A 57,671-nucleotide genomic window follows, 5' to 3' on the forward strand; every position below is an offset into this window, starting at 1 on the left:
GATACCGATAAAAACCGCTTTTCTGATAAACATATTACTTCCCCTTCACTTCAAATGAAATCCAAATATAACTAAATCTATTTTATCATTATAAAGCTAACAGCTTATATGACGGAAAAGGTAGACATGTGAAAAAGCGTCTTAAGGTGCACAGTTGCGCCGGGTTTGGTGGTTTGATGCAAATCAAAAAAATACCTCCCCCGCCTTTACAGCAGAGAAGGTATTTTAGTAATATTACCAATTCCCTTAGCTCAATGTGTCAACACAAACTCATCCAGCAGCTTTCCATCCACGTCATAGGCCTGATAGGTTAATGTATCCCCGATAACGTTAATGCCGGCAAACATTTGCTTATTGTTCTGAAAATGCACCGCATGATAGAACTGATCTTCTTTTTTCTCGTTAAATTTCCCTCCAGAAGCGTTAGTCACAACATAGACTGTCCCTCGTTTAGCACCTTTGGAAATCTCACCTTCTAGAACTATTTTTCCGCCACGTAACGGGTAGGATCTGGAATATTCATGATTATGACCCTGCAGCACTAAGTCAACCTGATACGTATCAAAAATATCCGTCCAATCTTCAACTTTCTTATAGGAGTTCCCCCCGTAAGCCGGACGGTGCATCGCAACGATTTTCCATTTCTTGTCTGTGTTCTTCAGATCTTCCTTCAGCCATTCCGTTTGCTTTTTTAGATTGCTCTCTGTATTCAGTACCGTTACATGCACAGGTCCATAATCGAAGGAATACGAGGTACCTGCAATTGAACCTTTTGCCCCATTATCCGGCAGGTTGAAGTGTGAAGTATAATACGTTGCATCCTCATCCACCTCATCATGATTGCCTGTTACCGGCATTAACGGAATCCCTGAAATCCAGCCCTGCACATTGCCAAAAAAATCATCCCAGCCTGCCGAATCCTCCGGACCCTCCGTCAAATCCCCGTTATGCACAATAAATTTGGCTTCAGGAAATGTCTGAAAAGCCTTGTTCAGTGTATTCCCCCACAGCTTAAAATCCTCTGCCGTTTCCCCTTGAGAATCCGTTACGTTGATAAAAGACACACTGTCCAGTCCATCTTCTTCCGTTGTAAATTCCGCTGCCGGACTCCATTCCCCTTCAACGCCACTACCCACTCTATAAGTATATAACGTCCCGGGTTCAAGACCCGTAGCTTCCACTTTATGAACACCTTTGGTGCCATTGTCTGTTTTGATGGAACTACTTTTCGCTTCTACCCTTTGTACATCCGTATTTGCAAAAGAGGACACCTGTCCCTTTACAATCTCCAGAATGCCTGCTGCACTAGAGTCACTTGTATACCAAGTAAACGCGCGGCTTGTGCTCGCGGCTCCCTTAAAGGTAGTCACGAGATCATACGGTGCTGGTGAATTTGCATCACTTCCGCTTTTCGATCGTTCCAACCCATAAGCCACTAAAATAACCACAATCACAAGCACTCCTAGGATTATGGCAAATTTATAGTCTCTCATCACGGTACCTCCTTATGAAAATTTCTCTCTAGCCTTCTAAATAAGATAGCCCCCTACAAAGTCAGAAGTCAAATCTGCACACGATTCTTTATACAGACTTTTGTTAACGCAGTGTAAAACATTCAGCAAACATTCAGTCTATTTTAAGTTAAGCATAAGGTCTGTCTCCTAGAATTAGTCAAGCAGGAAGGTTAGCCAGAGATAGAGAGAGAAACGAGGTGTGAAAATGAATAAGAAGCTTCAATTCCGGCATGAACTTAAATTTTTCATTAACTATCATCAATACCTTATATTACGCCAGCGATTGCAAAGCTTGATTGATAAAGATCAACACGCTAATGAGAGTGGAGAATACCACATTCGGAGTTTGTATTTTGACGATATCAACAACACGGCACTTGCAGACAAGCTCGGCGGTCTCAGAGAGCGGGCCAAATACCGGATTCGCATTTACAACATCCAAGACAACATCATTCACTTTGAGAAAAAAATTAAAATGGACGATTATATCGCCAAAATCAAAGAACCGCTAACACGGCAAATGTACGACGAGATTATGGCGGGCAACTACGAAGTGCTGAACGTCCCGGACAGTCCGTTGTTCATGGAGTTATACGATCAGATGCGCCATAACCTGCTGCGACCCAAGGTCATCGTGGATTATGTTCGCGAGCCTTATGTTTGCCACAACGGCAATGTGCGAATAACGTTCGATAAAGAATTACGTACGGGCCTGCATTCTACGGATATTTTCGATAAGGATTTGCATCCGATTCGGGCGATTGATGAGAACTTCATAATTTTTGAAGTGAAATTTGATGAGTACATTCCGGAGTACATTAAAATCGCGTTGCAGCTTGAGGGACTGAATAGGCAGTCCGCTTCGAAATACGTGATCTGCCGCAAATTCTTAAAAACTAACACTTGGGAGGATTATTGATTATGAATGCATCACTAGCACCGCTAGCAGCTACAACAACGACTACAGATACTACAAATAATTTTTCGGACATTATTAAAAACTCGGTGATCGACAATTTTGTATCTGATATTAGTATCTCCAAGATGCTGATTACCTTGGGCGTAGCTTTTCTGATCGGATACTTCATTTACCTGCTCTACAAACGTGTCTTTAGCGGTGTTTTATATTCCAAAAGCTTTAACGTCTCACTTATGGGCATGACCATGATTACAGCTACTGTCATTATTGCGATTAACTCTAACCTTGTGCTGTCCCTCGGTATGGTCGGCGCATTGTCCATCGTTCGTTTCAGAACACCAATCAAAGATCCAACTGATCTGATCTTCTTGTTCTGGGCAGCTGTAGCAGGGATTGTAACTGGAGCAGGATTTTTCACCTTGGCTATTATCGGTTCGATCATTATCGGCCTCATTTTGTTCCTGTTCATCAAACACTCTTCTATCGAAACGCCATACTTACTGGTCATTAACTGCGACAGTGATGAAAGTGAACGTGAAGTACACAGCCATATCACCAAATCCGTAAAACGTTACAATGTGAAGCAAAAAACAGTCTCCGCAAACAATATTGAATTGACGCTGGAGCTTCGTCTGGATGATAAAGTAGGCGGCTTTGTCAACACAGTCTCTGACCTAAAAGGTGTCAAAAATGCACTCTTGATCAGCTATAGCGGTGACTATGTATCTTAATTACAACGAGATGAAAGGCGGTGCCCCAGATGAAAACCAGAGGTAAGTCAATCCTGCTGAGTTTTTGCTGCCTGCTGCTGGTCATCGCCGTAGCCGGGTGTCAGAACGCAAGTCCGTCTGCAACAAATAATCCAACGTCTGATGCTCAAGACAAGGTCATTTCGAGCGATGAGAAAAAGCTAGACGAGCAGGTCTTTCCAAAAGATAAGGTCGTGGATGTCAAAATCACCTTGGACCCGGACGATTTTCAGGACATGCTGGATAATGCCAGTGCTGAAGAATATAAAATGGCTTCCGTCGAGTACAACGGTATGAAATACGATAATGTAGCTGTACGGACCAAAGGAAATCTCAGTCTCAGAAGCGTAGTACAGATGACAGACTCTGACCGCTACAGCTTCAAAATTTCTTTTGATGAGTATGTTAACCAGAATTTATTCGGCATTACTAAAATCAATCTTAATAATAATTACAGCGATGCTTCTTATATGCGTGAATTTCTAACCTATGAGCTCGCTGAAAGTGTCGGCCTCCCGACGCCGAAATATTCCTTCGTCAATGTGTATGTAAACGATGAACTGAAGGGTTTCTATCTTGCAGTAGAACAGATCGGTGATGCTTATCTGGAACGCAATTTCGGCAACACTTATGGTGCACTTTATAAAGGTGTAATGACCGGTCAGGGCAGTGATTTGACTTGGCTGGGCGATGATCCAGCCCTCTATACTGGACTAGAAATGAAATCCGATAAGTCCAACGATGATATTCTTGTCGACATGCTGAATGAGCTAAATAACGGCACCGATTATGAAAAATACATCGACGTAGAGGAATCGCTGAAGTATATCGCTCTAAATGCGGTCACGGGTAATATGGACAGTTATTTAGGTGGGAATAAGCAGAATTATTACTTATATGAAGACGATGGAGTCTTCTCGATTCTGCCGTGGGATTATAATATGGCTTTTGGCGGCATGGGAAGCGCAGATGTGTTAATTGACGAGCCTACCCAAGGTGCGTTGGCAGAACGCCCGCTGATTGCGAAACTGCTCGCTAATGAGGAATACAAAACGAAATATCACGAAATTGTTAGTGAGATGATTACTGGCTATCTAGCGGACGATACGTTCCAGGCTCGGATTGATGAGCTGAACACGATGATTTCCAGCTATGTCAAAGCGGATCCATCCGCCTTCTACACTTTCGAACAGTATGAAAATGGGATAAAGGCTGTTGAGACCTTCATGTCGAACATGGCCAAAAGTATCCAGCAGCAGCTCGACGGCACCATTTCTTCATCCGGTGACGGATCAGGAAGTGGTGGCGGCATGGGTGGTGGCATGGGCGGCGGTGGCTTTGGTGGCGGCGCTAAAAATGGTGCAGCTCAAGGCGCTGCGGGTGCTGGGCAGGCCACAGGTGCGGATGGCGCTACTGGTAATACTGGCGCAAACGCAGCTGCACCAAATACCGGAGGGCAGGCGGCTACGGGTGGACAGACTGCTCAGGGTGGTGCAGGTGGTGAGCCTGGTGCCATGGGCGGACCGGCTATCCCTAATGCCGGCGATGGTCCTGGCAGTAACTCACAAGCAGCTGCGGGTGGGCAGACTACACAAACAGGGCAAACTGCTCAAGACGGACAAACCAACACCAACGGGCAAGCTGCTCAAGGTGGACAAACCAACACTAATGGGCAAGCTGCTCAAGGTGGATTTGACGGCGGCGCGGGTGGTGAGCCTGGTGCTATGGGCGGACCCGCTTTCCCTGAAGGCGGCGGAAATGGCCCTGGCGGTGGCGGCATGGGCGGCGGTGGATTTGGTGGCGGTATGCCTGGTGGTATGGGCGGTGGCGACTTTGGTGGTGCTGGTACTATGCAGCAAAAAGGCAGCACGAGTGAAGCCATCACAACTGGCGTCGCCATCCTTCTCCTAATACTAACCGCTGCTTTCGTAACCTACTACAAACGCAAACGGCTGTAGAGCAGTAAAAAGTATCCTCATCAACAAATAATTCATGCAAGAAGCCTCCGTCGTTTATTGACGGAGGCTTCTTGCATGAACACTATATTCTTGTATCACAACTAGTTCCCGCTTACTCTTTCCGCCCGCGCAATATACTTATGGTTGCTATTAAAAAGGCTAGTAAAGAGATCCCTAATGCGATATAGACCATTGGGTTGACACTGGTTGAGTTGTTCTCGCTTTCCATGATGGCATTATGTTCTTCCATACTCATGCCATTGTCACTGGAACCGTGAGAATGTTCATTCCCACCGGAGGCTTGCACAATCGAAGTAATAGAATGCGGACTTTCTGTTCCTGCCTCACCAGACCACTGCACCAAGCTGCCATCGGCATAATGCTGATAAGCATCCCAAGCAATGTCACCTGCAGTATCAGGGTTCTTCGCTGTGAAATAGAAACGTTGGAATTGTCCTGCTTTAATTCCTTCTCCATTAGCTATCCAGCTAACTTTGTTCCCCTCAATGGTAACATCCCAGCCCGGTGTAGCCTCATATTGCTTGAACTCGGCACCTGCCGGGATACGTAGATCAACTTGTACAGTCGCTACATCTTTTTCTGAAGGGACTTTAAGTGTGTAAGTCTCCCATGCTCCGGTACTGGATTGTGCTGGTGCCACGGTTACGTGTGCGCTTGCCACGGCTGCGAACAACAGAAGTGTTGCAGCGGCTGGTGCGAATAGTGTCATTATTTTGCGAGATAATCTGTTCATAGTTAGAGTGCCTCTTTCCTTAAGTAATTTTATCATTTTTTCTTTCATCTCTATCCTCATATTTACCGCGGAAAATCACGTTTACGTGAAGCAAGCCCCTGCTCCAGAGCATAACGCGTCAGCTGCGTACGATTTTGGAGTTGAAGCTTTTGAAGGATGTTTTTCAGATGGTTTTTTACGGTATGCTCCGAAATCGACAGGCTTATGGCAATCTCTTTATTCGTCGATCCGGAAGACACACAGCTTAAAATCTCCTTCTCCCTTGCCGTCAATGACTCTCCTTCGTCTGTTACTGAAGGAACGGTAAATTCTTTCAGGATTTGAAAAGCCAGCTCCCGGCTTAGCGGTGCTTCTTCATTCACAATGGCTTGCAAATATTCAATCCAGGTGGAAGGTGCCAGATTCTTCAATAAGTACCCTTGTGCGCCTTGCTTCAGCGCTTCGAGGAGGTGGGAAATTTCGTCCGATACCGTAACGATAACGATTTTGACATAGGGATATTCCTGCTTGATCCGGCGAGTAGTCTCCAGCCCGTCCATCTCCGGCATCTGAATGTCGATAAGAATGAGATCAGGCATCCACTGGGCCGTGAACGCGATCGCCTCAGGACCACTCTCCACTACACCAATGACCTCAAAACTATCATCCATGGACAAAATCTCACACATCGCCTCACGCGCATGCGCATGATCATCCACAACCAAAACCCGGTACCGGCTCATAAACTTCCCCCTCCTTTCGTAATTTCCACATTTGTCCCCGTATTGCCGGAGATCACCTGAAGCTTCCAACCCATTCCTTCGACACGTTCCTTCATGATCTGAAGGCCGTAACTTCCGTTTACCTCAAAAGGGTCATGCTGAAATCCTTCGCCATTGTCGACAATCGCCACGCTCCAGTTTTTCTCAGTGCCTGCACCCGTGATAGAAACCTTCGCCGCTCTTGTATGCTTACGCACATTAATAATAGCCTCTCGGATACAAGATAGCAGCTCTGCTTTTTCCGAAGGAGAGAGGGCTTCATCCTGTAGACTCCAATCCAAGGAAACTTCAATCATAATCTCGTTAGCCATTTGAGCAAGCTGATCTTTAACCGACTGTTCCAATGAAAAAGAGTGCTGCTCAGACACTGGTACCTTCAGATTGGCGATCGCCTGCCGAACATAACGGTTCACCTCGTGGACGGTCTTTTTGATCTGATCCACATTTTCTTCGCTGACTTCCCCATTCCTGCGGCTTGCTTCCAGACGATCTATTTTGACAGATAAAAGAAATAAAGATTGCGCCATCCCATCATGCAGTTCCTTAGCTAGCCCTTCCCGGGCTTTCATTGCCTCTTTGAGCGCACGTTCCTGCTCCAGCTCCCGCTGATTCCGCTCCATAAGCGAAAACATAGGGACGAGCAATACAAGAGTGAACAAAAATACGAGGACAGGTGTCAAATAATTCCCCAGATCCATCGAAATATAAGGCATTAGAAACTGATGGCGCACGACCTCCCAGATCCCTACCATTAGCGTTGGCAGTAACAGGATCATGTACTTGATTCGGTTATACGTTGCTGTCCCCTCCCGTACATCTTATGATTAACAATATCACCGTCACAATTCTGCTACATGACTCGATCGGGCTATTTAAAGTTCTTATTGTTACAAATTTAAGTATTTTAAAAAATTAATGCTATCCTTCATAATATTATAAGCAATATATAGTGAAAATTTATACTTTCTTATATTGTAGCAAAAAAAAGATACATCCTTCGATGTATCTGCATCCCAGTTATAGTGGTGATGTGTAGCGTCCGTATTGAATGTCCATTTCTTTAAAAACATCTCCCTCTTTTTTCAGGAAAAATGTATTTACGCCTTCCGCTCCCCACCACTCCATACCGAGTAATGGGCCTTCAGCGGTTTCCGCCGCAAAAAGAATAGAGAACATCTCTGGTATGACTTCCCCACCATCATCCACTCTCCAGACGGAAAATTCATCGCCTTGAATGACAGCCGGATAATCCATAAAGGTAAGCCCGACCTTGTCTTCCAGCACGAGACTGAATAACATATCCTGATCCTGCCTAATGAATTGAACGAGATACAGTTGCCGTTCACCAGACAGGTCAGCAAGTTTCCAAATATGCTCTACTTCACGATTTTTTGCAGAAACAATATTCTGCCGCACATTTTCTGCAACATTTAGCGAGGCTTGCTTAACCTCCGTAGGCTTAACAGAGATTAGCGCATTCGTATTAAACTCTGCCTGATCCGTCAGGTAATAGGTCTCATCAGGAGTCGCATTCCCCTCTTCAACCGTATAAAGATACCCTGGCAGATTCACAAAATTGTGAGCCATCTCCCGGCCATTACTGTTCTCCGTACCCTCCTGCCATTTATTCAATTTCACTTTTAGCACTTGCCCATGATCACCGATCGCCTCATTCAATTGTTGCATTTGCGCATCCAGCCCTTTTTCCTGCCCGGTGACTAAGATGCTCTTGCCAGACTCATCTGCAAAACCAAAATTCGCCTTCAGCTTTCCAGCTTCCAGATAAGCTTCTGGCTGCTGCATGCTTGCCGTTGGTGTTGGCTCTGCACTTGGAGAAGGGGTTGGCTTGTTAGTGCCTGAGCAGCCCGCCAGCAGTAGAACAATAAGAAAACTCACACTGAGCTTATTCATTCCCATTCCTCCAGACGAAACTAAAATATTCCCATACTAAGATACCGTTCCCCTGTGTCAGGTGCAATGCAAAGCACGCGTTTGCCAGCCCCAAGACGACGCGCTTCCTGCAACGCCGCCCATACAGTGGCACCACCGGATGGACCCAGCAGAATTCCTTCTTTTGCAGCCAGCCTTCTTACCGTCTCCAAGGCAGCTTCATCCGCGACCTGAACGATGTCATCGTAGACCTGTGTATTCAAAATTGCGGGCACAAAGCCCGGACTCGTTCCTACCAGCTTATGTGGTCCTGGCTTTCCTCCAGATAATACGGGCGAGCCTTGCGGCTCAACCACAAGAATCCGGATATCAGGTAGATGCTCACGCAAAACCTCACCGGTTCCAGTTATCGTGCCCCCAGTTCCTGATGAAGCAACAAACACATCCAGCTTACCTTCCATTTGCTCCAAGATTTCCAGAGCGGTCGTTGTCCGGTGAATATCAGGGTTGGCTTTGTTCTCGAATTGCTGTGGAATAAAACTGTTCTCCACTTCTTTTCCCAGCTCAATCGCTTTTGCTATAGCTCCCGGCATCCGTTCTGCTGCCGGCGTCAGCACAACATCCGCACCATAAGCCTTTAGAATATTAATTCGTTCCTTGGTCATATTATCAGGCATGACAAGAATCGCTTTATACCCTTTTGCCGCGGCATTCATCGCTAATCCTATCCCTGTATTTCCACTAGTCGGCTCAATGATCGTCCCGCCCGGCTTCAACAAACCTGCTAGCTCGGCTTGCAGGATTAGATTATAAGCTGCCCGGTCTTTTACACTGCCACTTGGATTAAAAAGCTCCAGCTTCACATATAGTTCTGCATCTTGGGGGCTAGTCAGCCGATTTAATCTTACAACCGGTGTATTCCCAATCAGCTCTGTTATATTGTTAACCACTAAGGATGTCATTTTAGAGCCTCCTTCATTTCTGTACCTTCCATTATTGTAACGTGAGCAGCACCTCCTGTCGATTCAGAACCCTTGGTTTCTGCAACCTGAAAACAACCGCCCCCCACGAAAGCGGGAGACGGCTGTTCAGTATTGGCAGCTTTATTTTTACGGATTAACGTTAATCGTAAAAGTAGACGTATTATTTTTAATATTCGTTACCGTGTTGGTAATTTTCAGATTGTTAAAGGTGGCTGACCCTCTGGCAGGACCTTGCCCAGCCTCAGCCGCTTCATTTACCCAGATGCCCACTCCGGATTTGCTGTCAAAAGCATCTCCACTCTTTTGCGCACCGGAAATTGTGACATTCGTGAAGATGGTATCTGTCACTGGGAACTGCGGCGCGGAGCCGACATAGTTGGTCTGGAACATGATACCATGATAGGTTGGATCAATGATATCCACATCACTGACACGAATGCCTTGGAATACCTTAGAGGCTGAGAATACCCAGATTGCCGGGAAGGTCTGTGCCCCCCAGAAATGTCCACCTGCACGAACAATGGAAATATTCTCAAAATTCGTTGTCGGTGAAGCGCCAAAGCCGTTCATTGGATACCCGAAGTCAAGTGAGCTGATCGTAATTCCAGAATAGCAAAGCGTGTCGGCAATATAAATGTTGCGGAAGGTATTGGCATATCCGCCATAGACGGCTACACCTGCTGCCCGCCAGGTTAAGATTGAAGTGAGATTCTCATAAATATTATCCTTCATATCTGCACCACCGGAATCAATAGCCGAAAACAATGCAAAGCTATCATCCCCTGTAGCCCGTGCCTCAATATTGGATACGAGATTATTCGTGCTGCCATTCGTCATATTGATGCCGTCAGCGAAGGTGTTGCGGATACGGGAGTTTTTGATCACCATGTAATCCGTATTAGCTCCCCAGTACATACACACCTGATGTTCGGTCCAGATGTTATCGATCGTAATATTTGCCACATTGGAGAAATCAAATACTTTACCCGGACCATCAATACGTGATGTGTAGTTCCCAAAGTAAGCAAAATTCGCAAAAGTAGAGCCATTAGCAGTATCGCTTGCCCGGAAACCGATATCCGTATTCTCCTGATTCGTTGGAGCGTAGAATCTCGTATACCATGGGCCTGCACCAATGATCTTCACTGCTTTTCCATAGACTTGAAATTTACTGGAGGTCTGATAGTTACCTGCTGGCAAATACACACCTACGAGATTTCCGGTCGTATCCATGCGTACTTTATCTAGCGCATTTTGCACATCCTGATGTGTAAAGCCGGCTGGGACCGTATATTTGGCCGGATCTGGATTGGCAATCGGTGAAACCTGCTCCAGACTGATGAAATCAATGGCATACTGCGAGGTATTTGCCACATCCTTTTGCAGTCGAATCGTACTACCTTTCGGAATCGTGCTGTCGAACATAATGTTGGCTTCATCATAAATATGCCGCGGAGAGCCCGCGCTTGGTGAATTGCCGGGACTTATCTCTGAACCGTACAGCCATGCATATTTAGAGGTCAGATTAATCGCCTTGGTATAAACTCCGTTCACATAGATGTTCAGTGTAGCATTCGTACCGTCTCCACTCGCCGAATCTGGAATCGAGAAGCGGGTGACCAGTGTATTAGTGTCAGCCTTAGTAGTGAATTCTACATAACTGCCTGTAGTATTCAGTGTAACTGCTCTTCTGCCTGAAGCCTCACCCGCAAGATCTCCAATGGTCCGATTAGCAGTAAGCTTCACAGCCCCGCCACCAATCACGCCCTCCTCAGCCTCATACATGTCGTAAGGCATATTGGCTCCACGACCTACAAAAAGAGACTGTGTTTGAATATTGTTGGCTTGTTTAACTGGCAGCTCATTAGTGTCTACGGCAATTTCGGTCTTCACAGTATATTTGCCATTAGCTGCTGTCCAAGTGCCAAGGCTAACAGGAGGCGCTGTTACTCCACTGCCAATCACGCCGTTATAGGTTCCAGTTAAGGTTTGGAGTACAGCATTCGTAGTAGCATCCAGAACCTTCAAGGTTATGTTATGCGCACCCCCTGCGGATGCTGCCGTCCCTTGATTCTTAATTGCCACCGAGAAGCTGACCACATTGCCGCCTGCTGGATTGCTTGGTGTCCAGCTAACTGGGGAAGCTACTAGATCAGAACTGGATACGGGAGCAATAATAAGAGAATTTGGACTAGTGAAGCTGTTATTGCCTTCGTTCAATTCAATAACCGTATTATTCTCGTCAACCTTTGCAGTTAATGTATAGGTAGCTGCATCCTTTACGCCCATATTTAAAGTGACGTTCGTAGATGCGCCAGCCGCTAATGCCCCCACTGGGCTAGTACCTACAAGTGTGCTGCCCAAGTAGAAATTTACATTAGTCGCTGTGGAAGCTAATGTTCCAATATTTTTTACCGTTGCATTTAAAGTAATGGCATTGGTCTCTACTGGAGCTGAAGGTGACCATGTAAGACCGGTTATCGCCAAATCCGGATTAGCAGCTGGTGCACCCATCACTTGGAATTCAGCGATTTGTCCAGCGGTTGAACCAGTATTGGTGGTAATCTTCAACTGTACTTCACTAGCCGTGGCCGTTACCGGAATAGTGACCGTATTGCCGGTTGCCGGATTAAAAGTATACACGGTTGCTGGCACAAGACTAGTAAAGGCTGTTGTATTCTGATTATGCCCAAGCACTTGAATAGTCTGAGTACGTGTGGACCAGGCCGATGATGGATTCAGTTTGAGGACAATGGATGTAATATCGGCATTACTCCCCAGGTTTACAGATAATGTATTGGGATAACTTCCTCCTGCTCCTTCCCAGTAAGTAGTTACATCACCGTCATTCGCATTTGCAGGAACAAAGGTAAAGACGGAAGAGGAAGCGTTGATGCTTTTGTTCAAAGCCAGATTGGAACCCGCCCCAGGCGTTGGTGTAACTGTTGGTGTCGGGGTCGGTGTTACCGTTGGAGTTGGTGTAGGTGTTACTGTCGGTGTTGGCGTAGGAGTTACCGTCGGTGTCGGTGTTGGTGTTACCGTTGGAGTTGAGGTAGGTGTTGCCGTTGGTGTTGGTGTTGCCGTTGGTGTTGCCGTTGGTGTTGGAGTTGCCGTCGGCGTTGGTGTTGTCGCAGAAGCTGGAGTGACGTTCAAATTATCTAGATTCACATTTCCAGTGTCTCCTGCATCGTACTTATAAGTAATCGTGTTAGTGCCAGCATTCAGAGCCAGCGTCTCAATCTTTGTTGACCAAGTATTCCAATTGGCCAGATTCGCAAGTGAGATTTGCTTAATTTTAGTTCCATTCACATAAACACTGATGGTTTTTGTACTGCCTGATGCATTTGAAAATCTTAATGTAGCATCATAGTTACCAGCAGAAGCCACATTAACGCTAAATGCAGTCGCAGCACCTTGATTTAGGTAACCATCAACAAATCCTGTACCTGTATAACCTGTATGATCCGTGTTAACCTTGGCACCACCGGATAATGCGGCATTCTCCGCTTCATATCCTGAGGATGGAGTTGTAGTTGTATTACCATGAACCTCAAATTCCGCTAACTGTGCTGCTGGCCAGACCGTATTGGATGTGAAATTCAGTTTAACATATCTGACATTCGCAGCTGTAAAGCTGATGGTCACTGTATTGGAATCACTCGTTGGATTAAATGTATAATTGGCGGAATCTACTAAGTTATTGTAAGCTGCATCATCTGTACTCCCTTGCACCGCTAACGTTTGAGTTCTTGTTTCCCAATTCGTTGGCAGCTTTAGCACAACCTGATTCACGCTGCTTGCTGCCCCTAAATCCACTTTAATCCATTGCGGAAAAACACCGCTTGCGCTCTCCCAATACGTTCCTTGGCTGCCGTCATTAGCATTGGCTGCTACGTATACATCACCGAACGAGCTTGAAGTAATAGTCTTCCCTTGGGCTAAATTCCCCGCAGCTAAACTCACCGAGGGATATAACGTTAACTGACCTATGCATAATATAACAATTAAACAATAAAGTACTGCCGTCTTCCCGGTAAATCTTTTAAAAGCTGCTATCATTGAATAACCACCTCCCAAAGTTTTGTGGAGCTATGAAGCAGAAAGGATGCGCTTTCAAATTAGTAGTTTTATAGACATTCGCCTCCTACATTTGAAGTGATGAATTACGGATACAAGCTAACTAATAACGCTAATAATATAAGTTATACGTAGATGGCCGTCGATGGCAATTTCTATGCTTTGTATGTGGGATATTACGTTCAACAAAAAAAGCCCCGGAGAGGACAAGGGGACTATATTGCCCCTTAACTCTCCGAAGCTTCATGTTATACATTAAATCTAGCTACCAACCCTTGCAGTCCATGCGCCATTGTACTTAATTCACTTGCAGAGGATGCAATTTGTTCGACCGAAGCCATTTGCTCTTGCGAGGCTGCCGACACATGCTGAGTACTCGCAGCGGTTGTTTCCGAGATTTGCGTAACGTTACGAATTGACTCTACAATCTCATCCGCAGCCGCCGTAATCTCCTCCACGGCTCCAGATACTTCCTGAACCTGTTCGGCGAGTGAATCTATAGATAATCGAATCTCACCGAACGATCGTCCCGCTTCTTCGATAATCTCCGTACCTCCCTTTACTTCACGCATGCTGCTCATCATCACCTTCATGGCATCATCTGCTTCACTTTGGATCCCAGTCGCCATTTCTGCAATTTGATTGGCGGATTCCGCGGACTGCTCTGCCAGCTTGCGGACCTGATCGGCAACCACAGCGAAACCTCTACCTTGCTCACCAGCACGAGCTGCCTCAATCGTCGCATTTAGGGCCAGCATATTCGTCTGCGAAGCGATCCCTTTTATGACTCCTACAATACTGCCAATCTCCTGAGATCGATTCACAAAACCTTGGACCTGCTGTGATAAAGATTGTATGGAGTGATTAATCGATTCCATTTGCTGCCCAGCGGCCTGAAGGGATTCATCTCCTGTAATGGCAAATGCCGCAGAGCGATGGGAGGCTTCCGAGATGTCCTGGACACTGGCAGCAATTTGGCCGATTCCTAGTGATATTTCTGAGATTGTAATCGTATTGGTCTGCAAATCATTCATCTGTTTGGCTGTTCCGGTAGCGATTTCACCCATAAAATCCGATATTCGTTCTGTGGCGCCTGCCGTCACTCCACTATCTGACCTAAGCTTTGTAGAGGAATTCGCGAGACTATTTGCCGATAACTTCACCTGTTCAATCATCGTGCCCAGATTATCTGTCATTTTATTAAAGTTAAACGCCAGTTCACCAATCTCATCTTTAGAACGAACACTTAATTTGCGCGTAAGATCGGCATCCCCATCTGCAATTTCCTTCAACTGCGTGTTCACATCACGAAGCGGTTTAATAATCCGTCCAGAAATTAGCAGCGCAAGGGTCACCGCGAGCACTACCGACAATCCGGTCACACCAAAGCTAGTAATCAAAGCGTTATTACGATGCGAATTTGCCAGGCTTTGTCCATTCTCTATTTCCTCCATGAGCATGTTCTGAAACACAATCTGAGATTCTATCATAGCGTCTAATGATAGGTCCGTGAATTTCTTTTGCGCTTCCGGGAAGTTGCCTTCCTTAGCTAAAGCAAAAGCTTCCTTCAGAACGATCAAATAATCATTCCATTTGCTCTTCAGCTCAGTTACACCCTTTAACTCAGCTTCACTTAATCGGGCACTCTCCAGCTCTGTAATAGCATTTTCAATCAATGGGAGCATTTCTTCATACTGCGCCAGATAGGAATTCCGCTCATCATCTGTGTTGCTCATCACATAACGAGCACCCAGCTCATCTGCGGTACGAATCTTATCCGTTAAGCCTTGAACAAGTGACAGCTTGTCCCAGTTACGATTAACCTGATCTGTCAATTGGGTAACCTTCCCCTGAAACAATGTGTTTCCGGCTATCGCCACTAGAAAGACTATAATCACAGCAGTAAATCCTAAGACTATTTTCCCACGGATACTTTTCACCATCGTTTTTCCTCATCTCTATATGTATGTAGGTCTATTTGGTACTTTTATCCTACTAGCTCTCCCTTAAGCCTCTCTGAATTTGAACTGAATGTTTGCTTAAAAAAACAAAAAGACCCCTATTTCCGGCCGAGGGCAGGAACTAATGGTCTTTTGAGATCTTTTTATTCGTATAAATTTCCGTTAGCCAGCTCTGCCAGCTTCGATTCATCCAGTACACTTAAGCGTCCACGATTTCGTGTAATGATTCCTTCATCAATAAAACGACGTACGATTCGATTAAGATGCCGATAGCTTGTGCCGAGCAATTCTGCTGTTTCAATAAGACTTGAGGTCCGAATCTCCTCCACTCGCCGGTCACCGTTTTTATCTGCGAACAAAGACATTAAATAACTGGCAAATCGATTCTCCACAGGATACAACAGGTTAAGTGCGGAGGCTTGACCGAGCGTATGCAATTTGTGACTAAGTTCTCCGACGAGAAAACGTAACAACGCTGTATTTTCCTCAAGCTCTCTCAGGAGTAGTCTTCTCCCTGCAAAAAGAATCAAGCTCTCACCCACAGACTCCACTTGATTCTTAACAGGGAACCGGTGAAGCAGCTCTACATCCCCAATCACAGATATCGGATTTGTAAACCGCACCAGCATAGATTTGCCATTTGGCAGCAAGGTCTGAATTTTGAGCTTGCCCTCAACCAATATGAACATTCCATCCAATTGATCGCCAACCAGACACAGCTTTTCTTCATCCGCGTAACGTCTCAACTCCATTTTATGCGTTACCAGCGGGCTAAATATTCCGTCCAGACCGTTCTTCACTGCCAAGGCACGGACAGCCTCACGGTCATTTATCGTCTGCATGTAGTGCCCCCTCTATTGTTTGCTCCAGTGTAATTTAGAATACCCCACAAAAAAAGGACATATGTCCTTTTTAATGAGGTTTTCCTATGACACTTTACATTACAACAGAATCCACACAATAACGAATCATATCTACCTTCTGATCCTGCAGCCAAAATTCAATACTCCGATGGTTGATTTTATCCACGTATCCGATAATCTCAGCCCCTTGCTCCCCTCTTTTATAATAAGAAGTGCCATAAGCCTTGATCACTTCGTCTGCTGAAGCTCCAACATGAATATCTCTTGCCGTACTCATCGTATGATCGGAATAGACGCTGATTAAAATAATTTTATCATCGCCACGTGCTGTGGCTATTGTTGTCTCGTGGCCCAGATCATAATACTGATACCGCTCTATATCATTATTTGGCTTAGGTTCCCTAGCAATTGAATCAAGGCTTAGAAGCAGCTGAATGCCGCCCAGACTTTCCTGTTCAAGATTGGTGCTGGAAACACGCGAGTAATGATTTTGTTTGGGCGCATTGTATAAATAGATATGATAGATCCCGTAACTTAAACCTACCGTAATAAAAATGATGATAAATGACCAGCCTCTTTTAAATGGCTTCTTCCTCACTGACCTCACACCTTCTTCTTACCTTTACTGTGCAAAATATTCAGCCAGCTCACGCTGCGCCAGATATTGCGGGAAATTGAACGACTGCCAGGCCCGCTCACGCTTATTGAGTTCTCTCCATTCATTCTTTAAAAAATCATCCAGCATCCCATCTTCCTGTTCACTAAACCTTATCAGAGAAGGGATGACCTCCGGAGATAAACGGACCAAATAATTGGCGTCCAATTTACCACTTGCCGCATAACGATCCATATTTTTATTAGCGATAATAACATCCATCCCGATATAGTTCATGACGACGTAGGAGATCAAGCCCAGCACAATATAACATTTCGCCAATGGAACACGCTGAACAGCTATCCGTAAGGCTGCAACCACCAACAATAAGCCCATAAATATCATAAATGCATGCACTAAAAACCGAGTCGTGGTATAGCCGTACACCTCTTCATATAGAGTCAGACGGGTATAGGCGGAATATAGCATCACTGTCGAGCAACCAACCAGAATGTAGAGCAGGACATTAATAAATTTTTGCAGCCCTCCACTTCTATTTCCTTCCGATACCAAAGCCAGCAGCAAAATCACGAAATTAATCGCAGCCACCATAATCAGCTCAAAAAATCCACTACGTGCGTAATCAGCATATGAGCTGCCCTCTGGTAAAATCCCTTCCCATGCTCCAAACAAGTAAGAAAACTGTACGAAAACAAACAATACATATACCGTGTTAATGGCTATAAGAATCGTCGTCATAATTATCGGATCCATTTTAAAGCTTACAGGCGCCAGCACTGGACCATATTCCTTAGGCTGCATATTCCAGTCATAGATTTTCGAATCCACATACCCCCACACTAAGCCGAACAAGCCCATGCCCAGCAGGATAATCCACAGCACCCGCACAAAACCTTCCCCAAATGAAATCCGATCCAGCACATTCGGCAGCGCCAGCAGTACATGATGAAACACTCCGTCCGCTGAGGACAGCAGAGTAACCACAACCAGCAATATTGGAAAAGAGATCGCAAGTCCTATCAGCACTTTCCCCATGACCTGCTTACGCTCGTCCTTCATTTTACTGCCGCCAGTCCTTTTAATGATCGTAAACACAGTGCTACAATGGCGGAAATTCTGTGGAAGCACATGCTCCAGCGTGTTCCCCACTAATCCAAGCCGGCTCCAAGCCGGCCGTTTATCACTAAGCAAATAAGTCATATGTAATAAAATCAACACCGGGATCACCAGCAGGTTCAGCCCAAAGAAGAAAAAATTATGAAAGAATAAATAGGTTAATGAAAGTAGAAAAATCGCTCCAAACCAGAAGTAACTGAATTTGTTGAGCTTGCGGATTTTAGCCTTGGCATAATAAAGCATGAACGCATAGAACAGACACACAAAGATTGGATACGATAGGCCCGCCAGCTTTCCATAAAATAAATACTGATGAACTATTGCCAGTAAGAACGCAGCAAGCAAAGCAGCAAGTGATCGATTAAGCCTAAGTCCCGTTCCCGTTTCCATTTCCTCGGTCATGGTAATTACCCCCATTTTCTTACTTTCTCATCCTTATTTTACGTGATAAAATAAGAAAAAAAAGAGAAAGAATTTATTTATAATTTCCTATTTTCCGAAAGGAACCAAAACAATGAAGCTGCATAGCCAATTTTTAAAGCTGCAATCTCATTTTGGGGGAGCCACAGAAATCTCAGTGACGATGGATGAGTTGGCATTGATTTTCGGCTGTACACACCGCAATGCCATGCATATTGTGAATAAAATGATGTTGCAGGAATGGATCAAATGGACGCCTAAGCGTGGGCGAGGAAGCCGCTCTTTGCTGCAATTTCTTGTTCCCTCCGAAGAAATTGCCCTTCAATCCATGATGCAGGCGATTAGCCGCAAAGATGTCCACCACGCTATAGAAGGCATCAAAACCCATGCCAGCTCCACCTCACTGCAGGATACACTACAGGGTTGGCTGCTGACCTATTTTGGGCATCATTCTGAAATTCGTAGTGACAAACAAATTGATACTCTCCGCCTGCCCATTACCCAGCAGCTACATACCTTCGATCCGTTATATATGAATTTGCTGGCAGAGTCATTTGTTTCCAGCCATGTTTTCGACGGGTTAGTGAAAAGAAGCGGTGAACGGGACAAAATTGTTCCCTGTCTGGCTCACGCCTGGGAAGTCGATGAGAGCCGGACGCTCTGGACTTTTTTTCTGCGCAAAGAGGTGTTATTCCATCATGGAAAAGTGCTTACAGCCAAGGATGTAGTCTATTCCCTGGGACGGTTGATGCGAACCTCTAAACGGACACTCTATAGCTATATTTTCAAAGAAATCCAGCGGGTCACCGCATTAAATCCATCTACCGTTCAAATTACGCTTAAGCAGCCTAATGAACTATTTCTGCCATTTTTGTGCACGAGCAGAGCCGCAATTGTACCGCGTGATTTAGAAGGAATAGATGAGCAGAGCTTTGGCCGTAGACCCGTGGGGACTGGCCCCTTTAAGGTTGTGGACATGACCGAGGACACTTGTGTGCTGGAGGTTTTTCCTTATTATTTTCAAGGACGGGCTCATTTAGATCGGGTTGAAATCCTTTATGTCCCGTGGGATACCGAAACGTCATCCTCTGATACGGGTTCTGCTTTTCACGTGATTCAAAACCCCTCATCCGCCAGTTCTTCGACCTGGAGCCGAATTCATTCGGAGTCTTCCATTCGGAAATTCGTCACCTGCAATACGCAAAAAAAGGGACCGCTAAGCGATCCCCTGCTTCGGGCAAAAATAGTCTCCTGTTTAAAAGACGATTCAGCGTCCATCGAGCAAGAAGCGATAAAAGATCAAGAAATCACGTTGCAAATCTCTACGATTCCACAATATGCTGGCGATGCTGATTTTATTGCCACTAGACTAGAGCAACAAGGTTATAAATGCAATGTCATTTCCGTGTCTCCAGAGGAATTTAAAGGTCCGATTCGGCTGGAATCTGACCTGATTGTTTTCTCATTATTTCGTGACGAGGATGAACAACTTCGTTTGTTTGATCTATACCTCACACTCTCTAAGCATATTGAACCGCATACTAGAGCGGATATTGAAGGCTGGTTATATACCATCGCGCGCGAACCTAATCCGGTGGCCCGAGCGGAAAGTTTCAGTATCATCGAGAACCGTCTGATTAAAGAGCACCACCTACATATTTTGTATGAAAAGCCCACTCAGACAGCTTATCTCCCCTCTGTCCGCGGGGTTAGCTTCAATAGCCAGGGTTGGGTTGATCTTCGTCATGTCTGGTTTCCGCCACTGCTCTCTAGCAGCAGCACGAGTTGATCTGCTTGAATTAAAAAATGCGGAAATCCAGAGCTTGCCCCGGATTTCCGCATACGCGATAAAGCCTAATTATTAAGCTGCTGTTTTAGTCGTAGCTGTAACTGTAGAAGTCCCCGCATCCCACTTCACATCCATATTCAATCCCTCGGAAATAAATCTAACCGGAACTAATGTCCGATTTCCGATAATTTGCGGAGGAACGTCGAGTGTGAGCGCTTTGCCATTGATGTAAGCAGTCTTGCTGCCAATGGCCATTACGATCGTTGTATTGTCTTTTACTGCGGTGATTTTCTTAGTCGTTTGATCCATGGTTACTGTAGCACCCAGAGCATTAAAGATTGCATTCACTGGCACAAGCACCCGGCCATTCTTATTCACAGGAAGCTGATCTGCAAAGCTGACCGCTGTTCCGTTTAAAAGTACAGATATTCCGTTAGTGCCCGTCGTGTTCGGATTAGTTGTTGATGGTGTAGTAGTTACAGAGGGTAGAGGTGTGACGTTAAGTCCTAGCTGGCCTTGCAGATTAGCAAGTCTGTTCAGCGCAAAGGTCATAATCGAACCTGCAGCCATTGTGCCCATACCTTGTCCCCCGCCTCCAGCGTTACCTGTTGGAGGTGTAGGATTACCATCAGTCGCAGTCCCTGTATTATCAGGACGTGCTGGCGGTGTCGTTCCATCCGGAGGTGTCATGCCCTCCATCCCTTCAGGAGGTGTCATGCCTTCCATCCCAGCTGGTGGAGTCATTCCTCCACTACCACCCGTCTCGCCTGTTGTTGAATAAGTAACATTACTTTCAAATTGTTCCATGGTATAAAATTTGGTTGGATCTGCTTGAACGTAAGGTTTAATCAAGGTAGCCAATTCAGTGATTCTGCTCTGAATTCCTTCCAAATAATCTACCAGCTCAGATACATATTTCAAGTATATAGTCTTATATTCAGGCACTTCCAACAGATTAGCAATCATTGGGACCTGATCTAAACTTATCCCAAGTGTAGGATTATCAATCGATGCAGTTACTGCGTTGGTATTGGCTGCGATGGTTGTTGCCGATGTAGATGTTGTGCCCGCAGCAGCTGTTGTACCTGCTCTGCCGCCTCCGCCACCAGAATACCCGTTAAAGGACATGTTCATATCCCATGGAAGTACACTAAATTTACCGGATGCATCCCCGTACAACATATAATTATGACCTTTATCCCCGTTATAGCTGTCATAGTTACCCAATACAGCATTAGTGGCGATATACTTCAGGGCCGAATCCACATCTAGCACACTTTCAATAGAACCCTTCTCACCGGCAGGCATCTCATTCAGTACCTTGATGAAGTTCTTTAACGAAGCTTTATCATCTTCTTTACCTGTATCATAAGTTATCGTTTCGTAGTCACTGTCTTCTTTGTACTGCAGATAACTTTTTTCTTCTGTATCATACAGAACACCTTCGTCATAAGTTTCTCCATAGGTACGTTCCAGGTAGCTGTCATCTATCGCTTCCACACCTACATAAAACCCATATAATTCTCCGTTGATATACAGGTTGGTGAACACAGTCAAAGGTGCATCCACACCAACAGAACGGAGCGCTTCGTAATGTAAATATTCACGAATATACGAAGGGTCCGAAAAATTGTTGTTCAGTACCATTTTATCAAGACCAAGTAACGTTTGCTTCTTATCATATTTATCAAATTTCAGCCGGAAGCTGTATCTGTCCGAGTCTGTCATACTGGCTACCGATTTTAACGTCAGATTCCCTTTAGTAGAAAATCCAACATTTTCAACAACATTCCCGTCAACTTCAACCTTAACTTTTTTGTATTCTTTTTCGAGGGGACTTGCTAATATACTTTTCCAATCCGCATCATCAATCGTTACTTTAACATCAATGATTCTGTCACCCGCGAACAGGGATTCATACGCTTTCGTTACACCTGCATCCGCCGCACTAACTACGGGCGTGTTTCCAGCAACTCCAAACGCCGTTGAGACGATAGCAAGACTTAGTGTAACTGCCATGAACTTTCTCAGCAAATTTTTCTTCTTCACCATGTGTAATCCTCCTTGAAGTACAGATTTATGTTTTCGAAGTTCAAGGAGATTGTAAAATATGAATCTGAATATACGCTGAATAGCTTGTCTAAGCTTTGCCAGGCAGGCTGTTTATCAGCCCTTTGCCAATCAGATTAGCTGAAACCGGCGGTTTTCCGATCTCTCTGGCCCAGACCGATAATTGCCCGACATGATGAATCTCATGAGCAATCACATGGCGCATTACCTCACCCCAGGCATCGGTCACGATCCTGCCATCCGGAAGGTGATCCTCAAAAATCCTCTGCTCCAGCCCCTCATGCCAAGCCGTTACAAAGGGTTCCACCTCTGTATGGAATTTTGCATCCAATTCTCGTACTTGCTGCAAAGTCTTGTACTGCTCAAAATCCTCTTGGAAATCCGATTTTCCTTGCAATACTTGAATCCAGCTCCACTCCACATCCACAATGTGAAAAAGCGTCTTGAGTATACTGCCTACACCACCTATACGTATTGCAAGCAGCTCCTCCTCAGAAATATTTGCACACCACTCATACCATTGTTCGCGGACCATCCAGTTATATTGAAAAAATGTCTGCAAATAAAAACCTCCTAGAAAGTTGTTGTACTTTTTAATGGGAACTTAAATGTTTTCGGTATCCTTCTACCTTTTCATCTCTATAACCTAACGATTCATAGAACACATGCGCTTCCTTCCGCTGCTCACCGGAGACTAAAATAATATAATAGCAGTCTCTTTCCCGGGCCGCTTGTTCAATGGCGTTCATAAGTTTTTTGCCGACGCCTTGACGGCGTGCCCGCGCTGAAACGACCACATTCTCAATCACCATAAACGGTTTGCAGTCCCCCACTAAGTCCTGACACACGATGCCCATCAAAGACCCTAGTAACTCCCCCTCTACAAAAGCACCCAATAGAATGTAGCGGTTATCCGCCTTAACCACTTTAAACACTTTTTCAAGCTTATTAAGGTCAGACGGTTTATTCATCAGCTCTTGATATAAATTCCCCAGTTCAGGAAGAGATTCCATTTCTATTTCTTTAATATCAACCATGATTGTTCATCCTGCTTTCTTTTAAATTAACAGCCCTGCTCATACACATACAGTCCACCATTCCGTGGATGAGATATACACTTTCAATTATAACCTCTTTGGACCAACTGCTGTGCCAACATCTTCATAAAAGAAGAATGCCCATAATACCAAGCCATCCGCCCCAGCACTAGCCACATAAAATGGATGCAGCTTAATCTTCTTCATAGCCCCATTATTTACGAACTATCAACTCGAATTCATCCTTCTGTCCATCCCACTCTACGCACCAATCCCAGAATGTACGGACTTTAACTCACCTTTGACTCCCTCAACATTATTGCTGAATTCTTCTGTAGCCTGTTGAATATATTCCGCCGACCAAAAGTTCCTCCTATGCCATTTGTAAATATCTGAGCACGATCTCAACACGCTCTCCAACCGATAAATCTTCCTCTATTCGTAAAATAGGACATTCCAGTGCGGACATCCATTCCTCATGCAGCACTTTGCTCCTGACTTCAACTCCAGCAACATCATATAATGCCGCCCACTCCATAAAGGTCTGATACGCTTCATATTTACTTCCTCCAGGCAAAATATGATCACCATATCTCTCGTACTCTCTGGCTCTTAATCTATCTAAACGAATTTCCGGTGGAAGTCCTAGAAAAATAACCAAATCGAATAATGGTCGAAGGCCGTCTCCCCAGCCACATACCGCACCGCTCAGAATCCAAGGTTCCTTATGAGTCAAATCTCTTGTAAGTCTTGCTAATCGCTCATTGACCTCACGTTGCTTAGTGAATTTATGCTCCCAAAAATAGTCGTCACTGTCTAACTGGACATGTGGCAACACTTTAGCTAATTCGTAACCTAATGTACTCGTTCCTACGCCTGAGGCTCCCATAATATGAATTTTTCTCATACATTCCCTCACCTTTAAGTGGATTTAAAGTTGCAATTCGGGCAATTTCCCTCCAAATATAAAAACAAATAGACTGCTCTCTAAGTAAGCAAAGCAGTCCATTTATCGTATAGCTCTTATTCCGTTATAGCTGCTACGTCTTTAGGAATCCGGCGTGCTGCATCCGTGGATATAGCCGCTTGGATTACTGCCAGGCGGACCTGTTCAACTACTTTTTCGTTAAAAATACTTGGGATGATATATTGCTCATTGAGTTCATCCGGATGAACGACCGATGCAATGGCTTTTGCCGCAGCCAGCTTCATTTCCAGATTCACAGTTCTAGCCCGGCAATCAAGTGCGCCACGGAAAATACCCGGAAAACATAACACATTATTGATCTGGTTCGGATAATCACTTCTGCCTGTCGCTAGAACGCGAACAAAAGGTTCTGCCAAATCCGGTTCAATCTCCGGTGTAGGATTAGCCATCGCAAAAACGATGTTATCACTGGCCATGCTTTTAAGATGCTCCACGGTCAGAATCCCCCCACGGGACACCCCAATAAAGACATCTGCCCCTTGTATAACCTCCGTTATTCCACCCTCAATTCCCTCAGGATTGGTTGCGGCAGCAAGCTTCTGCCATTCCGGATTATCATACTGGAGATCTTTTCTGAGAACGCCTTCACGATCAACCGCATAAATATAACGCGCGCCCGCTGCCAGCAGCAGATTACATATGGACACCCCAGCCGCCCCTATACCCACAACAACAATCCGCGCATTTTCAATAGATTTATTAACAACTTTAAGCGCATTCAAAAGTCCTGCAAAAGCCACCACGGAAGTTCCGTGCTGATCATCATGGAATACCGGAATGTCCAGCTCTTCCGCAAGCCGGCGTTCGATTTCAAAGCAGCGTGGTGAACTTATATCCTCTAAGTTTATCCCTCCAAAGCCAGGAGAAACTGCTTTTACGATATTGATAATTTCTTCCGGATCTTTGGTATTTAAGCATAGCGGAAAAGCATCAATGTTCGCCAATTGCTTAAACAGCATCGCCTTACCTTCCATGACAGGCATCGCTGCTTCCGGGCCGATATCCCCTAGTCCAAGCACAGCAGTGCCGTCCGAAACGACTGCAACTGTATTTCTTTTCATCGTCAGAGAATAAGCTTTTCTGGGATCTTCGGCAATCGCCGTACACACTCGGGCTACCCCCGGCGTATACACTAAGGATAAATCCTCCCGATTTTTAATCGGCATTTTAGGTGTGATTTCGATTTTTCCGCCAAGATGAGCCAGAAACGTCCGATCCGACACGTTGATTATTTTAATTCCCGGCATCTTCGATAATATTGAGATAATTTCTCCATTAGCTGCGTCTTGCACATTCACTGTTATATCTCGGGTAGTGACATCCTTCCCTGCACGTATCACGTCAATAGCAACAATATCTCCGCCAGCTGCGGCAATTCCTGAAGCAACATCGCCAAAAGATGCAACCGATTTCCGAATTTCGAGCCTGATAATCATTGTAGTCGCAATCGACATGAATTAGCCTCTCTTTCTTCAATCCTATTATTTAAAAAATACTATACTTTCCCATTTAAACATATCTTCCGCCTATTAACTAGATCAACGAAAAATTTTTCTTCATACAGTATTCCCATCCGCACCCGGTCCAAATACATCAGGTATGGCAGCTACGGACACAGAGCCATTTTTCCCGTGAAAATAAATTTCATCATAATCTTAAGTGTATGTAAGCATAAACAAACCGTAAGCTCTTATACTCTTCATTACCTTCTCTGCATGCTGTAGAGCATCCCGCCGATTCTTTTCTCCGCTGGCACTTTCAGTTGCTCTCCTCACTAAGGTCTGTACTGCTCTTCTAGCAAAACAGCCTTACCTTCTACAAATGTCAGATGGAATAATCTATCCACAAGCTCTTCGCTAATAAAATTCGTATAGTCAACTTGCTGAGGTCTCGCCCCATTTAGTTCAGCTATAGTTACATCAGTCTCAAGCTTAAGTCGTTCGATTTCATCGCTTGCATTTCGGATATAGAATCCATTAGGCAATGATTCGGGTTCTTGTATACCATCTTCTTTAGCCGCAATTTCTGCCGCCTCTCCACCGAACCATTCCACCTCATCCAGATCCAGATAAACCGTATTCCCTTCTGTGATTACTCCCTTTATAAAAGCTAATTTTTTCTCCACTTGAGGTAAGTTATAAATAATTTTTTTCAGTTCCTCCACGCTTTCACCCTGCACTCCACTCTCAGAGTTAGATTGGATTGAAATCTCGCCTATAGTTTGAACAAGCTCCTTGGTAGTTTGGTTAGTCTCTTTTGGTGGCTTATTATAAAAAGAATATCCATTAAAGCCAAGTGAGACTAATGTGATACCCGCTAAGACTGTACCCATTAAATTTTTCCATTTCATAAGCTTCACCCTCTATCACAAGATTTAACGGAACCTTAATAAACAATTGCGCTATATCATAGACAATCACAAATTGACCGGGCAGAATAAATATTATATACATGTCTTACCTATAACGTAGTTGAAGGAGCTCACACTTATGACAGAATCATTTCAGGCGTTAGTTGTCGACAAAACAGAATCATCCTTCTCCGTAGCTGTTAAGCCGGTTACCCTAGAGGATCTGCCAGCTGGAGAGGTTGTAATTAAGGTTGCTTACTCCAGTGTAAACTATAAAGACGGTTTAGCCAGTATTCCAAACGGTAAAATTCTAAGAACATATCCCTTTATTCCAGGGATAGATTTATCCGGTGTTGTGGTATCTTCCACAGATGAGCGGTTTCATAAAGGGCAGCAAGTCATTGCGACAGGATATGGTGTTGGCGTATCACACTTTGGCGGCTTTAGCGAATACGCTCGGATTCCCGCAGGTTGGATCACTCCCCTTCCCGAAGGCCTGACGCTTAAAGAAGCTATGATCTACGGTACTGCAGGACTGACAGCTGCCTTGTCCATACTAGCCCTGGAAGATCATGACGTTTCCCCGGACAAAGGCAAAGTACTTGTAACAGGCGCTACCGGCGGTGTAGGTGGATCTGCTATTGCCATGCTTGGCGCAAAAGGGTATAGCGTAGTGGCAAGCACAGGTAACGCCAAAGCTACCGATTACCTTAGAGGTATAGGAGCCGAGGACGTGATCTCACGTGAAGAGGTCATTGGCGGCGCCAGCAAACCCTTGGACAAACAATTATGGCAAGGCGCAGTAGATTCGGTGGGTGGTGACACCCTTGCCGCAGTTTTGAGTAAAATCACCTACAGAGGTTCTGTAGCTGCAAGTGGCTTAACCGGAGGCACTTCAGTTCCAACTACAGTACTTCCGTTTATTCTTCGGGGTGTTAACCTTCTCGGCATAGATTCCGTTGAATGTCCTGCAGACCTTCGCCAGAAGGCTTGGAAACGGATGGCGAGCGATCTGAAGCCAAGTCAGCTGGAGAACCTCGTGGATCGTGAAGTCACGTTAAACGAGCTACCGCAAGCATTGGAAGATATTCTACAAGGAAACCTTAGAGGAAGAGTACTTGTCCGTTTATCCTAGGTTTAACAACGAAACCTCCCGGAATCTAGAGTTCCGGGAGGTTTTTTTAGTTTACTCTTGGTTATTTGGATACTGGTAATGCGGCTGCTGCTGTACATAGGGTTGTTGGCGATAATGCTGATCATAACCCTGCGTATAGTACCCTTGCATCGGGTAAGGCTGATAATTAAAGGCTTGTGTAGCTGGAGGCATTTGTGAAGATATCGGGATGGGTTGTGCCTGCATATGAGCGTATGGATTCATATTTGGCTGCATATTAGGATGCATATTTGGTTTAACATTGGCTTGCATATTTGGGGCCATGTTAGGGGCCATATTAGGAGCCATATTGCTGCTGCCCATTACTTTATCTTCTTCGCAGCAGTCAGCAGGAGGGCCGATGAAGGTTCCCGGCTTGATTGGAGCAAGAGCTTCTTTTACCTTAGCTTCATTTAAGCAGTAAGTATGGGCTAATACATTTGCTGGGGTTTTGCTAAGAATATCCGAACCTAAAATGACCTCAGGAATAGGTGCGTCAAAAATCGCGAGCAGATGTGTATTATCCACAGTAGCTACCTCATAATGCCACCAGCCTTGCGGCACGTTTGCCACTTGACCCGGACAAATCGGAAAATGCAGAAGTTCATTTGTGAACGGATTGATTAAAGACACTACCGCTGAACCGCAGATACAATATACAAGCTCTGCAGCATTTTGATGATAATGAGGTTCCACAACATTTGATTTGCTAAGAAAAATATCCAGCAGCGATATGTTCTCAAGCGTGTTCAATTGTTTAATCGACAGCAAGTTAATGAAGTTGTTGGCATCTTTTTTAAAAAGTGTATTGGTGTTCACATCAAAAGTAAACTCTGTATTGGGGGACGTATAGTCCATGTATGAAGTCACTTTTTTTCCTGCCTTTCTGTTGCTATAAATTTTTGCTTTCCCTAAACACAAGATATGCGTTTGCCTATGCCTAGGTGCGGAGATTCACTACTCCTGATAAAAATTCATCTTTCTTTTCTAAACGGGGCATCCTCTAAGTATTACACTCTCACCCCACATAGGAGGCATAGTATGAAATCCATTCACACAAAAATAGTGTTAGCGTTATGTATCACTCTCTTTACAATTATGGGTTTCCAGCCTATGAATCTCAGCTCCACGGTTGAGGCCGCCAATAACAAAACATCATCGAAACAGGCGCCTCTTACATTTGTTCTAGTTCATGGGTCTTGGGCTACTGCTTGTTTTTGGGATCAAACGGCCGCCGCACTTCGCAGCTTAGGACACACCGTCTATACTCCGGAATATGCCGGTCATGGCGGGGACAAAAACAATAATGTAACGCATGCGCAAATTACACAGTCTGTTGTCGACTTTATCAAGCAAAAAGACTTAAAGGATATCATTCTGCTCGGACATAGCTTTGGTGGATCGGTGATCCAAACCGTCTCTCAGCAAGTACCGGATCGGATCAAACGTCTGGTATTCTTCGATGCCTTCGTACCGCTGGATGGGCAAAGTGTGGCGGACCAATTTCCAGCTGATTCGCTTAAGTACTTTGAACAGCTAAGAGATACTTCCGGCAATAACACCATAACGCTCCCCTTTCCTCTCTTCCGGGATACATTCGTCAACGCCGCCAGTCTTGCGGAAGCGCAAGCTTTTTATAAACAAGCTCCTCCTGAGCCAGCAAGTCCACTTTTCGAAAAGCTTGATCTCAAGAAATTCTACAGTCTCCAGATCCCCAAAAGTTATCTTTATCTAACGGAGGACACCGCGATACCGCAAGGTCCATACGGATTCCATCCTACACAATCCAGTCATTTAGGCGTCTTCCGCTTCATCGAGGGCAAAGGAGATCACATGACCACCGTTCGAACCGAACCCAAAATGCTGGCGGAATTGATGGTGAAGGCGGGAAGAGATTAGTCGCCTAACAGCTGGATAGTCTAGTAGCTGTTGTGGCTTGAGCTGGGGTTCGCGAGCTGGGCTGGTGACGTGAGCTGGGCTGTTTGATATGAGCTGAGCTATGCGATGTGAGTTGGGCTGGTGGCTCGAGCTGCGCTTTGTGATGTGAGCTGAGCTATGCGATGTGAGTTGGGCTGTGTAATGCGAGCTGGGCTATGTGACGTCAGTTGCGCTGTATGATATGAGCTGGGCTGGTGACGTATGCTACACTCTATAATGCAAGCTGGGATATGCGACGTCAGTTGCGCTGTGTAATGCGAGCTGGGCTATGCGACGTCAGTTGCGCTGTATGATATGAGCTGGGCTGGTGACGTATGCTATACTCTATAATGCAAGCTGGGCTTTGTGATGCTGAGTTGGCCTTCCACTCTGGGCTGAACATTGCGACTCTAAATACACTAGAGCTTAGCGGGGATCGGACCGAGGAGCTCTTATTTTCACAATTTCGGCGATTTAGCCATGCTATCGGACTCAGATGCAGCTATTCACCCAAAAGTACTCCTATAATGCGTGATTTCAGGGGAATAAGAGCCATACAGTCCGAAACTCTCGCCAGAACGATCATAATGCCAAAATAGCTGCAATACGGTCCGTAACGATGTCTGACGCGAGGTTTCTTAATTAATCACCAACGTAGGCTGATGATTTGTGACTCGAGCTGGCATTGCCACTCTGGGCTGAACATTGCGACTCCAAATCCACTAGAGCTTGGCGGGGATCGGACCGAGGAGCTCTTATTTTCACAATTTCGGCGATTTAGCCATGCTATCGGACTCAGATGCAGCTATTCACCCAAAAGTACTCCTATAATGCGTGATTTCAGGGGAATAAGAGCCATACAGTCCGAAACTCTCGCCAGAACGATCATAATGCCAAAATAGCTGCAATACGGTCCGTATCGATGTGTGAAGCGAGGTTTCTTAATTAATCACCAACGTAGGCTGATGATTTGTGACGCTGAGCAGGTATTGTCACTCTGGGCTGAACATTGCGACTCCAAATCCACTGGAGCTTGGTGGTGATCGGACCGAGGAGCTCTTATTTTCACAATTTCGGCGATTTAGCCATGCTATCGGACTCAGATGCAGCTATTCACCCAAAAGTACTCCTATAATGCGTGATTTCAGGGGAATAAGAGCCATACAGTCCGAAACTCTCGCCAGAACGATCATAATGCCAAAATAGCTGCAATACGGTCCGTAACGATGTCTGACGCGAGGTCTCTTAATTAATCACCAACGTAGGCTGATGATTTGTGACTCGAGCTGGCATTGCCACTCTGGGCTGAACATTGTCACTGATGATTTGTGGAGAAACAGACCGCGTGGACTGAACGATTGTGCTTTCGAATCAAAAAAAGAGCAAGCGTATGGGAATCCCCTAATACGCTTGCTCTTTTTATCCATAACATACCTACTTCCTAGGCAATCCGCCACGCGGCAGCTCAGGGTCCGATGTCACTCCGGTAATCACCCAGCTATTCTTCTCTTGCACAAGTGAGATTGTCAAAAATATAGAAGGTGCTGGTCCACTTGAAGTCGCAGTATCCAAACGCATTTCTATGACCTCTGAGTTCTTGTTAATTATCGTTTCTTTAGTGACCTCGTAGTTCGTGATCCAGGGGCTGGAGACACCCGTTACCCAGTTTAGTTCAACAAACCGCGGATACATAATCTTTTTGAATTCTTTGGAGAAGATCGAATATTGAATCGAGGCATTCCGATGCTGTAATCCGAACCCGTATAGCTCTGATGCTTGAATTGCAGAAGGTAATATAATGCGCTTGGACTCCGGAGCTGGCTTGGGCATAGCCGATAGCAGTTCTCCATTAACGCGAGTCATAGTAACGGGGGCTGATGCACCCAAGGCCATTCCCGGCAGAAGCAACAACCCTGCAATTAGAGCAGTCGCCATTTTCTTTTTGCTAATTAGAATCACCTCATTCGTAGCCTGTTCACTACATGTGAATTGAATCTAATTATTCCCCCACTTCACTCATAAATATGTACACTGTTTCCAAATCCACCAATAATGTATACCTCAATGAATTAAACTGGTAATATAAAATACATACGATACTACGCAATCATCAATTCCATTAGATTTTTATAGGAGATGTTCTCATGAAAAAAATCTTAAACATTTGTCTAGCATCAGGCCTGCTACTCACTCTATCCGTCGGTACCTTAAATACAGCAAGCGCAGAATCCAAGGTCAAAACCTACAAAAACTGCTCGGAGCTAAACAAAGATTACAAAGGTGGAGTTGCTATTTCCAGCTCAACCAAGAACAAAGGCGGCAAAACGAAAAATAAACCCTATGTATCGAAAGAACTCTATAATGCCAATAAAAAAAGCGACCGTGACAAAGACGGAATCGCTTGTGAGAAATAGGCTTAACCTTGCTCAATCATTTGCTTGAGCCTTAGATCCCGCGTGAATATCGCATTTCAACTATAAAAAAGAGAAAGACATCCAGAACCAGGACGCCTTTCCCTATTCGAACTATTGCTTTTTATTGATTAAACCGGGCCACAACAAACACCGCAGGTGAATTCCAATAGATCGTCACTTCATTCGTAGAATAGCTAAGCTCATGATCGACAAAGCACTGCGCAGCTGGTTTTCCCTGTAAATGCTCAACTACATATTCATCATGCAGCCCACGATCTGGCCCCCCTGACACCAATCCTGGCACCGGATCAGCCACTTGGTCACCTACAGAAGGGCGATGATGCGGATTCATCACGGCATGATCCCCAAATCCGGTAACATAGCTGATATCCAATACGTTACGCCCCATCAGATAATGTAGATGATCTAAGGCACAGTCCGCAAAACCGGAGTCTCCACTAAAATATTCAGCCGCCAGCAGCAGCATTGCATTGTTCATTACAAGCATATTACTGCCCCAGATATAGTCCTCCTCTTTTAAAGAGATCCTATAGCCCTCCTCACGACTCTGTTCCACTAATCGTTGCGCTTCAGCAACAAGCCCTTCTTTTAACGAGACATATAAAGCACGGTCTGCTTGCTCCTCACCATTTAACAGATAAGCAATAGTGCCATAGCCCCCCATATCACCCCAGCCTAAACTGTATTTTGGAAAAGCCAGCTGCACTAGCTGGAGAACAGCTTGATGATACTCCTCTTTCCCTGTCGTACGATACAGCTCCGCCGCTGCCCAATACCGCTCGTCCTTATCGACTCCATCCCCGTATTCTCCAGTGCTAATCTCAGGCGGATTCGTAAAACCGGGTACATCTGGATGCTGAACAAGCCATTCCCATGCTGCCCCTGCAGCATCCAGACATTTCCGCGCATAAGCAGCATCAAAAGACTCGTACACTCTTGCAGCCATAGCCATAACCCCAGCAAAATCTCCAGTAGCAGTAGCAGATATTGGTGAGAAGTACAGATCCGCTGTATCGTCCTCAGGCATAACATCCAGTCCAGGAAAGCTTAGCGTAGTCAGTTTATGGTATACACCACCTGTTGCGGAGTCTTGCATTTTAAACAACCAATCGAGCTCCACCTTGCATTCCAGCAGCACATCTGGCGTAGATCCATCACTTTCAGGCAATGGGATAGCGCTTACAAAAGCCGAGGGATATAATTCATATGCAAGCAGCATCTCCGCGATAGCTTTCGCTCCGGGACCGCTATATTTTCCATAATCACCTGCATCATGCCAGCCACCCGAACAGTCTAGTTGAAGATCCGGTTGCCCATATACAATCCCTTTTGCGGTATGACACGCCTTGTGCTTCCAATCTTCAGCATATTCTTCAGTCAATTCAACGCCACAGCGATAATAATAGAAAGCTTTCAGCAAGCCCTGTTGAAGCTCATGATAAGGCTGATCTGAGATTGTAAAGGATGCCGAAGCTACACCCTCGCCCTGCTCAATCCGATATCTTCCCTCAGCCTTGACCTCCGAGAAATCACCTGTGTGCAAAGTTACTCCACTGGCTTTATCAAATCTTCCAGCATCTGAACTACCTTTGAACACAATAGTCCCGCTATCAACATCAACTACCTGAAAATCATGCTCAGCACCTGTAAATACTGCGATTTTTTCTCCATCCAGCGGATATCCGATTTGATTCACAGTAATGGCGCGAAGTGTACGCTCGCTCATCTTCATTCTCCTTTTATGTAAAAATGATGAAGCTGAAGTGACCTTTCTCTTCTAGTTGAGAATACTCTATTCTAATTATCTATGGCAATGATGTATACAAGAAAAAACCTAGAGTCACCCGAAACGAAACGGATAACTCTAGGCGGACAAAACAGCTTATTTATCGTCAAGCAGTTTAATAAAGTTAGCTGGAAGTGTGAACTGCTTATTATGAACCACTATACGGCGAAGCTCCTCCTCGAAAGAGCTAAGATCATCTTCATCATCGTCTTTAATTTCTTTTATATCTCGGTGCAGACGCTCCATTTGCAGATCAAGAGCATGGGCGGCATCCGCCGCATTTTTCAGCTCACGAGTCATGCTCTCAGGTACTGATTTATTATATTTATAAAAGATTTTATGTTCGAGGCTTGCCCAGAAATCCATAGCAATGGTACGAATTTGAACTTCTACACAGACAAGCTCCTGGCGATCGGACATAAAAACAGGGACTTGAATCAGCAAATGAAGACTCTGATATCCGTTAGGTTTAGGATTCTTAATATAATCCTTCACCTCAAGAACCGTTAGATCATCCTGCTTCTGAAGCATCTCACTAACATGATAGATATCAGAGATAAAAGAACAGGTGATCCGCAGACCAGCGATGTCTTTAATACAATTTTTCACTGAATTCAGCGATAATTCACCATTTTTGCGCAGCATTTTGTTCATGATACTCTCTGGTGACTTAATACGCGATTTGGTATGTTCAATTGGGCTGTAATCATGCAGAGACTGAAACTCCTGTTTTAGGATCTCAATCTTTGTTTCCATCTCATCCAATGCAAATTTATAAATCAACATGAAACGAGTGATATCGTGCTTAAGCTTCTTAAATTGTTCAATTTGATTCTCGGGGGTCATTATCTCATTTCTCCTCTTGTAGCGTTTCTCTATATTTATCATAGCCAATCCACTAGTGAAATTCAAATTCAGTGGTATTCACTTTTCAATTTAGAGAAGACAGCAAGATCCACATACCGACCTTTTTCGAACTCATGTTGCCTTAAGACCCCTTCTTTGTAGAAGCCGAGCTTATTCATCAATATAAGTGACGCCTCATTTTTCGGTTCCACTCTCGCTTCAATTTTATTTAGTCTGATGTTCAAAAAGCCAAACTGCATAACACGGTTCACTACCTCTGTCATAATCCCCTTTCCCCAAAAAGCAGGCATTAAGTCATACCCAATTTCCACACGATGATGATCTTGCTCATAATTCAGAAATCCGCAGGTTCCAATCACTTTTTGAGTCTCACGATCTTCAATCATCCACCGTAAACCGGATTGTTCCTTAAAAATTTTGTCATACCATTTCATTTCATCTATCGCATCCTCGACCGAAATGAAGGGTGTAAATGGCATATATTTCACAACGGCTTCTTGGGAATAAAGTTCAAATATATCATAGCGATCATTTTCTGTTGCTTTACGTAGTGTGCATCGTTCAGTTTGTAACACAGGGAAATCAGTAAATGCAAATTCTGAATTCATGTAAGTTCTCCTTTTTCTAGTTGAGCTGTTTCCACTTTTGCTCTAGCGTTTGCGGAACATACTCCTTCAATAGAGTTAAGAGTTCCATCGGCTCGTTGGATACGTTTAGCAGACTGAGATGCGAAGAATTAGAGAAGCCTTCTTGGATACTGTTATGAATCAGATTCAGCAGAGGATCAAAATAATTCCTGATATTTAGAACCCCTACCGGCTTCTTGTGTATGCCAATTTGTGACCAGCACAAAACCTCAAAAAGCTCCTCATACGTTCCAAACCCTCCAGGTAAAGCAATGAAGCCATCTGCCAATTCTCCCATTTTTGCTTTACGGCCATGCATATCTTCTACTTCTATCAACTCCGTTAATTCTCTATGTACCATTTCCCCATTAAATAATCCTCTAGGCATTACCCCGATTACCTCGCCTCCACCATTCAAAACAGCATTAGCGACTTCACCCATTAATCCGATTTTTGAGCCACCGTAAATTAAACGATAATTATTCATAGCCATGTAGTTACCAAGTTCAACAGCTTTAGCTTTATAATCCTCATGTCCCCCTAAATTCGATCCTGCGAAAACACATATTGATTTCAAAATCCCATCTCCAAACTATATATTGATAATGTCCGCTATCTAATATACTATATGCTGGAGTATAAATCATGTGAAAGATTAAGGAGTGCTACATAATATGGAAATTAATGATGTGCAGAAATGGATTAATCATTTTTATGGAGAACGAGGCTGGACTACTTATGGTCCTTTTATAAGAGTGGGATTCTTAATGGAAGAGACAGGTGAAGTAGCACGAGCTGTACGCTCCTATGAAATCGGCAGAGATCGACCGGATGAATCGACTCGTACTCCAGAGCAACTGAAAACCGACTTGATTGAGGAAATCGGGGATGTTCTCGGAAATATCGCATTGTTAGCCGACTTATATGGCATCACTTTAGAAGAGGCTTTTACTGCACATAAAGACAAATTAGTGAAGCGATTTAATTCCTAGGGACGAAGTAATCCTGAAAAAAATAGGACTACAATCGGCACAACCGAATTGTAGCCCTTCATTAATTTACTCTTTATGCCCTGTTAAGCTTTACCGCCTAATGTATGATTCGAAATTGCTTTGATTATGGTTTCCCAATCATCCGGATGGACTTCGTGGCCCGTTCCTTCCAGGGTTAGAAGCGACGCATTAGGAATTTCCGCAGCAAGTGCCAAGCCATGCTCTATAGGAAGCACCGTGTCTTCTGTGCCGTGGATAACCAAAGTAGGAACCATGATATTTTTTGCCTTGCCCTCGTAGTCGTCATCCCCTGTAAGGAGAGAATGATTAAACATGCTAAGCAAGTTGTTGGCACGTTTTATTTCCATCCTTACTTGTTTATACGCTCTTTTCTCATCGAATTTATGTTTTGAACCACAGAGTATGCCGGAACCTGAAACCAAATAATTGGCTACCGCTTCCTCATTAGACCAATCCAGTGTTGCTCCATCTGCATGGAATGCGAGGATCCGCTCATCCATAGGAGGCAAGTTCCGATCATTATCATCAGATTCGAAAAAACTTGATGCGATCAAGGTTAAGGTTAGAACTTTTTGCGGATGACGTGTAGCAAGGACTTGTGCAATCATTCCGCCTAAGGACATCCCAACGATATTTGCCTGTTCAATATTATAGGCGTCTAGTAACCCAGCGGCATCATTAGCCATATCTATCACGGTATAATTGGAACTCCCAGGCTCATAAACAACGGAACGTCCGACATCCCGGTTATCATAACGAATAACGTAACGTCCGGTATCTGCTAATCGCTGACAGAACTCTTCATCCCAATAAACCATAGAACATGTGGCACCCATAATCAGCAATATCGCAGGATTGCTAGGATCTCCAAAACTTTCCGAGCATATATCAATTCCGTTTACTTTTACTATTTTATCGCTCATTGTTCATTCCTCATTTCATTCGAATTTTATCAATGAATGCACAGTTAAATAAGACTCAATACATTTTCAAAAAAATGGATGATGTCATCATTGAATTGCACCTCAAATTAACGTAAACGAATGAATTTGATAATCACGATAAGCACTCTCCTATTCCATATTGAAAGGTTTTTAACCCAATTCCGATTATAACACAAAAAAGCTATCCCCTGATTTTACGGATCAAGGAGATAGCCTTACTATTTTTCGCCACAAAAATATTCGTTAAATAAATACTTCTTCAACAGTCAAATTACGCTCTTTAGATAAGTCTCTGAACGTAGTCTCATTTATTTTTACCAGAGGTTTGAAAATATCCAACGGATTATTCATAATAATCGTACCTTGCTCACCATTGCTAAGCTGAACGCTCTTACCCACAAAATTCGGCAATAAATGTCCGATCAGAGCTTGTACCGCATTTCCATTCAGCTTGCCAAATCCAAGTTCATGTACCTTGCGAAGAACGTTAATCAGGCCTTGTTTCGGTTGATTCGCTCTTCCTAAGGTCATGCCTACATAAGTATTTGCGACAGCAACAATCTGCGTATACGGGTGCAAGTCCTGTTTACGGAGATTGTTAGGATAACCTGTACCATCCTCGAATTCATGATGCTGAAGCGCCACTAGTGCGGTCTTTTCGTCATTCATCGATTTAAGGATAATGTCGTATCCATACGTAGTATGACGTTTTAGTTCTTCTGATTCTTCAGGAGTTAAGTTATCCGTCTTATTTAAGATATGTGGAGCAATCTGGCTTTTTCCGATATCGTGCAAATAACCGGCTCTACTAATCTCAAATCTTTCGGCTTTTGTATGACCTAACCAAGTCGCTATGTAAAAGGATAACAGTCCGACCTGCAATGAATGATTGTATGTACTGATATCATCACGTTCAAGCAGCAATAATAAAGAAACGACATCCTTTTGTTCATCCAATTTCTCCAGCAATGGCTGCAGCGTATTATCAACATCCGACTGCGTAAAGCTACCCTTGCTGAGTGCTTCCAGAAATATAGATTCATAGTTTTGGATGGCTTGATCAAAATTACCATCTATCCCTTGTGCCACATTCATTTCTTCATTATCCAGCGCCATCATGCGTGGTTCAATATCGACATAATCAATCTGATGCCTCATCAGGATGGTGATTTCTTCTCCGTAGACCACTGTCCCCTTCGGAAGCACGTGTAGGCCAACACTATTGAATGTATCTGCTATTAGACAATCGCCATGTTTGAGATCTGTGACATGAGCTTTCAAAATTCAGCACCCCTTACTATATGTAGGTATATTTTACCTTAAGGATAGCTAAATTCTTCCAAAGTAACAATATGGTTAAAGTCTCATTAAACCACTCGGTTAGTTCAAAAGACCCCCGCGACTTCAGCACCCCTAAATCTATTTTTAGAGATTAAGCCTTACATTTATCCGTCTTACACACTACCTAAAAGGGATTGCTAAATTCAGCGATCACTTTCCCAATCAGCTTATCCTTCGACACAAATGGAGTATCCCACAGATGAGCATCATAGCTTATATTCCGGTTATCTCCAAGAAAAAAATAATGATCGGCGGGTACCGTAACCGGTCCAAAAGTGTAATCCATCTGTTCATTGAGGTAAGGTTCGTTAACCATCGCTCCGTTTCGGTAAAGTTCGCCATCTTTAATTTCCAAGGTATCTCCAGGCAGCCCCATTAGCCTTTTTACATATCTTTTATTCTCATCACCAGCTACAGGTGGCGTAAATACAACAATATCTCCATGCTCCAGTGTGGTCATCCATAACATTTTCTCAACAATTAAGCGATCATTGATTTGAATCGTTGGGATCATAGAGCCCGTTGGAACTCGCATGGCTTCAGCAACATAGGTTCTAACAAACAAAGAAATAACCACTGCGATCATAATACTCGGCAACCATTGCTTCATAAATTTCAACATTATTGCTCACCTCGCATTCATTTTAATGAGTCAAACTTTTTCAGCTGGTTCATATTCAGTTCATATTGTCGTCATGTATAGTTCATCTTCATCGGGTAAGCTTCCTTTAGCGACTCGTTAAGGTAGCTAGAATAAAGCGATTAGAACAGGAGAAGATGCGAGTGAAACCAGAAGAAGAGGTTATAAAAAAAAGGATGAATAAACCGCTGAAAATTATACTTATTTCCTTAGGGGCTTTAGCTACTGCAATAGTACTTTTTCTAGTGACTGTTTTTGTCGCTAATATTTTCCTTAATAAATCGGACCAAGCTAAAATAAAACCCTATGGTCAGTCTGTAAGCGTCGACGGTAAAAATATGAATGTTTTGATTCAAGGAAATGGCGAAGAGACGGTCGTACTCTTACCTGGTTATGGAACGGTGGCACCGGGACTTGATTTTAAACTGCTGATAGATGAACTATCTCCATTTTACAAAGTTGTCGCGATTGAGCCTTTCGGTTATGGATTAAGTGATAGAACTGAAAAAGAACGAACCACGGAAAATATTGTAAGTGAAATTCATGAAGCTGTAAAGCAGCTTAATATTGACCGTTATATTCTAATGGCACACTCTATTTCCGGTATGTACAGTTTGAATTATGTGAACAAATATCCAAACGAAGTGAGTGCATTTGTCGGGATTGATAACAGTATTGCAACAGAAGACAGAACAAATGTTAATATACCAACAGGAAAATTAAAACTACTTAGAAAATCAGGCTTGGGCAGATTGTTATTTAAAACAAGTGGAAACCCCTATGTTGGATTGCCGTTTGATGATGAAACTAAAGAACAATTGAGATTATTTACACTTAGAAACACTTATAATTACACTCACTTAAATGAAGTGGAACATATGTCTTCTAATTATAAAGGGGCTCTAAATTCAACTTTTCCAAAGGATCATCCCCTTTTGCTCTTTGTACAAGGGGATGATACTCTCTTAAAAGATTGGATATCATTGCATGAAGAGCAAGTCAAAAATGCTAAACAAGGAAAATTGGTAAAACTTGATGCAGGACATTATCTGCACCATACCAAATCAAAAGAAATCACTGAAAATTTCAAGACATTTATGGAAGAAATAAAATAAAAAGCGTTTCTTCTATTCTCCATGCTGCAGTCATCGTGTGCAAGTTTCCTTGCATTTCATGACGCAGCATTTTTTTCTTAGTATTCAAATCTCGAACCGCTCAATAATTCGATTCATTTCCCCATCAACATCAATCGAAGTATTCTTAGGAATATGAATGACGAACAAACCGCCAAAGATCAACTCACATTTGCCTTCATTCTCTATAATTCTATGTTTAAAATCTGCAATGGCCGTAGAATCAACAGCCTCTTTACTAAGCAGCCAAGCGTATCTTTTGAAAGGAGATTTCTGGACGGTCTCTTGATAATAATAGACTCCATTTTCTTCCTTCACCTGTATAATATCTCCCATTGTAACAGCCGGATTAAAAATCGGTGTCTCTTCAATTCGAAATTTATCTTTGCCAAATGGAGTAACATCGAGGATTTCTATTTCACGGCCATCTGCGTTGAAGCAGATATGGATTCCGGACGATTCTAGCATCGGCACACCTCTATCCTTGTTCAATATCTAATCTTGTTCATTCTAAATAACACAAAACAAAGTAAATACATTAGGCTCGTAATCCCGAACAACCTAAAGATTCCGGGCGTTAATAACATATATAAACTGTAGGGAAAACTCCAGATAAATGCAAGCAGCATTAGCCGACTTCTGTTTAAAAAGACACCTATTGCTAATAACCCCGCCGGTAATAACAACATAATTATACTAATTACAAGAGTGGAGCGATTCGTAATCTCAGCATAAGGATTGATGAATATAAAAATTAGCCATAAAAAAACGGTCATCAAACTAGACATATAACCTATTAGTTTAATGATTGTTAAATTTATGGATGACTCCATCCTATCCCCTCAATTCTTTCGCAATAATTCTCTCCAGCCATTTCCATGGAAGCAGCGTTTTGCCTAAGATTAAGATTCGCGTGCCTTTGCCGATAGGATAACGTAGCCGTGGTGCTTTCATTTCGGTAATACGACCGATAAGATTAGCCACTTGACTAGGGTCAGGCGCTGTCTCAGCAGTATGTTTGGAATATCGTAGCACAGCGTCAAGACGTTCTTTATACGGAGAATCCTCCTTACGTCGAATTTGCTCCATGCCTTTTCCCCATATCGGTGTACGGAAGGAGCCCGGTTCAATTAATACCACCCGTATTCCATAAGGGGACATTTCATGACGCAGGCTTTCGCTGAAACCTTCAACAGCAAATTTAGAAGCTGCATAAGGCGCATAACCTGGAAATCCGGATAATCCGCTTACACTTCCCACATTAATAATCGTGCCGCTCTGCTGTTCTCGCATAATGGGCAGCACAGCTGTTGTCACAGCCACTAATCCAAAAAAGTTCGTCTCCATTTGCCGCCGCCATTCCTCCATAGATATTTCTTCTATGAAACCGCCAATGGCAAAACCTGCATTATTGACTAGAACATCAATTCTTCCAAATGTTTCGTGTACTGAAGATATTGCTGTCTCTATAGAATCGCTGTCGGTGACATCCATCGTCATTAAATGAAGCTGCTTTAAAATTCCTGCCTGCTCTGCCTGCTGCACCAGCTCGGCTTTACGGCTTAAATCACGCATGGTTGCTATCACCTTAAACCCCTGTCCAGCCAATTTGAGCGCTGTCAGCAATCCAAATCCACTGGAGGTTCCGGTAATCAGGGCCACTCGATCGTGCCCATACTCTAGATGTGAACTCATATTTACTCCCCTTTGTATTTCACAATTATAAAAACAAGCAAACAAACGTTCTATTGTCCATTGACTATCCATTAATTTCAAGTTATAGTAAGAGCATCTTTTATATTTCTGTGCGGGAGAAGCACCTCGCAAGACAGGCGTCAATGCCTATCTTGGAGGTGCTTTTTTGCGTATATTAACTAATTCATTAAGGAGCTGAGATGAATGTTTAAACCAAAAGGTACCGTCAGATGTAGAAAGAACATTTTCAGAATTAGGGATTTAAAATGGGTGGCTCAATTAGTGCTGGTAGCAGCTTTCCTAACCTGTAACCTTACACTTGTGTCTGCTGCTACTGGCTGGGATGCCGCGCTGGATGACATTAACAGTCTTCATGGTAATTATACCGCGCTTCAAGCCACCCTCAAGACAGATAACTCAGAAATTCAGAAGTTACGCAAGCAGAATAATGACGCTCTGAAATCTATTCGTTCCGTCATACAGTCAACAGATCAAGCACTGTTAAGCCGCTTATCTTCAGAAGCAACCTCAGTTCAGAAGAAACACGCTCCCCTTCTGGAACAATACAGCACACTCGGTAAACAGTCTACCGCAGCCAAGAAAGCTAAAGACTTGAAAAAAGTCACATTGCTGGAACTGAAGCGTAATAAACTAAAGGCTGCTGTAACCCTGGCCCGAGCCGAAATTAAGACAAAGACAACCGCTTTGGCAGCCGCTCGCAAGCAAACCTCTGCTAAGCTTAAACCCGTCAAAGATGCGTTAGCACCCATCACTGCTTTAAAGAAACAAATAACTGCCGAAAGTAAGAATCTCACTGTCACGCAGAAAGTACGCGCGGATGCTGACAAACAATATAAAGCAGCTGTTAAGCAAGGTGATGCAGTTAGAGCCGCTACAGAATTGAAATCATCCTATGAGCAAATGAAACGAATTCATTCCATGCAGCAGAATATTTACAGCTGGGAGCAGAAGATCTCGCTAGCTCTAAGAGCAGCAGAATCTAAACTTCGCTAATGATTAGCCCCACTGGCTCAAATCAGCTTCACTAACATACTAATTAGCTGGGCTGCGGGCACAATCAGGAGCTGAGCAAATATAGTGCCTACAAATCGAGAACCCATCAATACCACATATATTTTTCCTAGCTGATCACGGTATTCTACATTTTCAGTAGCCTTATGGGTAATAAGACCAAGCTGTGGGTCGATAAATATGGTCAGCAGAATAGTCGCCATACCGTTAATCAGTCCGGAAGCTTGAGAAGCAGTCGTGCTATATTGAGGCATTAGATGAGCAGCATACAAAGATGATATGACACCTACGGTGTAAAAGGCTGTAACAAAAACATTCATCACAATAAATCGTTTAGGAATCCCCAGGTATCTGAAGTTATATAGATTCACTTTTGGTTTTCTTATGTATTTTCTTGTGTTCTTTAGTTGCCCGATCGTTACACTGGTAAGCAGTTTTGGGATAGAACCCTCAATTTCAAGCTTAGAGATGATTCTCCCAAACAAGCCGACAAAGGTAGGAAAAACAGCAATGGCAATTAATGTCCCTAAGGAAGAAGCCAATAATATAATTCTCAAGTAATTTAGAAGCGGAAAATCAGAATGTATTTTGGCATAATCTACGAATTTAGCCGTCAGTGGAGCTTGGATCATATTTGCAGTTCTTGAGACGAGAACAATAATGCCTGTGAGAGATAACGCAATGGCTATCTTGTTCAGCTTCACTCCGGCATATCGTACCGAATACGATAAGGTTTCTGCCGTGTGAATAATCATCGTAAGCAAGCATACCACAATCAAACTATTTACCATTTAAAGGTTCCTCTCCAATAAACACTATTTATCATTTCGGTGCACCTTTTGGTGAAAGTATTGATCCAATCCATAACAAAGGGTAATGCCAACCAAATATCTAACGAGGTCGATCCATAGGAATCCTTTTCCGAGAATTAGACCACCCAATACTGTAGATCGGATGCTGTTGATCCACTCCGCTTGATACAGCTGGCTAAATTCTATGCCGAAGCTAAACACCAAACTCCATACAAAGGCGAGCCTTAGCTTTTGATTTACCAGTAGGACCCGAAACATAAAATAAACCATACTGCCCCAAAGCGCATCTCCGAAATGTCTAGATACAAACAAAGGCAGCTGATTCGTGAATACTCTAGAGCTTAACCCCAATACAATAACAACGAGGCAGATACAAGTATAAAAAAGTCTTTCTTTCAAATCATTGATCCTCATTTCCAACCTCTATCCAGCGTCTGACTTAAAAGTGATGCTTGCGATAATACTAATCATTGCGATATAAAACGGATAAATAATCATGGCTCCTATTATGATCAGTCCTGTTACCGGTGCAGGTTTATCTGCAGGTTCTGTGATTGGGAACCACCAAGCCTGAAATTCTGCTGATTCGATATATATTCAATGGCAGCTCTATTACAATAAACAACATAAAGGCATAAAGTACGCTTAGTGCATTCAGCTTTATAAAATATTTCATCTGTTCAGCACTTCGGAGTCCCACAGCCGCTCCACATGGGTAAGCTCCAATTCTTCAAATTCCAGCTTATAAATATCCGGCTTGGACGTCTGTTCAAAGAACTCATATCCATACTTCTTATCGAAGTAATTCAGGATAATGGTCATGATATTCCCGTGCGTACCTAAAGCGATTTTGCCGCCTTTATGCTGTTTAATTAATTGCTTGATAACAGGAATTGCACGCTCTTGTGCTTCCTGAGTACTCTCTCCATCCGGCATTTTATAATGCTTGTCGCTAAATGATGTCCGAATGCCCTGCAGAAAGTCATCTTCATTAATTTCAATCTCGACACTTCCGATTGCTCGTTCTCTGAGTTCTTCATACAGTTCAATCTCTTGGTTCGAAGCTTCTGCCAAATACTTGATCGTCTCTACGGCTCGTCTATATGGACTGGAGACAAAATGTGTAATTTTCTCCTCCGCCAAAAGCTCTTTGATTCTATAAGCGTCTGCGTGCCCTTTTTTGGATAATCCCCGTTCCCGCTCATTCCCTAATACAAAAGGTGACACTGCATGTCTAACCATATAAATGTAGGTCTTCATGAGGCACTCCTCTCAGTCACTCAAATATCGTTGCAGTCTTCTCTCGGTCTTTTATAAAAATCTCTCTAGGATATAGAATTGCAATCTCTGGCAGCTCGTTCTCTTTGAAAAATTTAAATTCTTCGATCTCCCCATCTATAGCTCTAAGCGTTCCTCTGATGATAGAGCACTCAAATACAATAACCGTATATTCTATCTGATCGCCATTACTATATTCGTATCTATATTTCGCTCCACCAAAAACACCTAAAATAGACGTAGGATGAACCATCAACCCTGTCTCTTCATATACCTCTCTGCGTAAGGTTCTTCCAGGACGCTCCCCTGGCTCAATCGCTCCCGCAGGCAATCCCCACAAAGATTCTCCTGGCTTGCGGATGAATAGAATCTCATCCTCTTTATTTCTTATTACTGCAGCTACGGAAGGCATCATTAATAATTCTGAGCCCACTTTCCCTCGAATTCCTTGATAGTACTCAGACATCGGCATATTGTTCATCCATCCTCTCCGTAAATGGGTTTATAATCTTTCTTTTAAAAAGCTGATCACATTTATTTTCTCACCGTCTGGCTGAACATTACATTGGGATAACTCGACATTAAACCGCTCACCTGTCTCTATTAGTTCAATCGCCTTGCATACATATTCGATCTTCCCAGGACTATTACTCCATGCATCTCTTGTATCATCCTTTACCCAATGAAGCTCTTTACCATTAGAATAGAAATCATGAATTAACTGTCCACTATCCGTGGTTGGCTCAATCAACATCAGGTTATCCCCTTTACCTTCACTAAACCTTTGAACCGTTTCTTTTATCCTGTTTAAATCTTTTTGATCAAAATGTATTAAAATATCATCATGTTTAGACTCATCTGAGCCTGGCTTACCTAGATCGGCCGCCAAAACGCCTACAAGCACAGCAATCATAAACAACTGAACAATGATTATCCATGTTCTAAATTTCATAGTTCCCCCTAATTTCTTTCCTTGGACTTCCCAAAAACCCACTATATGTATATTAGACATCACTATGAAGGAATCCTTTAGATTTCACAATATGCATAGCCAGGGACAAAAAAAAGCTTCCGAACTCAAAAAATCCTGAGCTCCGGAAGCAGTTACAATGAGGTGAGACTTAGTGTTTACCTTTTGTGCCAGCAAGCTGTACGATCATAATGACAAGAACGAGCAAAGCAATGAGCTGATCAATACTCATCTGCGTCCGCCTCCTATCCCAAATGAAGGATGGCTCATCGGACGGCATTTCCTCTCCCAAGGACACTGCTTCGTTCCCCTTATACACACTATGTATCCTGCAGCCTATTTATTACTTAAAGAATAACCTGCCCGTCCATACGTGCGAGTTCCTGCTCGACTTCGTCCAGCTGATCTTCGCCAAATACTTTAAACCCATTTTTCCTCAACAGCTCCGTAGTGGTGCCCTCTCCCGGTGCTTTCGTATCTTTAAAGGTTCCATCATAAATATACAGGCTTCCGCATGAAGGACTGTCTTGTTTTAAAATAGCTAATGCAACCTGATGCTCCCTAGCCAGCTTTAGTGTGGCTTGAGCCCCCTTCATAAATGGCTCGGTAACATCCGTGCCTGCCCCCGTCACTACCCGATCTCCTTGCCGCTGTGCGTCAGGACGAGGGGTTGGCAAACCGCCCACTACCTCTGGACAAATATGGACAAAACGCCCTTCCTCATACCACTTTAGGAATCGGGCATCGAGACACGGAACATCGCCATTATCATAACGTACTTTATGCCCTAACAGACATGCGCTCACTAGAATCTTCCCTGTCATCGTTATCGCCACCAGTCCGTCTAGTATTTAATATATTGCTATATTATTTATGACTAGAAACGGATATGCAATATCGAAATGCCTGTCCACGAAATGTTTGTGCTTGATACACAAAAGAAGACTCATTGTATACATATAGGAAACCATTATTTCTGATATTGAGGGGTTTTCTCCATCCGATATCGGCTCCAGCAGGTCCATAATAAATCCGCCATAAAGTAGAACCCCACGATCGGAAGCACGAATTTCCAAATAGGCTGAACACCCGAATATAAAAGCTCCATAAGCGGCTGAATTACATACACACTAGCTACTGAAAGCCCCCACCAATATAGAGAAAAACGCAGGCAAATATGCCCTTGCAGTTGATAAGACATTCCTGAGTAATCCCACCATTGCTTATGGAATACCGTTTTTAACAGCCAACCGCTTATAAATTCAACAGCAGAAGGAATGATTAGCGCAAGAAATAGGAAAAGCGGAAGTGGCAGCGTCAAATCTCTAGCAATCAATAGCAATAGTGGAGCAAAGCCATACATCGGCTTAAATGGACCTTTTAGAAATCCTTCTTTGCGAAAGCTTCCATTACTGTATAGATTATAGGTCCCTTCCAATACCCAGCCTAAAAAGGAATAGACCATAAAATAAAAAAAGTATTGGCCCACCACAGTAACTGCTATATCTCCACTTAACGAAAATATAGGAATAATCATGACCTAATCCCGCCTCTCGTTGTCATTATTTTCTTAGTCGCCCATCCGGCCCTATTATGTCTTGATCGTTCAGGAAATATGCGCACAAAAAAGACATAACCCAAAAGGTTATGCCTTCATTCCAGAATTTCAGGAGTAAAAGTCTCCCACTCGTTACTTTCTAATTATTTATGCTCTTCTTCATGAGGTGTCGTCAGCAACTGATCGTCGTTTTGTTTCTTCAGTGCATCCATCTTAAGCTCACTGCGTACGCCAAAGTTTGAACCGTACTTTTTCTCAAAGTTTCCTGCGAGAGCCTCACCACGTTTTTGCCGGTAACGGCTGTTCTCATTTCGACTACGCATTCCATTTCCTCCCCATTGGCAAAGATCTGTGAAATTTGCGAAAAGCTAAGACGAACTTGGAGAAAACACTCTGATGAGGTTGTACTTTTATTTATTATACAATACTTACTACAATCATCAACAAAAACAGACTGTCCCCTAAAGGACAGCCTGTCTTCCGAATCATTTACTCCAAATTATCGGGAAGCGGATCTGGGTGTGAGGATTCAGCAGGTTTGGCTACCCACTCATCTGCCTCTGGCTCGATGTCTACACCGTTCTCCATCTTCTTAATTTCAGCTAATGAATCGCCTTCTTTATTTTCCTTGTTGCGGATTTCCGCTTCATCTTGTGTGTGATCGGACATGTGAAATCCTCCTCAGGTGCTTTGCTTTTTTTGTTCCTTAGTTATAGTTACCCGATGGAGTGTTTTGCAAACATAGTCCAATTAAAAGAATAATTTAAGGGTACATCATCCACGCTACAAGTGGGCCGATACAAGAACCAACTATCGCGCATACAGTCATCGCAACCGAGCTCATCGAAACGGATTGTTCACCATATTCCAAGGCCTTTGCTGTTCCTAGAGCATGAGAAGCGGTTCCGAGACCAATTCCGATTCCAACCTCACTACGAATTCTAAACAGCTTGATGATAAAAGGTCCGCCAATCGCACCAGTAAATCCAGCAATCATAACAAATACGGAAGTTAAAGAAGAGTCCCCACCTAAGCTGTTCGAGATCTGTATCGCTACAGGTGTAGTGATCGATTTAGGTAATAAAGATAAAACATATAATTTAGAGAATCCTAGACCTGCCGCCAAAAGCAGTCCACTAAACATCCCTATAAGCAGTCCCACAATCGCTCCGCCCAGAATCGCCGGGAGATTCTCAATCAACACATTACGTTGTTTATATAATGGGTAGGCTAACGAGACTACAGCAGGACCGAGCAGCTGATTAATCCATTGGCCGCCTATCATATATGTATCATACGGAATATGAAAATATAGCAGTAAAGTTACAACAATCACTGTTGCTGTAAGCGCGGGAATAAGTACAGGAATACGAAATCGTCTATATACTACTGACATCATCAAATAAATAGCTAAGTTAAGCAGTACAATACCTGTTGCGATAAAAAACATTATATTTCCTTCCCCTTTTCGCTTAGTCTCTTGCCGCTCCAACCCGCTTTCAGCTTGTTGTTTACACTAGTAAGCCATTGGCTAGAATGTGCAGCTGCGGCAATCGTGAGAACACTGCTAACGATAAGGATTAGGATTAATAGTAAACCTCTACCACTAAAGATATCCATATGATTCACGATCCCAGCTGTCGCTGGAATAAAAAATAACGGAAGATAAGCTAATATCGTTGTTGCACCCTCTTCAATCCACTTCACAGGCACGACCCTGAATAGCAATAGAACAAAAAGTAACAGTAATCCTACGATACTCCCGGACACGGGGAGATGCAGTTGCTTTTGCAGATAGTCCCCAGCCAAGTAGAACAAATATAGCAGGAACACTTGGATAATAATGCGAATGATTTTCATGATGCAGGATCCCTTCATTATTAAGTTAAAGCGATAGCGCTAATATTGAGTCACCTTCATAAGGGTATCAGAGTTTTCATGAAACTTTCAATTACTTTTTGAATCTTATAAGAAATATCGCAAAAAAACCTGCAAAATCCCCAGAATACAGAGACTTTACAGGCTCAAAGATTAAAATTCAATTTCGTTAAACCCACTGAATTACTTGCTCTGCACCTTGACGCGTCTTACCACGTGGTTCATTCAGGCGATATCCGAAAGCTGCCATACAAGAGATTCCAAAATGCTCAGCGTCCATAATACCTTCTTCTGCCAATATCTGCTCAACCTTTGCTTTATCGAAACCTTCTATTGGGCAGGAGTCGATCCCAATTAACGCAGCTGATGTCAGCATATTCCCAAGTGCCAGATAAGTCTGCCGGCAGCTCCATTCGAACATCGCCCGCTCATTCGCCATCAGTCCGAAATCAACCTTCAAGAACTTATCAAAAACTTTACGTTTTCCTTCCATTACTTGCGGAGGCAACTCCTGCACATTCTCCATGATCCCTTTAATATAATCGGAGTCAGCAGCCATATCTTTAGGAAGACGTGAGAGAATAAGCACAAAATGGCTTGCGGTTGCCAATTGCTTTTGTGCTCCCCAGGCATTAGGACGTAATTTCTCACGTACTTCCGGACTTTGCACTACCACAAAACGCCAAGGCTCGAATCCGAATGAACTTGGTGACAATCGTCCAGTTTCCAATATAAATTGAAAGTCCGATTCACTAATTTTTTTATGGCTATCGAATTCTTTAGTTGCATGTCTGAACTGATATGCAGACAGGATTTCATTCTTGTTTAACGATAAAGTATCCATGAGTAACACTCCCTTTACTTGATTAGAATCGACGGGCATTTGACTGTTTGCCGATCACATGCTTAATATTAGTATATATATCACTTCTTTAAAAGTACGCACAATAATGTTATGTAGTATACAAAATGATACCATGGGAGTTGAACAGCTATGCGTGACCGAAAAGGTGGCTTCGGAAATTTCCCGGAAAGCAATAAAGAAGCTTGCCCTGTAGAATTCACACTGGACGTTATAGGAGGCAAATGGAAAGGAATTCTCATCTATCACTTGATTGATGGCACGAAACGTTTTAACGAATTCCGCCGGATCTGCCCGGGAATTACCCAACGTATGCTGACCCTGCAACTAAGAGAGTTGGAAGAGGATGGGGTTGTACACCGTGAGGTCTACCATCAGGTTCCCCCAAAAGTCGAATACTCTTTAACTGAATTCGGCAAGACACTGATTCCTATTATTAAACTCATGAAAGATTGGGGCGAGGTGTACAAAACAAAACAGCTTTCCGCAGAAAGCTGTCCTGAAAGTACAGATATAACGGTGTAGCTTAATGCTGCACCTTTTATTTTTCCCCATTAAAAAACGCTTCCGCCTTTTCCTTATGTTCGTTGGTTACCTGACCGGATATCGCTTTAATGCCTGCTGCGATAATCGCTGCATCATCTGTAAATCCAAGGCCTAGAATCGCATCGGGTATAGCATCTATAGGAGAAATAAAATAAGCCAATGCACCGAAAGCAATTCCTTTCGCCCATAAAGGTGTCTTAGCGTCGACGGCACAATAATACATCGCGATAGCATCTTTAGTAAATGGAATTTTGCCTGCAAACTTTTTAGTTTTCGTCCAAAAATTTTGCGTTACCATTTCCTCATTTTCTTTGCTATATGGAAATTCCTCTGCAGTGAGCTCCATGCTATTCTTGACCTTATCTTTCTTCATTGCCGGTTCCCTCCGAAAGGTTCATATGACGTACATACCTAAAGTATTCCCTCAATTGAGGTTTATATCTTTAAGATAAACTAAAGTCCGTATCCTGAACCTACTTACGATTAATCGATTGCTTTGATTTTCGTTAAATCGCTGCTGCATAACACTTCAAGATTATTAAAGATTCGCTCTGCATCCCAATCCCACCACTTCAGCGCTTCAAGATATTCGATCATTTCATCATCAAAACGTTGTCTAATCACTTTGCAGGGATTTCCTCCAGCTACACTATACGCCGGAATATCCTTTACAACTGTAGAATTGGCTGCGATAACTGCTCCATTTCCAATACGCACACCTGGCATAACCGTAACATTTTGTCCAATCCAAACATCGTTTCCGATGACTGTATCGCCTTTTAGCGGCAGATCTTTTAAATCCGGGACCGCCTGTTCCCAGCCATGTGCCATAATATTAAACGGATAGGTCGAAACCGAATTCATCCGGTGGTTGGCACCATTCATGACAAATTCAATGCCTTTGGCAATCGCGCAGAATTTTCCAATAATAAGCTTGTCGCCAATAAAATCATAATGATGAGTCACACGTTCCTCAAACTTCTCTGCACCGTTTATATCATCATAATAGGTATAATCGCCAACAATGATATTGTCTCTTGTAATCGCATTTTTTATATAGCAGATACTTTTAATTTGTTCATTGGGATAGAGCGTATTCGGGTTCGGTCCATATTGTTTCATAGTTTACGCCTCGCTCTCTTTTGGATAAAACATAGCAGAGATCAGAGCTGAATTCAAATAATGTACGATTTATAAACAAAAAAAGCGGCCACCTGCTGGTAACCGCCTATCTATTATCTACTTATATTGTCAAAGCTCGTTCTGCTTCTACTTCTACCTCTATCTTTTCGATAAAACCTCTGCCTCATACTGTTTTACTTCATTTAGCCAGCTTGCCCGGACCGGTACGCCATTCTTCGCACAATAATAATCCCAAATGGCTCCAAACGGATACGATTTAAATTCCTCGACCAAGGCAAGTCTTGAAGTGTAATCTCCATCCAGCTCAATTTGCTTCAATTGCTCGATTGGCTCCAGCATGGCACGAAGCAAAGCTTTTAATGTATTTCGTGTTCCGATCACCCAAGCAGCAACATGATTGATGCTTCCGTCAAAAAAATCTAATCCAATATGCGTTCTGTCCAGAAACTGGCCACGAACCAGTTCACGGGCAATCTCGAGCAGCTCATCGTCCATAGTTACCACATGATCACTATCCCAGCGTACTGGACGGCTAACATGCAGCAGCAATTGATCCCCAAACAGCAGCCAGGAAGACAGCTTATTCGAAATCGTCTCGGTTGGATGGAAATGCCCAGCATCGAAGCACACCGCCTTGCCCCGGCTTAGCGCATAACCCATATAGAATTCATGTGAGCCAACCACGTAACTTTCCGAACCAATACCAAACAGCTTACTTTCTACAGCATCAATGTTATATTGCTGATCGATTTCCTCGCTGAAGATTTCATCGAGTGACTGCTGAAGCCGTACCCTTGGTGACAAACGGTCGATCGGCGTATCTTTATAACCATCTGGAACCCAAAAATTAGTCACACAAGGCTGACCTAATGCCTGGCCAAAGGACTCGGCGATTCGACGTGAGGCCTTGCAATGAGCGATCCAGAAGTTGCGGATTTCAGGATCTGGGTGGCTCAGTGTGAAGCCATCGTTTGCTTTTTCATGAGAAAAACAGGTAGGATTGAAATCCAATCCGAGTCCCCGCTCTTTGGCCCAGCTCACCCATCGCTCAAAATGCTTAGGCTCTAAAGCATCGAGATCTACAGTCTCTTCTGTATCCGCATAAATAGCATGTAAATTTATTTTATGTTGGCCTGGGATGAGTGCAAGGGCCTGTTCCAAATCACGGCGCAGCTCCTCCGGATTCCCGGCCCTCCCCGGGTAACTTCCAGTGACTGCGATCCCGCCGCTCAGTTCTTTTTCCTTATTCAAAAATCCCTTCACATCATCACCTTGCCAACAATGCAAAGAAATCTTAATTTCCGCTAGCTGCTGCAACACCTTATCTACGTCGATCCCATGCTGTGCGTAAAGCTTTTTCGCTTCATTGTAGCTGTTCTGAATGCTCTGTAAGCTCTCTTTACTCTGCTCCATGATTGAGCCTCCTGATTGTGTTTTAGGTGAGGCACTTTTGCCTCTCTTTGGCTCGCGTGCCTCTTAACTTAGCTACTAATTAACGGCCTGCAACCGGGCGAACTGTGCCAAAGCCGCCTTTTTGGTAGTGGGGTCCATTCCCTTCGGTATATAAGATGTAACTTGGAATGAACGACTTATAATTTCTCTCGCCTCTTGAAGATCAGTTACAGCACCCGTGCTGATCATCTGCACCACCAGATTGCCTAAAGCCGTAGATTCCGTTGGTCCGGCGTGAATTTCCATCTCCAGCAGATCAGCCGTAATCTGGCACAACAGACCGTTATTTGCACCTCCGCCAACGATATGCAATCTCTCTAAGTTGTCCCCCGTCAATTGCTGGAGATCCTGAATGTAGAAATAATAAGATAAAGCAAGACTATCAAATACACATCGAGCCATTTCCCCAGGCGTTTGAGGAACCAACTGTCCTGCTTCCACACAATAGCTGCGGATCTCGTCAATCATGCTCTGTGGATTCATGAAGCGTTCATCATTGCAATAAATGATTGATCTAAAAGGGATTTCTTGTGCTGCCAGCTCTACCAGCTCGCCGAAGCTGTATTGTCCGCCGTACTCCTCACGAACCTTTTGAATCAACCACATGCCCATAATATTCTTAAGAAACCGGAATGAGCCGTAGGCTCCCCATTCATTCGTATAGTTGCGTAACATTGCCTCTGGACTTGTGATGGCTGAACCCCGTTCCACCCCGATGAGTGACCAAGTACCACTACTGAGAAATCCCCAGTTCTCGCTGTTTGCCGGAACCCCTAATACAGCTGATGCTGTATCATGAGAGGCTACTGCTATGAACTCGCAATCTGGAAGATCACCGCGAGCCGCCAAGTCCTCCGTCAACCTCCCAACGGGTTCCCCAGGTTCTGTTAAGGGAGGGAATTGCTCTTTTGAAAGACCAAGCACCGACAGAAGATCCTCATCGTAATCACGAGTGTGAAGATTCAGCATCCCAGAGGTGGAACCTATCGTCACTTCACTAATCTTGCGACCCGTAAGCCGATAATAAAGATAATCAGGGACCAGCAGGATGGAATGTGCTGCTTCCAGCTCCGCCTGATCATGCACAAACAGCTGATACAATGTATTAATCGGGAGATATTGTATCCCCACCTTTTCGTAAACGCTTTCAATTGAGATATTGCGATGCAGCCTCTCTATCGCTCCATCCGTTCGGGAGTCACGATAAGAAAAAACCTCATGGATCCGCGCTCCCTCCTGATCGAGAAGTACATAATCGACACCCCAAGTATCGATGCCCACGGTGCAGCGCGCGATCCCTCTAGCCTTGGCCTGCTGTAAGCCCTTGACGATTTCAGCAACTAAATAATCTATATCCCAATATAGATTACCATTTTGTTCAGCGAATCCATTACTGAAGCGATGAATTTCTTCTATAGACAGGGTTCCTCCCGGCTGCTGCAAGGTTCCGCAGACCACTCTCCCACTAGAGGCTCCGATATCAACAGCAATATGATTCTGAATTTGATTATGAGCTTGTGTATTCATCTCTATACAACACTCCTTATCTCCTATCAGCCTACTAGCAAAGCGAATACGATTCCTGGACCATGCACGCCTATCGTCAGATCATTCTCAATATCCGCTGAACGGCTAGGTCCGGAGATAAAGTGAATGCCCGCCGGCAGCCCCGATGGCCCAGCTTCATCAAAATCAATAAGCACCTCACCGAGACGAGTCTTCAGCCGCTCCAATGGAACGATGGCAATTAATGCGGTAGGTAATAAGCTGACTGAACGGCCTTTATTCTCAGAGGACAGCACAGTAATGGAGCCTGTATAGGCAACTGCATAATCCGCAATCACAATTCCAATATCAGCCTCGGCCGCCCTAGCTTTCCATGCCTCCTGATCATCTGTATTCCAGACAGACACCCGTGTATCTGTGAGTTCCTCCTCTAGTCGAAGTGCTGCTAGCTCGGTGACATTTTGCCGGAGAATATACCGTGCGAGCATCTCATTGACTTTGCTGACGATGAAAGCTTTGGCTTCATCCATATCCTCCATACGAAATACATGACCACCTGCGCTTTGAAAATTCGCCGTAAATTGTTCAATCCTTTCCTCCGGACTCCACTGGAATTGCTGCCAATACTGCGGTGCGCCGCGAAAAGGATGTGCAGGAGCTTCAGTAATTCTCGGCCGCTTCAGGCGGCGTGCGATATCATTCATGAATGCCTGCTGCTTTTCACGTGAATCCTGCTCCATACGTTCCAACCAGTTACTGTGCGTCTCTTCAGTCATGCCCGGCCCCTCCTTCCAGCTCTTCCGGCTTCCGCTTCGCTAGTAAATCTTCCATTCGCTTCTGTATCGCCGGGTCCATTTCGCGACTGTTCTTGTCTAGCTCCTGTTGCAGCCCCTTCCAGCTCTCACGGAAGGATTGATCTGCCAGCTTCGGGGCGATCCGATAATTGTTCCAACCTTTCAGCGGCCCCAGTTTCGACGGAATTCCTCCGTGTCGCACTAGCAGCTTTTGCCCGATTCTACCTACCTTCATCACATTACTAAATCGCTGTGACTTCGCCATAATCGCCCCAAAACCCTTCATGCCGAGACCTTCTGCCTTATCCCCATAACCACGTTCTACCTTCCGCCGCCGTAAATAGATGAGCATATCATGCAGAGGGATTTTGACCGGACAGGCTTCATAACATGCTCCGCACAGGCTAGAGGCTGAGGCGATGTCATCCCATTGATCTACATTTTTATTCAGCGCCGGGGTCAACACCGCTCCTATAGGTCCGCTATACGTTCCTCCATATGCATGACCGCCAATATGACGGTAGACAGGACAAGCATTCAGACAAGCTCCACAGCGGATGCAGTTCAGCAGCTCCTGAAACTCAGGATCGCCTAGCTGCTCAGATCGACCATTATCAAGAATAATAATATGCTGCTCTTCCGGCCCATCACCGTCATTATCCCTGCGGGGACCAGAAATACCCGACATATATACCGTTAACTTCTGCCCTGTTGCCGAACGAGGCAATAATGTAGCCATCACTTCAAGATCACTCCACGAAGGAATAATCCGCTCCATCCCCATCAGGGTAATTTGCGTTTTCGGTAAAGTGGTGACCATACGAGCGTTACCTTCATTCTCGAACAGCACCATCGAACCCGTCTCTGCAATAGCAAAGTTACAGCCAGTCATTCCGATATCCGCATCAAGGAACTTCTCTCTCAGCTTACGCCTTACAAATCCAGCAAGGATAGTAGTTTCGGGCAAAAGCTCCTCTCCTGCCTCTTTGGACAACAGCTCGGCAATCTGGTAGCGGTTCTTATGAATCGCCGGAATAATGATATGTGACGGGGTTTCCCCGGCAAGCTGGATAATATACTCCCCCAGATCCGTCTCTATGGTCTCCACACCAATGGATTCCAGCGCCTTATTTAAATGCAGCTCCTCTGTAACCATTGATTTGGATTTGACCACAGAAGCTGCCTGTTTTCGCTTCGCGATTTCAAGGGCAATCTTCACAGCCTCTTCACCCGTTGCTGCAAAATGAATATGTGTGCCGTTTACTCTTGCCTTGTCTGCAAAAAGGTTCAGATAGTAATCAAGATGGGCGATCGTGTGTAGACGGATTTGCCGCCCACGTTCACGCCACTCTTCCCAGTGGCCATGATCGTTAGCCGCTTTCTGTTTTCCATCACGCAGTCTCTCCGTGGTAAAACGAACAGCCTTGCGTAAAAAGTCATTATTCAGCGCCAAGTCTGCACGTTCTTTTACCGTA

At 44.0% G+C, this 57,671-nt stretch carries 59 protein-coding genes (2 of these 59 running past the window's edge); 11 read left to right on the forward strand and 48 right to left on the reverse strand.

Annotation, left to right across the window (positions count from 1 at the left end; all coding sequences use genetic code 11):
- Positions 1-33: the 5' end (the start) of a DUF6612 family protein gene (locus NST45_RS15745; RefSeq protein WP_076100723.1), read on the reverse strand. The gene continues 726 nt to the left of window position 1, outside the view; 33 of the gene's 759 nt are visible here — the first part of the coding sequence; the start codon lies at positions 31-33; the stop codon falls past the left edge of the window.
- Positions 34-251: 218 nt separating this feature from the next.
- Positions 252-1,493 (reverse strand): metallophosphoesterase family protein, encoded by a 1,242-nt coding sequence (locus NST45_RS15750; protein WP_076142362.1) that lies wholly within the window; start codon positions 1,491-1,493, stop codon positions 252-254.
- 226 nt (positions 1,494-1,719) lie between these two features.
- Here NST45_RS15750 and NST45_RS15755 point away from each other — a divergent pair, with 226 nt between their 5' ends.
- Genes NST45_RS15755 through NST45_RS15765 form a run of 3 tightly spaced genes read left to right on the forward strand, consistent with a single transcriptional unit; the run spans position 1,720 to position 5,140 of the window.
- The gene (locus NST45_RS15755) at positions 1,720-2,433 is read left to right on the forward strand and encodes a polyphosphate polymerase domain-containing protein (protein WP_036683495.1); all 714 of its coding nucleotides are present in this window, start codon (positions 1,720-1,722) and stop codon (positions 2,431-2,433) included.
- Between the two features lie 2 nt (positions 2,434-2,435).
- Positions 2,436-3,164: a DUF4956 domain-containing protein gene (locus tag NST45_RS15760; RefSeq protein WP_036683492.1), complete on the forward strand. Its 729-nt coding sequence runs from the start codon at positions 2,436-2,438 to the stop codon at positions 3,162-3,164.
- A 29-nt stretch (positions 3,165-3,193) separates the two neighbouring features.
- Positions 3,194-5,140 (forward strand): CotH kinase family protein, encoded by a 1,947-nt coding sequence (locus NST45_RS15765; protein WP_076100726.1) that lies wholly within the window; start codon positions 3,194-3,196, stop codon positions 5,138-5,140.
- Positions 5,141-5,252: 112 nt separating this feature from the next.
- Here NST45_RS15765 and NST45_RS15770 read toward each other — a convergent pair whose 3' ends face one another.
- From NST45_RS15770 to NST45_RS15815, 10 genes are all read right to left on the reverse strand, one after another.
- On the reverse strand, positions 5,253-5,894 hold the full coding sequence (locus NST45_RS15770) for a DUF1775 domain-containing protein (protein WP_051491292.1): 642 nt from the start codon (positions 5,892-5,894) through the stop codon (positions 5,253-5,255).
- Between the two features lie 62 nt (positions 5,895-5,956).
- Positions 5,957-6,616, reverse strand: coding sequence for a response regulator transcription factor (locus NST45_RS15775; RefSeq protein ID WP_038570057.1), 660 nt, complete (start codon positions 6,614-6,616; stop codon positions 5,957-5,959).
- Positions 6,613-7,386, reverse strand: coding sequence for a histidine kinase (locus NST45_RS15780; protein ID WP_235219494.1), 774 nt, complete (start codon positions 7,384-7,386; stop codon positions 6,613-6,615). Before NST45_RS15780 ends, NST45_RS15775 begins: the two co-directional genes overlap by 4 nt.
- Before the next feature lie 286 nt (positions 7,387-7,672).
- The gene (locus tag NST45_RS15785) at positions 7,673-8,566 is read right to left on the reverse strand and encodes a hypothetical protein (protein ID WP_076100728.1); all 894 of its coding nucleotides are present in this window, start codon (positions 8,564-8,566) and stop codon (positions 7,673-7,675) included.
- Positions 8,567-8,586: 20 nt separating this feature from the next.
- Positions 8,587-9,507, reverse strand: coding sequence for a cysteine synthase A (cysK, locus tag NST45_RS15790; RefSeq protein ID WP_038570052.1), 921 nt, complete (start codon positions 9,505-9,507; stop codon positions 8,587-8,589).
- 147 nt (positions 9,508-9,654) lie between these two features.
- Positions 9,655-13,587, reverse strand: a complete 3,933-nt coding sequence (locus NST45_RS15795) for a discoidin domain-containing protein (RefSeq protein ID WP_339823139.1) — start codon at positions 13,585-13,587, stop codon at positions 9,655-9,657.
- Between the two features lie 266 nt (positions 13,588-13,853).
- The gene (locus tag NST45_RS15800; RefSeq protein WP_076100730.1) at positions 13,854-15,548 is read right to left on the reverse strand and encodes a methyl-accepting chemotaxis protein; all 1,695 of its coding nucleotides are present in this window, start codon (positions 15,546-15,548) and stop codon (positions 13,854-13,856) included.
- 161 nt (positions 15,549-15,709) lie between these two features.
- Positions 15,710-16,408: a cyclic nucleotide-binding domain-containing protein gene (locus tag NST45_RS15805; RefSeq protein WP_036683474.1), complete on the reverse strand. Its 699-nt coding sequence runs from the start codon at positions 16,406-16,408 to the stop codon at positions 15,710-15,712.
- A 94-nt stretch (positions 16,409-16,502) separates the two neighbouring features.
- Positions 16,503-17,027, reverse strand: coding sequence for a hypothetical protein (locus NST45_RS15810; RefSeq protein WP_076100731.1), 525 nt, complete (start codon positions 17,025-17,027; stop codon positions 16,503-16,505).
- Positions 17,028-17,051: 24 nt separating this feature from the next.
- Entirely contained in the window at positions 17,052-18,563 is a 1,512-nt protein-coding gene (locus NST45_RS15815) for a DUF4173 domain-containing protein (protein ID WP_076142363.1), read from the reverse strand.
- Between the two features lie 112 nt (positions 18,564-18,675).
- On the opposite strand from NST45_RS15815, the gene NST45_RS15820 reads away from it, so the two are divergent.
- Positions 18,676-20,370, forward strand: coding sequence for an ABC transporter substrate-binding protein (locus tag NST45_RS15820; protein WP_076214412.1), 1,695 nt, complete (start codon positions 18,676-18,678; stop codon positions 20,368-20,370).
- Positions 20,371-20,442: 72 nt separating this feature from the next.
- Here NST45_RS15820 and NST45_RS15825 read toward each other — a convergent pair whose 3' ends face one another.
- The 6 genes from NST45_RS15825 to NST45_RS15850 all read right to left on the reverse strand — a co-directional run bounded on the left by NST45_RS15825 (position 20,443) and on the right by NST45_RS15850 (position 26,815).
- Positions 20,443-22,422 carry a CotH kinase family protein gene (locus NST45_RS15825; RefSeq protein ID WP_076214416.1) on the reverse strand — a complete coding sequence of 660 codons (1,980 nt, stop codon included), beginning with the start codon at positions 22,420-22,422 and terminating at the stop codon, positions 20,443-20,445.
- 88 nt (positions 22,423-22,510) lie between these two features.
- Entirely contained in the window at positions 22,511-23,002 is a 492-nt protein-coding gene (locus NST45_RS15830) for a DinB family protein (protein ID WP_076214419.1), read from the reverse strand.
- Positions 23,003-23,033: 31 nt separating this feature from the next.
- On the reverse strand, positions 23,034-23,477 hold the full coding sequence (locus tag NST45_RS15835) for a GNAT family N-acetyltransferase (protein WP_076214422.1): 444 nt from the start codon (positions 23,475-23,477) through the stop codon (positions 23,034-23,036).
- Between the two features lie 373 nt (positions 23,478-23,850).
- The gene (locus NST45_RS15840; protein ID WP_076214427.1) at positions 23,851-24,384 is read right to left on the reverse strand and encodes an AAA family ATPase; all 534 of its coding nucleotides are present in this window, start codon (positions 24,382-24,384) and stop codon (positions 23,851-23,853) included.
- A 116-nt stretch (positions 24,385-24,500) separates the two neighbouring features.
- A complete protein-coding gene (locus tag NST45_RS15845; RefSeq protein WP_076214431.1) occupies positions 24,501-25,919 on the reverse strand; it encodes an NAD-dependent malic enzyme in 1,419 nt (472 codons plus the stop codon).
- 320 nt (positions 25,920-26,239) lie between these two features.
- Positions 26,240-26,815, reverse strand: coding sequence for a hypothetical protein (locus NST45_RS15850; RefSeq protein WP_076100739.1), 576 nt, complete (start codon positions 26,813-26,815; stop codon positions 26,240-26,242).
- Between the two features lie 139 nt (positions 26,816-26,954).
- Between NST45_RS15850 and NST45_RS15855 the strand changes: the two genes are divergently transcribed.
- Positions 26,955-27,950: an acryloyl-CoA reductase gene (locus tag NST45_RS15855; RefSeq protein ID WP_036683447.1), complete on the forward strand. Its 996-nt coding sequence runs from the start codon at positions 26,955-26,957 to the stop codon at positions 27,948-27,950.
- 51 nt (positions 27,951-28,001) lie between these two features.
- Here NST45_RS15855 and NST45_RS15860 read toward each other — a convergent pair whose 3' ends face one another.
- The gene (locus NST45_RS15860) at positions 28,002-28,838 is read right to left on the reverse strand and encodes a cupin domain-containing protein (protein ID WP_256715527.1); all 837 of its coding nucleotides are present in this window, start codon (positions 28,836-28,838) and stop codon (positions 28,002-28,004) included.
- Between the two features lie 171 nt (positions 28,839-29,009).
- Between NST45_RS15860 and NST45_RS15865 the strand changes: the two genes are divergently transcribed.
- Entirely contained in the window at positions 29,010-29,867 is an 858-nt protein-coding gene (locus NST45_RS15865; protein ID WP_081388122.1) for an alpha/beta hydrolase, read from the forward strand.
- Positions 29,868-31,319: 1,452 nt separating this feature from the next.
- On the opposite strand, the gene NST45_RS15870 is transcribed toward NST45_RS15865, so the two are convergent.
- Complete coding sequence (locus NST45_RS15870) at positions 31,320-31,844, reverse strand: hypothetical protein (protein WP_143763155.1); 525 nt, start codon at positions 31,842-31,844, stop codon at positions 31,320-31,322.
- A 185-nt stretch (positions 31,845-32,029) separates the two neighbouring features.
- Between NST45_RS15870 and NST45_RS15875 the strand changes: the two genes are divergently transcribed.
- Positions 32,030-32,299 carry an excalibur calcium-binding domain-containing protein gene (locus tag NST45_RS15875; protein ID WP_038570042.1) on the forward strand — a complete coding sequence of 90 codons (270 nt, stop codon included), beginning with the start codon at positions 32,030-32,032 and terminating at the stop codon, positions 32,297-32,299.
- A 121-nt stretch (positions 32,300-32,420) separates the two neighbouring features.
- Here NST45_RS15875 and NST45_RS15880 read toward each other — a convergent pair whose 3' ends face one another.
- The 4 genes from NST45_RS15880 to NST45_RS15895 form a co-directional block, all read right to left on the reverse strand.
- Complete coding sequence (locus NST45_RS15880) at positions 32,421-34,046, reverse strand: glycoside hydrolase family 9 protein (RefSeq protein ID WP_076214434.1); 1,626 nt, start codon at positions 34,044-34,046, stop codon at positions 32,421-32,423.
- Between the two features lie 156 nt (positions 34,047-34,202).
- The gene (locus NST45_RS15885) at positions 34,203-34,952 is read right to left on the reverse strand and encodes a GTP pyrophosphokinase family protein (protein WP_036689808.1); all 750 of its coding nucleotides are present in this window, start codon (positions 34,950-34,952) and stop codon (positions 34,203-34,205) included.
- Positions 34,953-35,020: 68 nt separating this feature from the next.
- Positions 35,021-35,581 carry a GNAT family protein gene (locus NST45_RS15890; RefSeq protein ID WP_076142001.1) on the reverse strand — a complete coding sequence of 187 codons (561 nt, stop codon included), beginning with the start codon at positions 35,579-35,581 and terminating at the stop codon, positions 35,021-35,023.
- Between the two features lie 16 nt (positions 35,582-35,597).
- The gene (locus NST45_RS15895) at positions 35,598-36,176 is read right to left on the reverse strand and encodes a TIGR00730 family Rossman fold protein (RefSeq protein WP_076142002.1); all 579 of its coding nucleotides are present in this window, start codon (positions 36,174-36,176) and stop codon (positions 35,598-35,600) included.
- A gap of 97 nt (positions 36,177-36,273) precedes the next feature.
- Between NST45_RS15895 and NST45_RS15900 the strand changes: the two genes are divergently transcribed.
- Positions 36,274-36,591 carry a MazG-like family protein gene (locus NST45_RS15900; protein ID WP_076142003.1) on the forward strand — a complete coding sequence of 106 codons (318 nt, stop codon included), beginning with the start codon at positions 36,274-36,276 and terminating at the stop codon, positions 36,589-36,591.
- Between the two features lie 83 nt (positions 36,592-36,674).
- On the opposite strand, the gene NST45_RS15905 is transcribed toward NST45_RS15900, so the two are convergent.
- The 3 genes from NST45_RS15905 to lepB form a co-directional block, all read right to left on the reverse strand.
- On the reverse strand, positions 36,675-37,535 hold the full coding sequence (locus tag NST45_RS15905; protein WP_076142004.1) for an alpha/beta hydrolase: 861 nt from the start codon (positions 37,533-37,535) through the stop codon (positions 36,675-36,677).
- Between the two features lie 264 nt (positions 37,536-37,799).
- A complete protein-coding gene (locus tag NST45_RS15910) occupies positions 37,800-38,837 on the reverse strand; it encodes an HD domain-containing phosphohydrolase (protein WP_036689800.1) in 1,038 nt (345 codons plus the stop codon).
- A 184-nt stretch (positions 38,838-39,021) separates the two neighbouring features.
- On the reverse strand, positions 39,022-39,519 hold the full coding sequence (gene lepB, locus NST45_RS15915; protein ID WP_076142005.1) for a signal peptidase I: 498 nt from the start codon (positions 39,517-39,519) through the stop codon (positions 39,022-39,024).
- 155 nt (positions 39,520-39,674) lie between these two features.
- Here lepB and NST45_RS15920 point away from each other — a divergent pair, with 155 nt between their 5' ends.
- Positions 39,675-40,652: an alpha/beta hydrolase gene (locus NST45_RS15920; protein WP_076142006.1), complete on the forward strand. Its 978-nt coding sequence runs from the start codon at positions 39,675-39,677 to the stop codon at positions 40,650-40,652.
- Positions 40,653-40,736: 84 nt separating this feature from the next.
- Here the strand turns inward: NST45_RS15920 and NST45_RS15925 are convergent, their stop codons facing one another.
- Together NST45_RS15925 and NST45_RS15930 are read right to left on the reverse strand one after the other, a co-directional pair.
- Positions 40,737-41,138, reverse strand: a complete 402-nt coding sequence (locus tag NST45_RS15925; protein ID WP_036689795.1) for a DUF4265 domain-containing protein — start codon at positions 41,136-41,138, stop codon at positions 40,737-40,739.
- A gap of 366 nt (positions 41,139-41,504) precedes the next feature.
- The gene (locus tag NST45_RS15930; protein WP_038570030.1) at positions 41,505-42,365 is read right to left on the reverse strand and encodes an SDR family oxidoreductase; all 861 of its coding nucleotides are present in this window, start codon (positions 42,363-42,365) and stop codon (positions 41,505-41,507) included.
- A gap of 204 nt (positions 42,366-42,569) precedes the next feature.
- Here NST45_RS15930 and NST45_RS15935 point away from each other — a divergent pair, with 204 nt between their 5' ends.
- Positions 42,570-43,379, forward strand: a complete 810-nt coding sequence (locus NST45_RS15935) for a hypothetical protein (protein ID WP_141118583.1) — start codon at positions 42,570-42,572, stop codon at positions 43,377-43,379.
- Between the two features lie 17 nt (positions 43,380-43,396).
- Here the strand turns inward: NST45_RS15935 and NST45_RS15940 are convergent, their stop codons facing one another.
- From NST45_RS15940 to NST45_RS16000, 13 genes are all read right to left on the reverse strand, one after another.
- Positions 43,397-44,188, reverse strand: a complete 792-nt coding sequence (locus NST45_RS15940) for a lipid II flippase Amj family protein (RefSeq protein WP_036689792.1) — start codon at positions 44,186-44,188, stop codon at positions 43,397-43,399.
- Between the two features lie 24 nt (positions 44,189-44,212).
- The gene (locus NST45_RS15945; protein ID WP_036689831.1) at positions 44,213-44,608 is read right to left on the reverse strand and encodes a DUF2809 domain-containing protein; all 396 of its coding nucleotides are present in this window, start codon (positions 44,606-44,608) and stop codon (positions 44,213-44,215) included.
- Positions 44,609-44,881: 273 nt separating this feature from the next.
- Positions 44,882-45,469 carry a histidine phosphatase family protein gene (locus NST45_RS15950; protein WP_076142007.1) on the reverse strand — a complete coding sequence of 196 codons (588 nt, stop codon included), beginning with the start codon at positions 45,467-45,469 and terminating at the stop codon, positions 44,882-44,884.
- Positions 45,470-45,485: 16 nt separating this feature from the next.
- Complete coding sequence (locus NST45_RS15955; RefSeq protein WP_076142030.1) at positions 45,486-45,959, reverse strand: NUDIX domain-containing protein; 474 nt, start codon at positions 45,957-45,959, stop codon at positions 45,486-45,488.
- A gap of 30 nt (positions 45,960-45,989) precedes the next feature.
- Entirely contained in the window at positions 45,990-46,439 is a 450-nt protein-coding gene (locus tag NST45_RS15960; protein WP_076214438.1) for a DUF4362 domain-containing protein, read from the reverse strand.
- A gap of 169 nt (positions 46,440-46,608) precedes the next feature.
- Positions 46,609-46,755 (reverse strand): hypothetical protein, encoded by a 147-nt coding sequence (locus tag NST45_RS15965; protein ID WP_155288116.1) that lies wholly within the window; start codon positions 46,753-46,755, stop codon positions 46,609-46,611.
- A 49-nt stretch (positions 46,756-46,804) separates the two neighbouring features.
- Positions 46,805-47,281: a DUF523 domain-containing protein gene (locus NST45_RS15970; RefSeq protein WP_036689786.1), complete on the reverse strand. Its 477-nt coding sequence runs from the start codon at positions 47,279-47,281 to the stop codon at positions 46,805-46,807.
- 146 nt (positions 47,282-47,427) lie between these two features.
- Positions 47,428-47,994, reverse strand: coding sequence for a putative ABC transporter permease (locus NST45_RS15975; protein ID WP_036689784.1), 567 nt, complete (start codon positions 47,992-47,994; stop codon positions 47,428-47,430).
- A 164-nt stretch (positions 47,995-48,158) separates the two neighbouring features.
- Positions 48,159-48,338: a hypothetical protein gene (locus NST45_RS15980; protein ID WP_038570027.1), complete on the reverse strand. Its 180-nt coding sequence runs from the start codon at positions 48,336-48,338 to the stop codon at positions 48,159-48,161.
- A gap of 166 nt (positions 48,339-48,504) precedes the next feature.
- Positions 48,505-48,684 carry a hypothetical protein gene (locus tag NST45_RS15985; RefSeq protein WP_036689781.1) on the reverse strand — a complete coding sequence of 60 codons (180 nt, stop codon included), beginning with the start codon at positions 48,682-48,684 and terminating at the stop codon, positions 48,505-48,507.
- A 94-nt stretch (positions 48,685-48,778) separates the two neighbouring features.
- Entirely contained in the window at positions 48,779-49,465 is a 687-nt protein-coding gene (locus NST45_RS15990) for an LrgB family protein (protein ID WP_076142009.1), read from the reverse strand.
- The gene (locus tag NST45_RS15995; protein ID WP_036689778.1) at positions 49,465-49,875 is read right to left on the reverse strand and encodes a CidA/LrgA family holin-like protein; all 411 of its coding nucleotides are present in this window, start codon (positions 49,873-49,875) and stop codon (positions 49,465-49,467) included. The genes NST45_RS15990 and NST45_RS15995 overlap by 1 nt, the downstream gene beginning before the upstream one ends.
- Positions 49,876-50,062: 187 nt before the next feature.
- Positions 50,063-50,737, reverse strand: coding sequence for an NAD(P)H-dependent oxidoreductase (locus tag NST45_RS16000; RefSeq protein ID WP_036689777.1), 675 nt, complete (start codon positions 50,735-50,737; stop codon positions 50,063-50,065).
- Positions 50,738-50,887: 150 nt separating this feature from the next.
- Here NST45_RS16000 and NST45_RS16005 point away from each other — a divergent pair, with 150 nt between their 5' ends.
- The gene (locus NST45_RS16005; protein ID WP_036689775.1) at positions 50,888-51,280 is read left to right on the forward strand and encodes a helix-turn-helix domain-containing protein; all 393 of its coding nucleotides are present in this window, start codon (positions 50,888-50,890) and stop codon (positions 51,278-51,280) included.
- A gap of 16 nt (positions 51,281-51,296) precedes the next feature.
- Here the strand turns inward: NST45_RS16005 and NST45_RS16010 are convergent, their stop codons facing one another.
- The 6 genes from NST45_RS16010 to NST45_RS16035 all read right to left on the reverse strand — a co-directional run.
- Positions 51,297-51,674: a YkvA family protein gene (locus NST45_RS16010; RefSeq protein ID WP_080742463.1), complete on the reverse strand. Its 378-nt coding sequence runs from the start codon at positions 51,672-51,674 to the stop codon at positions 51,297-51,299.
- A gap of 110 nt (positions 51,675-51,784) precedes the next feature.
- The gene (locus NST45_RS16015; RefSeq protein ID WP_036689774.1) at positions 51,785-52,423 is read right to left on the reverse strand and encodes a Vat family streptogramin A O-acetyltransferase; all 639 of its coding nucleotides are present in this window, start codon (positions 52,421-52,423) and stop codon (positions 51,785-51,787) included.
- Positions 52,424-52,582: 159 nt separating this feature from the next.
- Positions 52,583-53,857 carry an L-rhamnose isomerase gene (gene rhaA, locus NST45_RS16020; RefSeq protein ID WP_076142010.1) on the reverse strand — a complete coding sequence of 425 codons (1,275 nt, stop codon included), beginning with the start codon at positions 53,855-53,857 and terminating at the stop codon, positions 52,583-52,585.
- A 75-nt stretch (positions 53,858-53,932) separates the two neighbouring features.
- A complete protein-coding gene (rhaB, locus tag NST45_RS16025) occupies positions 53,933-55,423 on the reverse strand; it encodes a rhamnulokinase (RefSeq protein ID WP_249267759.1) in 1,491 nt (496 codons plus the stop codon).
- A gap of 26 nt (positions 55,424-55,449) precedes the next feature.
- A complete protein-coding gene (locus NST45_RS16030) occupies positions 55,450-56,178 on the reverse strand; it encodes a lactate utilization protein (protein ID WP_076142011.1) in 729 nt (242 codons plus the stop codon).
- On the reverse strand, positions 56,171-57,671 hold the 3' portion of the coding sequence (locus tag NST45_RS16035) for a LutB/LldF family L-lactate oxidation iron-sulfur protein (protein WP_076214442.1). It continues 53 nt past the right edge of the window; only the last 1,501 of its 1,554 coding nucleotides appear in the window; the start codon falls outside the window, past its right edge; the stop codon is at positions 56,171-56,173. Before NST45_RS16035 ends, NST45_RS16030 begins: the two co-directional genes overlap by 8 nt.

It is taken from the genome of Paenibacillus sp. FSL R7-0163 (assembly GCF_037969975.1).
Lineage (GTDB): Bacteria > Bacillota > Bacilli > Paenibacillales > Paenibacillaceae > Paenibacillus_AQ > Paenibacillus_AQ odorifer.

Excerpts from the sequence above, each read along its gene's own strand:
- NST45_RS15750 (WP_076142362.1), bottom strand. The coding sequence starts at position 1,493 with ATGAGAGACTATAAATTTGCCATAATCCTAGGAGTGCTTGTGATTGTG.
- NST45_RS15755 (WP_036683495.1), top strand. The coding sequence starts at position 1,720 with ATGAATAAGAAGCTTCAATTCCGGCATGAACTTAAATTTTTCATTAAC.
- NST45_RS15760 (WP_036683492.1), top strand. The coding sequence starts at position 2,436 with ATGAATGCATCACTAGCACCGCTAGCAGCTACAACAACGACTACAGAT.
- NST45_RS15765 (WP_076100726.1), top strand. The coding sequence starts at position 3,194 with ATGAAAACCAGAGGTAAGTCAATCCTGCTGAGTTTTTGCTGCCTGCTG.
- NST45_RS15770 (WP_051491292.1), bottom strand. The coding sequence starts at position 5,894 with ATGAACAGATTATCTCGCAAAATAATGACACTATTCGCACCAGCCGCT.
- NST45_RS15775 (WP_038570057.1), bottom strand. The coding sequence starts at position 6,616 with ATGAGCCGGTACCGGGTTTTGGTTGTGGATGATCATGCGCATGCGCGT.
- NST45_RS15785 (WP_076100728.1), bottom strand. The coding sequence starts at position 8,566 with ATGAATAAGCTCAGTGTGAGTTTTCTTATTGTTCTACTGCTGGCGGGC.
- cysK (WP_038570052.1), bottom strand. The coding sequence starts at position 9,507 with ATGACATCCTTAGTGGTTAACAATATAACAGAGCTGATTGGGAATACA.
- NST45_RS15795 (WP_339823139.1), bottom strand. The coding sequence starts at position 13,587 with ATGATAGCAGCTTTTAAAAGATTTACCGGGAAGACGGCAGTACTTTAT.
- NST45_RS15800 (WP_076100730.1), bottom strand. The coding sequence starts at position 15,548 with ATGGTGAAAAGTATCCGTGGGAAAATAGTCTTAGGATTTACTGCTGTG.
- NST45_RS15805 (WP_036683474.1), bottom strand. The coding sequence starts at position 16,408 with ATGCAGACGATAAATGACCGTGAGGCTGTCCGTGCCTTGGCAGTGAAG.
- NST45_RS15815 (WP_076142363.1), bottom strand. The coding sequence starts at position 18,563 with ATGACCGAGGAAATGGAAACGGGAACGGGACTTAGGCTTAATCGATCA.
- NST45_RS15820 (WP_076214412.1), top strand. The coding sequence starts at position 18,676 with ATGAAGCTGCATAGCCAATTTTTAAAGCTGCAATCTCATTTTGGGGGA.
- NST45_RS15825 (WP_076214416.1), bottom strand. The coding sequence starts at position 22,422 with ATGGTGAAGAAGAAAAATTTGCTGAGAAAGTTCATGGCAGTTACACTA.
- NST45_RS15835 (WP_076214422.1), bottom strand. The coding sequence starts at position 23,477 with ATGGTTGATATTAAAGAAATAGAAATGGAATCTCTTCCTGAACTGGGG.
- NST45_RS15840 (WP_076214427.1), bottom strand. The coding sequence starts at position 24,384 with ATGAGAAAAATTCATATTATGGGAGCCTCAGGCGTAGGAACGAGTACA.
- NST45_RS15845 (WP_076214431.1), bottom strand. The coding sequence starts at position 25,919 with ATGTCGATTGCGACTACAATGATTATCAGGCTCGAAATTCGGAAATCG.
- NST45_RS15850 (WP_076100739.1), bottom strand. The coding sequence starts at position 26,815 with ATGAAATGGAAAAATTTAATGGGTACAGTCTTAGCGGGTATCACATTA.
- NST45_RS15855 (WP_036683447.1), top strand. The coding sequence starts at position 26,955 with ATGACAGAATCATTTCAGGCGTTAGTTGTCGACAAAACAGAATCATCC.
- NST45_RS15865 (WP_081388122.1), top strand. The coding sequence starts at position 29,010 with ATGAAATCCATTCACACAAAAATAGTGTTAGCGTTATGTATCACTCTC.
- NST45_RS15875 (WP_038570042.1), top strand. The coding sequence starts at position 32,030 with ATGAAAAAAATCTTAAACATTTGTCTAGCATCAGGCCTGCTACTCACT.
- NST45_RS15880 (WP_076214434.1), bottom strand. The coding sequence starts at position 34,046 with ATGAGCGAGCGTACACTTCGCGCCATTACTGTGAATCAAATCGGATAT.
- NST45_RS15885 (WP_036689808.1), bottom strand. The coding sequence starts at position 34,952 with ATGACCCCCGAGAATCAAATTGAACAATTTAAGAAGCTTAAGCACGAT.
- NST45_RS15890 (WP_076142001.1), bottom strand. The coding sequence starts at position 35,581 with ATGAATTCAGAATTTGCATTTACTGATTTCCCTGTGTTACAAACTGAA.
- NST45_RS15900 (WP_076142003.1), top strand. The coding sequence starts at position 36,274 with ATGGAAATTAATGATGTGCAGAAATGGATTAATCATTTTTATGGAGAA.
- NST45_RS15905 (WP_076142004.1), bottom strand. The coding sequence starts at position 37,535 with ATGAGCGATAAAATAGTAAAAGTAAACGGAATTGATATATGCTCGGAA.
- lepB (WP_076142005.1), bottom strand. The coding sequence starts at position 39,519 with ATGTTGAAATTTATGAAGCAATGGTTGCCGAGTATTATGATCGCAGTG.
- NST45_RS15920 (WP_076142006.1), top strand. The coding sequence starts at position 39,675 with ATGCGAGTGAAACCAGAAGAAGAGGTTATAAAAAAAAGGATGAATAAA.
- NST45_RS15925 (WP_036689795.1), bottom strand. The coding sequence starts at position 41,138 with ATGCTAGAATCGTCCGGAATCCATATCTGCTTCAACGCAGATGGCCGT.
- NST45_RS15930 (WP_038570030.1), bottom strand. The coding sequence starts at position 42,365 with ATGAGTTCACATCTAGAGTATGGGCACGATCGAGTGGCCCTGATTACC.
- NST45_RS15935 (WP_141118583.1), top strand. The coding sequence starts at position 42,570 with ATGTTTAAACCAAAAGGTACCGTCAGATGTAGAAAGAACATTTTCAGA.
- NST45_RS15940 (WP_036689792.1), bottom strand. The coding sequence starts at position 44,188 with ATGGTAAATAGTTTGATTGTGGTATGCTTGCTTACGATGATTATTCAC.
- NST45_RS15950 (WP_076142007.1), bottom strand. The coding sequence starts at position 45,469 with ATGAAGACCTACATTTATATGGTTAGACATGCAGTGTCACCTTTTGTA.
- NST45_RS15955 (WP_076142030.1), bottom strand. The coding sequence starts at position 45,959 with ATGCCGATGTCTGAGTACTATCAAGGAATTCGAGGGAAAGTGGGCTCA.
- NST45_RS15960 (WP_076214438.1), bottom strand. The coding sequence starts at position 46,439 with ATGAAATTTAGAACATGGATAATCATTGTTCAGTTGTTTATGATTGCT.
- NST45_RS15970 (WP_036689786.1), bottom strand. The coding sequence starts at position 47,281 with ATGACAGGGAAGATTCTAGTGAGCGCATGTCTGTTAGGGCATAAAGTA.
- NST45_RS15975 (WP_036689784.1), bottom strand. The coding sequence starts at position 47,994 with ATGATTATTCCTATATTTTCGTTAAGTGGAGATATAGCAGTTACTGTG.
- NST45_RS15980 (WP_038570027.1), bottom strand. The coding sequence starts at position 48,338 with ATGCGTAGTCGAAATGAGAACAGCCGTTACCGGCAAAAACGTGGTGAG.
- NST45_RS15985 (WP_036689781.1), bottom strand. The coding sequence starts at position 48,684 with ATGTCCGATCACACACAAGATGAAGCGGAAATCCGCAACAAGGAAAAT.
- NST45_RS15990 (WP_076142009.1), bottom strand. The coding sequence starts at position 49,465 with ATGTTTTTTATCGCAACAGGTATTGTACTGCTTAACTTAGCTATTTAT.
- NST45_RS15995 (WP_036689778.1), bottom strand. The coding sequence starts at position 49,875 with ATGAAAATCATTCGCATTATTATCCAAGTGTTCCTGCTATATTTGTTC.
- NST45_RS16000 (WP_036689777.1), bottom strand. The coding sequence starts at position 50,737 with ATGGATACTTTATCGTTAAACAAGAATGAAATCCTGTCTGCATATCAG.
- NST45_RS16005 (WP_036689775.1), top strand. The coding sequence starts at position 50,888 with ATGCGTGACCGAAAAGGTGGCTTCGGAAATTTCCCGGAAAGCAATAAA.
- NST45_RS16010 (WP_080742463.1), bottom strand. The coding sequence starts at position 51,674 with ATGAAGAAAGATAAGGTCAAGAATAGCATGGAGCTCACTGCAGAGGAA.
- NST45_RS16015 (WP_036689774.1), bottom strand. The coding sequence starts at position 52,423 with ATGAAACAATATGGACCGAACCCGAATACGCTCTATCCCAATGAACAA.
- rhaA (WP_076142010.1), bottom strand. The coding sequence starts at position 53,857 with ATGGAGCAGAGTAAAGAGAGCTTACAGAGCATTCAGAACAGCTACAAT.
- rhaB (WP_249267759.1), bottom strand. The coding sequence starts at position 55,423 with ATGAATACACAAGCTCATAATCAAATTCAGAATCATATTGCTGTTGAT.
- NST45_RS16030 (WP_076142011.1), bottom strand. The coding sequence starts at position 56,178 with ATGACTGAAGAGACGCACAGTAACTGGTTGGAACGTATGGAGCAGGAT.